General features: G+C 56.2%; 51 protein-coding genes (1 of these 51 running past the window's edge). 13 read left to right on the forward strand and 38 right to left on the reverse strand.

The features are described from left to right. From G403_RS0107480 to mnmG, 21 genes are all read right to left on the reverse strand, one after another. The coding region (locus G403_RS0107480) for a helix-turn-helix domain-containing protein (RefSeq protein ID WP_036233002.1) at positions 1-261 on the reverse strand (261 nt) is incomplete at its 3' end. Positions 262-371: 110 nt separating this feature from the next. Next, a complete protein-coding gene (locus tag G403_RS0107485; RefSeq protein ID WP_027853439.1) occupies positions 372-1,952 on the reverse strand; it encodes an ATP-binding protein in 1,581 nt (526 codons plus the stop codon). Beyond that, a complete protein-coding gene (locus G403_RS0107490; protein WP_027853440.1) occupies positions 1,945-4,011 on the reverse strand; it encodes a Mu transposase C-terminal domain-containing protein in 2,067 nt (688 codons plus the stop codon). Before G403_RS0107490 ends, G403_RS0107485 begins: the two co-directional genes overlap by 8 nt. Next, positions 4,001-4,828 carry a heteromeric transposase endonuclease subunit TnsA gene (locus G403_RS0107495; RefSeq protein ID WP_027853441.1) on the reverse strand — a complete coding sequence of 276 codons (828 nt, stop codon included), beginning with the start codon at positions 4,826-4,828 and terminating at the stop codon, positions 4,001-4,003. The genes G403_RS0107490 and G403_RS0107495 overlap by 11 nt, the downstream gene beginning before the upstream one ends. Positions 4,829-4,955: 127 nt before the next feature. After that, positions 4,956-6,782: a glutamine--fructose-6-phosphate transaminase (isomerizing) gene (gene glmS, locus G403_RS0107500; RefSeq protein ID WP_027853442.1), complete on the reverse strand. Its 1,827-nt coding sequence runs from the start codon at positions 6,780-6,782 to the stop codon at positions 4,956-4,958. A 12-nt stretch (positions 6,783-6,794) separates the two neighbouring features. Further along, positions 6,795-8,162, reverse strand: coding sequence for a bifunctional UDP-N-acetylglucosamine diphosphorylase/glucosamine-1-phosphate N-acetyltransferase GlmU (gene glmU / locus G403_RS0107505; protein WP_027853443.1), 1,368 nt, complete (start codon positions 8,160-8,162; stop codon positions 6,795-6,797). A gap of 83 nt (positions 8,163-8,245) precedes the next feature. Beyond that, the gene (locus tag G403_RS0107510; protein ID WP_027853444.1) at positions 8,246-11,314 is read right to left on the reverse strand and encodes an efflux RND transporter permease subunit; all 3,069 of its coding nucleotides are present in this window, start codon (positions 11,312-11,314) and stop codon (positions 8,246-8,248) included. Further along, positions 11,314-12,426 (reverse strand): efflux RND transporter periplasmic adaptor subunit, encoded by a 1,113-nt coding sequence (locus G403_RS0107515; RefSeq protein WP_027853445.1) that lies wholly within the window; start codon positions 12,424-12,426, stop codon positions 11,314-11,316. The genes G403_RS0107510 and G403_RS0107515 overlap by 1 nt, the downstream gene beginning before the upstream one ends. Before the next feature lie 118 nt (positions 12,427-12,544). Further along, positions 12,545-12,970: a F0F1 ATP synthase subunit epsilon gene (locus G403_RS0107520; protein ID WP_027853446.1), complete on the reverse strand. Its 426-nt coding sequence runs from the start codon at positions 12,968-12,970 to the stop codon at positions 12,545-12,547. Positions 12,971-13,005: 35 nt separating this feature from the next. Then, positions 13,006-14,403 (reverse strand): F0F1 ATP synthase subunit beta, encoded by a 1,398-nt coding sequence (atpD, locus tag G403_RS0107525; protein WP_027853447.1) that lies wholly within the window; start codon positions 14,401-14,403, stop codon positions 13,006-13,008. A gap of 37 nt (positions 14,404-14,440) precedes the next feature. Beyond that, positions 14,441-15,304: a F0F1 ATP synthase subunit gamma gene (atpG, locus tag G403_RS0107530; protein WP_027853448.1), complete on the reverse strand. Its 864-nt coding sequence runs from the start codon at positions 15,302-15,304 to the stop codon at positions 14,441-14,443. Between the two features lie 68 nt (positions 15,305-15,372). Beyond that, positions 15,373-16,917 (reverse strand): F0F1 ATP synthase subunit alpha, encoded by a 1,545-nt coding sequence (gene atpA / locus G403_RS0107535; protein WP_027853449.1) that lies wholly within the window; start codon positions 16,915-16,917, stop codon positions 15,373-15,375. Between the two features lie 15 nt (positions 16,918-16,932). Beyond that, positions 16,933-17,469, reverse strand: a complete 537-nt coding sequence (locus tag G403_RS0107540; protein WP_027853450.1) for a F0F1 ATP synthase subunit delta — start codon at positions 17,467-17,469, stop codon at positions 16,933-16,935. Positions 17,470-17,481: 12 nt separating this feature from the next. After that, positions 17,482-17,952: a F0F1 ATP synthase subunit B gene (locus tag G403_RS0107545; protein WP_027853451.1), complete on the reverse strand. Its 471-nt coding sequence runs from the start codon at positions 17,950-17,952 to the stop codon at positions 17,482-17,484. A gap of 70 nt (positions 17,953-18,022) precedes the next feature. Beyond that, positions 18,023-18,250, reverse strand: a complete 228-nt coding sequence (gene atpE / locus G403_RS0107550; RefSeq protein WP_027853452.1) for a F0F1 ATP synthase subunit C — start codon at positions 18,248-18,250, stop codon at positions 18,023-18,025. Positions 18,251-18,333: 83 nt separating this feature from the next. Next, positions 18,334-19,176: a F0F1 ATP synthase subunit A gene (gene atpB, locus G403_RS0107555; RefSeq protein ID WP_027853453.1), complete on the reverse strand. Its 843-nt coding sequence runs from the start codon at positions 19,174-19,176 to the stop codon at positions 18,334-18,336. A gap of 16 nt (positions 19,177-19,192) precedes the next feature. Next, complete coding sequence (locus tag G403_RS22585) at positions 19,193-19,594, reverse strand: ATP synthase subunit I (protein ID WP_051298701.1); 402 nt, start codon at positions 19,592-19,594, stop codon at positions 19,193-19,195. A gap of 219 nt (positions 19,595-19,813) precedes the next feature. After that, entirely contained in the window at positions 19,814-20,698 is an 885-nt protein-coding gene (locus tag G403_RS0107565; RefSeq protein WP_027853454.1) for a ParB/RepB/Spo0J family partition protein, read from the reverse strand. A gap of 2 nt (positions 20,699-20,700) precedes the next feature. Continuing rightward, entirely contained in the window at positions 20,701-21,507 is an 807-nt protein-coding gene (locus G403_RS0107570; RefSeq protein ID WP_027853455.1) for a ParA family protein, read from the reverse strand. Between the two features lie 2 nt (positions 21,508-21,509). Beyond that, positions 21,510-22,181: a 16S rRNA (guanine(527)-N(7))-methyltransferase RsmG gene (gene rsmG / locus G403_RS22590; protein WP_051298703.1), complete on the reverse strand. Its 672-nt coding sequence runs from the start codon at positions 22,179-22,181 to the stop codon at positions 21,510-21,512. After that, positions 22,181-24,067 carry a tRNA uridine-5-carboxymethylaminomethyl(34) synthesis enzyme MnmG gene (gene mnmG, locus G403_RS0107580; RefSeq protein ID WP_027853456.1) on the reverse strand — a complete coding sequence of 629 codons (1,887 nt, stop codon included), beginning with the start codon at positions 24,065-24,067 and terminating at the stop codon, positions 22,181-22,183. The genes rsmG and mnmG overlap by 1 nt, the downstream gene beginning before the upstream one ends. 894 nt (positions 24,068-24,961) lie before the next feature. Between mnmG and alkB the strand changes: the two genes are divergently transcribed. Beyond that, on the forward strand, positions 24,962-25,597 hold the full coding sequence (gene alkB, locus G403_RS0107585) for a DNA oxidative demethylase AlkB (RefSeq protein ID WP_027853457.1): 636 nt from the start codon (positions 24,962-24,964) through the stop codon (positions 25,595-25,597). Here alkB and G403_RS22595 read toward each other — a convergent pair. The 6 genes from G403_RS22595 to G403_RS0107615 all read right to left on the reverse strand — a co-directional run bounded on the left by G403_RS22595 (position 25,574) and on the right by G403_RS0107615 (position 30,742). Further along, entirely contained in the window at positions 25,574-26,506 is a 933-nt protein-coding gene (locus G403_RS22595) for a cation diffusion facilitator family transporter (protein WP_036233008.1), read from the reverse strand. The genes alkB and G403_RS22595 overlap by 24 nt on opposite strands. Positions 26,507-26,587: 81 nt before the next feature. Beyond that, complete coding sequence (mnmE, locus tag G403_RS0107595; protein ID WP_027853458.1) at positions 26,588-27,952, reverse strand: tRNA uridine-5-carboxymethylaminomethyl(34) synthesis GTPase MnmE; 1,365 nt, start codon at positions 27,950-27,952, stop codon at positions 26,588-26,590. 74 nt (positions 27,953-28,026) lie between these two features. Further along, positions 28,027-29,712, reverse strand: a complete 1,686-nt coding sequence (yidC, locus tag G403_RS0107600; protein WP_027853459.1) for a membrane protein insertase YidC — start codon at positions 29,710-29,712, stop codon at positions 28,027-28,029. A gap of 13 nt (positions 29,713-29,725) precedes the next feature. After that, a complete protein-coding gene (gene rnpA / locus G403_RS0107605; RefSeq protein ID WP_027853460.1) occupies positions 29,726-30,100 on the reverse strand; it encodes a ribonuclease P protein component in 375 nt (124 codons plus the stop codon). A gap of 24 nt (positions 30,101-30,124) precedes the next feature. After that, a complete protein-coding gene (gene rpmH / locus G403_RS0107610; protein ID WP_027853461.1) occupies positions 30,125-30,259 on the reverse strand; it encodes a 50S ribosomal protein L34 in 135 nt (44 codons plus the stop codon). Between the two features lie 234 nt (positions 30,260-30,493). Next, on the reverse strand, positions 30,494-30,742 hold the full coding sequence (locus G403_RS0107615; RefSeq protein ID WP_027853462.1) for a hypothetical protein: 249 nt from the start codon (positions 30,740-30,742) through the stop codon (positions 30,494-30,496). Between the two features lie 59 nt (positions 30,743-30,801). Between G403_RS0107615 and dnaA the strand changes: the two genes are divergently transcribed. From dnaA to G403_RS0107640, 5 genes are all read left to right on the forward strand, one after another. Next, a complete protein-coding gene (dnaA, locus tag G403_RS0107620; protein WP_027853463.1) occupies positions 30,802-32,373 on the forward strand; it encodes a chromosomal replication initiator protein DnaA in 1,572 nt (523 codons plus the stop codon). 27 nt (positions 32,374-32,400) lie between these two features. Beyond that, positions 32,401-33,504: a DNA polymerase III subunit beta gene (dnaN, locus tag G403_RS0107625; protein ID WP_027853464.1), complete on the forward strand. Its 1,104-nt coding sequence runs from the start codon at positions 32,401-32,403 to the stop codon at positions 33,502-33,504. A gap of 51 nt (positions 33,505-33,555) precedes the next feature. Then, the gene (gene recF / locus G403_RS0107630; protein ID WP_027853465.1) at positions 33,556-34,671 is read left to right on the forward strand and encodes a DNA replication/repair protein RecF; all 1,116 of its coding nucleotides are present in this window, start codon (positions 33,556-33,558) and stop codon (positions 34,669-34,671) included. Continuing rightward, complete coding sequence (gene gyrB / locus G403_RS0107635) at positions 34,661-37,084, forward strand: DNA topoisomerase (ATP-hydrolyzing) subunit B (RefSeq protein ID WP_027853466.1); 2,424 nt, start codon at positions 34,661-34,663, stop codon at positions 37,082-37,084. The genes recF and gyrB overlap by 11 nt, the downstream gene beginning before the upstream one ends. A gap of 239 nt (positions 37,085-37,323) precedes the next feature. Continuing rightward, positions 37,324-37,875: a hypothetical protein gene (locus tag G403_RS0107640; RefSeq protein WP_027853467.1), complete on the forward strand. Its 552-nt coding sequence runs from the start codon at positions 37,324-37,326 to the stop codon at positions 37,873-37,875. A gap of 115 nt (positions 37,876-37,990) precedes the next feature. Here G403_RS0107640 and cowN read toward each other — a convergent pair whose 3' ends face one another. From cowN to glyQ, 5 genes are all read right to left on the reverse strand, one after another. Continuing rightward, the gene (cowN, locus tag G403_RS0107645) at positions 37,991-38,278 is read right to left on the reverse strand and encodes a N(2)-fixation sustaining protein CowN (protein ID WP_211232657.1); all 288 of its coding nucleotides are present in this window, start codon (positions 38,276-38,278) and stop codon (positions 37,991-37,993) included. Between the two features lie 64 nt (positions 38,279-38,342). Further along, a complete protein-coding gene (locus G403_RS22600; RefSeq protein WP_036233013.1) occupies positions 38,343-38,951 on the reverse strand; it encodes a Crp/Fnr family transcriptional regulator in 609 nt (202 codons plus the stop codon). 3 nt (positions 38,952-38,954) lie between these two features. After that, positions 38,955-39,359 carry a bacteriohemerythrin gene (locus tag G403_RS0107655; protein ID WP_027853469.1) on the reverse strand — a complete coding sequence of 135 codons (405 nt, stop codon included), beginning with the start codon at positions 39,357-39,359 and terminating at the stop codon, positions 38,955-38,957. A gap of 254 nt (positions 39,360-39,613) precedes the next feature. Then, entirely contained in the window at positions 39,614-41,686 is a 2,073-nt protein-coding gene (gene glyS / locus G403_RS0107660; RefSeq protein WP_027853470.1) for a glycine--tRNA ligase subunit beta, read from the reverse strand. After that, positions 41,686-42,660, reverse strand: a complete 975-nt coding sequence (glyQ, locus tag G403_RS0107665; RefSeq protein ID WP_027853471.1) for a glycine--tRNA ligase subunit alpha — start codon at positions 42,658-42,660, stop codon at positions 41,686-41,688. The genes glyS and glyQ overlap by 1 nt, the downstream gene beginning before the upstream one ends. Positions 42,661-42,821: 161 nt before the next feature. On the opposite strand from glyQ, the gene G403_RS0107670 reads away from it, so the two are divergent. Next, positions 42,822-43,718 carry a lysophospholipid acyltransferase family protein gene (locus tag G403_RS0107670; protein WP_245578220.1) on the forward strand — a complete coding sequence of 299 codons (897 nt, stop codon included), beginning with the start codon at positions 42,822-42,824 and terminating at the stop codon, positions 43,716-43,718. A 14-nt stretch (positions 43,719-43,732) separates the two neighbouring features. On the opposite strand, the gene G403_RS0107675 is transcribed toward G403_RS0107670, so the two are convergent. The 5 genes from G403_RS0107675 to def all read right to left on the reverse strand — a co-directional run bounded on the left by G403_RS0107675 (position 43,733) and on the right by def (position 49,467). After that, positions 43,733-45,181 (reverse strand): TrkH family potassium uptake protein, encoded by a 1,449-nt coding sequence (locus tag G403_RS0107675; protein ID WP_027853473.1) that lies wholly within the window; start codon positions 45,179-45,181, stop codon positions 43,733-43,735. 21 nt (positions 45,182-45,202) lie between these two features. Further along, positions 45,203-46,579: a Trk system potassium transporter TrkA gene (trkA, locus tag G403_RS0107680; RefSeq protein WP_027853474.1), complete on the reverse strand. Its 1,377-nt coding sequence runs from the start codon at positions 46,577-46,579 to the stop codon at positions 45,203-45,205. Beyond that, complete coding sequence (rsmB, locus tag G403_RS0107685) at positions 46,576-47,916, reverse strand: 16S rRNA (cytosine(967)-C(5))-methyltransferase RsmB (protein ID WP_027853475.1); 1,341 nt, start codon at positions 47,914-47,916, stop codon at positions 46,576-46,578. Before rsmB ends, trkA begins: the two co-directional genes overlap by 4 nt. 4 nt (positions 47,917-47,920) lie before the next feature. Further along, a complete protein-coding gene (gene fmt / locus G403_RS0107690) occupies positions 47,921-48,871 on the reverse strand; it encodes a methionyl-tRNA formyltransferase (RefSeq protein WP_027853476.1) in 951 nt (316 codons plus the stop codon). Between the two features lie 80 nt (positions 48,872-48,951). After that, positions 48,952-49,467, reverse strand: a complete 516-nt coding sequence (gene def, locus G403_RS0107695; protein WP_027853477.1) for a peptide deformylase — start codon at positions 49,465-49,467, stop codon at positions 48,952-48,954. A 158-nt stretch (positions 49,468-49,625) separates the two neighbouring features. Here def and G403_RS0107700 point away from each other — a divergent pair, with 158 nt between their 5' ends. The 6 genes from G403_RS0107700 (at position 49,626) to G403_RS0107725 (ending at position 56,613) form a co-directional block, all read left to right on the forward strand. Beyond that, entirely contained in the window at positions 49,626-50,669 is a 1,044-nt protein-coding gene (locus tag G403_RS0107700) for a LysM peptidoglycan-binding domain-containing protein (protein WP_027853478.1), read from the forward strand. 21 nt (positions 50,670-50,690) lie between these two features. Continuing rightward, positions 50,691-51,788, forward strand: a complete 1,098-nt coding sequence (dprA, locus tag G403_RS22605) for a DNA-processing protein DprA (protein ID WP_036233019.1) — start codon at positions 50,691-50,693, stop codon at positions 51,786-51,788. Positions 51,789-51,850: 62 nt separating this feature from the next. Further along, a complete protein-coding gene (tsaC, locus tag G403_RS0107710; RefSeq protein WP_027853479.1) occupies positions 51,851-52,408 on the forward strand; it encodes an L-threonylcarbamoyladenylate synthase type 1 TsaC in 558 nt (185 codons plus the stop codon). 24 nt (positions 52,409-52,432) lie between these two features. Beyond that, positions 52,433-53,353, forward strand: coding sequence for an oxygen-dependent coproporphyrinogen oxidase (gene hemF, locus G403_RS0107715; RefSeq protein ID WP_027853480.1), 921 nt, complete (start codon positions 52,433-52,435; stop codon positions 53,351-53,353). Beyond that, positions 53,350-54,177, forward strand: coding sequence for a shikimate dehydrogenase (gene aroE / locus G403_RS0107720; RefSeq protein WP_027853481.1), 828 nt, complete (start codon positions 53,350-53,352; stop codon positions 54,175-54,177). The genes hemF and aroE overlap by 4 nt, the downstream gene beginning before the upstream one ends. Before the next feature lie 66 nt (positions 54,178-54,243). After that, complete coding sequence (locus G403_RS0107725; RefSeq protein WP_027853482.1) at positions 54,244-56,613, forward strand: Lon protease family protein; 2,370 nt, start codon at positions 54,244-54,246, stop codon at positions 56,611-56,613. A 20-nt stretch (positions 56,614-56,633) separates the two neighbouring features. Here G403_RS0107725 and G403_RS0107730 read toward each other — a convergent pair whose 3' ends face one another. Beyond that, positions 56,634-57,671, reverse strand: the 3' portion of a protein-coding gene (locus G403_RS0107730) for a DUF1513 domain-containing protein (protein WP_027853483.1). Its footprint extends 81 nt past the window's final position; 1,038 of the gene's 1,119 nt are visible here — the last part of the coding sequence; its start codon lies beyond the right edge, outside the window; the stop codon is at positions 56,634-56,636.

The raw sequence follows: 57,671 nt of genomic DNA on the forward strand, positions 1-57,671 counted from the left end.
AAAGGTCGTTATCCAGATATACAGCTCCCGGATCTGAGCACCGCTCAGTTTCTTGGGACGACCGGAAATCTGCTTGGCCTTGAGCGCGTCAAAGCCACCCTCGCGGTAGGCAGCCAGCCATTCATAGATTCGTGCTCGGCTCATCCCCAGCGCTTTGATGACGACTTCTGGACTCTCGCCATCCATGACCCGTTGAACGGCGCGAACGCGAATGGCTTCTAATGTTTTGTGATCAAGTTTACGACCGTCATCGTGGCGCATGTGTGTAAATATCCGATAAGCTTGGCGAACGGAGCCTACATTATAAATGATGTTCGCTTACTTTCGAACCCATTAGTATATTAAGTCTGATACCATGTGGTCGGATCTAATCACAGGAAGCTGTCCAGCCGGATAACAACGCCCATTTCCTGAAACTTGCTATAGGTCTCAGTACCACTGCTCTGTCGAACCAGCCGCAAATCATTTTTCAGATACACCGGCTTGGCCGGTTTGGCCACTGCTTTCTTAGAAACCTGCTTAGGGGTAGGCTTTTCCTGTAAGGCTCGAATATGTGCAACCAGACCCAAAAGATCCTCATCCGGTTTCTCTTCAATAGCTTGTTCGGCCACCACGGGGGCTATGTCCGATCCAATACCCATTTGCATCAACATATCGATCAACTGTTGGGCTTTGCTGGCTTGTTGAGGCTCAGTAGAAGTATGTGGAAGCTCTGGATCAGCAACATGGATGCCAGATGCGCGAATAGTATCAGTTGGTATGTCCAAGTCAGCATAGGCCAGAATTTGTTCTTTTCTGCCACTTCGCAATGCCTTAATCATAGGGTGGATTAGCGAAAGCTCTTCATTGAAGACCTTTTCTACAAGAAGCTGATCGATCACCTCTCGTCTGGCCATGACAGCACGGGTCTGACAGAGATAGAACAGCGATACCGCTACATGAGGGATACCCTGGGTGAACTCCCAGAACAAGTCTTTCATCGGCTCAGTGAGTGGAGTCGGAGCTTCAAACCACTGCAGCTTCCAGAGCCTTTTGATGAAACGCTCCCACTCCGCGTCTTGTTCCGGCTTGTCTGAACGTTCGAAGCGGTTCCAGTTCAGACTGCCAAATTGGGCAGCCCTGCGAGCTGAACGCATGGTCGGTGTAAACAGATCCAGTGCTTTCGGGGTACCAATAAACAGCACCGGCACCTTGATCACATTGGTCAGGGTGACAAAGAAATTCAGCATTTTCTGGGAGCCTCCCGACTTGGATTTTTCCAAGTGCTGAATTTCATCGATAGCCAGCAAGCCTACCGAATGAAGCGCAACTACTCTCGCTACGTCACCTAGCATCGACTCTGCAGAAGAGCGCGATTTTACAAATAACTGTTGATAATCTGTGCCAAGGGCATCATCAACCGCTCTGAAAAAGTTGATGCAGAGATGCCTGACGGAACCATCATGGGGACACTCAACCTTCAGCCAAACCAGCTGGGTATGCTGATAGTCAGGGTGATATATCACTTGCGGATAGCAGCTCAGAATCGCCTCTACAGCTGTCGATTTACCTGTTCCCGAGCAGCCAATCACCGAACTAACCAGAGATTCATTGCCTGCATTACGGCTGGCAGATTTGAAGTCTGTATAACCAACAGTATCAAGATTACGTTGGTGGCTGGCATCGGCTATGTTCCGACTCAGGTAGCCCCGACGAATCATGCTCGAGAGCATTTGTTCCAGTTGCAAATGCGACTTGGTCGGATAGAGGAACTGATCCAATATCCTCATCATCGCATGGCGACGAATGTGCCCAGGCAGCTTCTTCTCACTGTCGCCAACCGTTGGATAACGATTTAGCTTCTTAGCCGTTTCCTGAGGGGAATTAATCGGCGGAAGTGCATTAATCAAAGGATGCCCAGCATAGTCGGGGATTTCGGCCTCGATGTAATGCGCCAGGGGATGCTTAATCATCTCCATCCTCCAAGAACGAATCCAGATCAGGATAATCCAGGCAGGGTTCACTTCGCGTTTTGATATCGATAACCAAAGCCTTATGGCCAGTGGAACTGGCAGAATCTGGCTTACTTAATGATGTACGCTGACGTTCTGCTGCCAACTCATCGCGCCGATTATCACGAATGCCCATCAACCTACGGCTCGCTGGCAGAGATGGCTTTGAGGGTTTCTTCGCTCGCTCACGTTGGACTATATGGTCGATAGCATCCAAGGTGTCGATACTTGAATAGTCTGCCCGCTGCTTGGCAGATGCCTGTGCTCTCTTTCTCTCATATTGCTTTTGAGCCGCTTCCACAAATGTCATTCCTCGATAGCTGCGGCTACGATCTGAAAGATCGCAGACCCAATACTCATCATCGCCAGCAACTGGTCTGATAAATATCTCATTGGTGTTTCGAGGATCAAAAGCTGCTTCAATTTTGGTTGGACGGTTCTGTTTGATCCGGTCGAACCATCCAGCTTTCAACGCTTCCTGGCATGTATAGTTGATTCCACGCAGTTTGATACCTACCTCAGAAATCGTTGCAGTTTCGTTTGGCAACAGGTTAATTCTGGCTAGCCTCTCGTCACAGGTACGCAGCTTTCCTGTCCGGTTGCTAACTCCCCAGTTCCAAAGCGCAATAGGAACAGCTGCCAGATCATTCGGCATATCCGGAGCGAAATCGTAGTCTTTTACGACATGACTGGTGTTATGGCGGAGTACAAGATGAATCATCATCTCCGTAAAAGCAGATAGGCCCAACTCTGCATCAAGCTCGTAGCGTTTCCCTGTCCGTTTTTTGCCATTAACAGGCTCTACCACTCCGCCAACATAGGGTTTGAACTCAGCTTGAATAGTGTTGAAGTGCCGCTCGCAGATACCCTTGTCATCGCCTCTATAGGCTCTGGTGTTGCTTAGTTGAATTCCAAATCGATTCACCAGTGTGTCAGCCTGACGGGAAAGCAGCTCACCTCTATCTGCCAGAATGCTGGCCGGAATACCGACTGCAGGCCAGTCACTATCAGTAATCTCAATACCGTAACGCGCGCAGTACTCAACCTTGCTGCAGAACGCATTCGCTAGAGCCATACCTGCAGTAACCCACGAGGGTGTTTCAAAGCCGATATACATACCTGCAATCATACGGCTGAATACATCCTTCACGAGATACAACACTGGACGCCCTACAATTTTTTCAGGGTCTTCATCTGAAACCAGATACAGATCCACTATGGTTGCGTCAATTTCGTAACGAGCTCCTGGGCCGAAATTATTGGTCGCTGCCGTACTGATTAGGGGTTTGATGTCTTTATCGTATGCCCGAGCTGGCATTCGACGTTTTTCAGCTTCATGCTTTCGATAGTTCTTAGAGTAGAAGTATTGAAGCTGGCCCCGTGTCGCCAATCGACCTGGTGTTATATCAGGGTAACGGGACCGCAGGAGGCCGTTGGCTTTATTGAGTACAACTGACATCGGCACTGGCTTTCCTACGAGATAGCTTGTCTCAATTGCCGTGCGAAATATATCCGCCACATCCTCAGTTACGACAAGTCCTTCCCCCGGTGAGACCGAACGCTTCCGGCCCAGCTTTTTGTCCAAATTTCGTCGTGGCTTGCCACTCCCTCCACATTGTTGATAGTCAGGTGCGAGAGCATTCGGAGACATCCCTCTTTGCCAGAAACGGCGAAGAGCACGAACAATGAACAGGCGAGGTCGTCCCGATTGTTCGACCGCCAATCTTATGAGTTCATTCCGCATTTTCTTCTCGAATAAAGCTTCATGCTTCTCGAGTAGGGGCTTCAGTGCAGATACTGCTTCATCACGCTTTTGCGCAGCTAATGTGCCTTCCTGGACTGAAGGGATCGGGAAAGGGTCTGTGGTTTCCTGGAAGTCTTCCAGCTCTTCTGACGTTAATGTAAACGGCCAAGCATTCTGATCATCAACATCAATCACCTGATAATTTTCAAGGTTGGTGAACAGAACTCGGATTCTCTGCTCTGAAACAGGAGCTTGTAGAACTGTATTAATTTGCATGACTTAACCTCCATTGTGTAGAGGCCACGCCATCAAAAACGAGTTCTGAGCATTTCCAGTCGTGATATGCTTTTTGAAGTGGTGCTTTTATTTGTCGTGTTGCTACCCCATACCGCAGCATTTGCACATGTGAACCAGGCTCAAGCCCATATTCATCATCCAAGCGAGCACAACACCTCGTAGCTTTTTGCTCAGAATAGGTAGCAAGCCTAGTAATCAATTCTGTAGAGCTGGAATCCTCTACCTCACTACTGAACTGCTCCCAGCGAATGTCGGCAAGAGCAGGCCTGATCCACTGAAGGTTCTCTTTGAGAGAAGGAGATACTTCTCGGTCAGTGAATAGCTTCCATCCAACGCCAGCTTGCTCCCAATAGGCCTTTTCAATTTGTAACTTTTCTATCGTCCGGGCTTTGCCCAATTCTGAGACAGGCTTTACTGCGATGGCCAAGGGAGGGCCCTCACGGAAATCCACCAGCAAATCCGTAGTTACAATCTTGAGCTTTCCTCTGATTTGCGGATGCTTGATGCCCATTTCGGCGCACAAGCGAATTGTCTCCTCCAGCGGAAGTGGAAATTGCTCTCTGATATCCGCTGTATCGTGATACCAGTCGAAGATGCTAAAGGCAGCAAACTCAATACCGGAAAGAAGATGGTGAATACGCCCGGTCACGCGACCAGGGGCCCGGACACTTTCACCGGAACTGCTAAGGTCCTGGATCTGGATGAAAGGCTTATAAGATGCACCGAAGCCATGACCTCGGGCTTTCAGCTTTTTCTGATCCGATGGATCTAACGGTTTGTTGGCATCGTCCGACACAACTCCCTCCTAGCAGGGAAAGCAGGAGAGAGTTTTGTATCAGACTTTACAACAAATGATCAAACTTTATTTATTTTAATCAAACTTTATTTTTCACCGATAACACCATAAGACCAAAGAAACCCTCCTACTCCACCGTCACCGACTTGGCCAGATTCCGCGGTTGATCCACGTCCGTGCCCTTCAGGACAGCAACGTGATAGGAGAGCAGTTGCAGAGGCAATGTATAGGCGATCGGCTCCAGAATGATCGGAATTGACGGGAGGCGGATCAGGTTGATGCCGGGTTCGTCACGCAGGCTCTGATCCTGTCCGGCGAAGACGAACAGTTCGCCGCCACGGGCACGGACCTCCTGCATATTGGCCTTGAGCTTCTCCAGCATGGCATTGGTGGGTGCGACGGTGACCACCGGCATATCCTTGTCGACCAGCGCCAGCGGGCCATGCTTGAGCTCACCGGCCGGGTAAGCCTCGGCGTGGATATAGGAGATTTCCTTGAGTTTGAGTGCCCCCTCCAGCGCCACCGGAAACAGGGTGCCGCGACCCAGGAAGAGTGCGTTGTGCTTTTCGGCGAACTGGGCGGCCATCTGCTCAATCTCCGGGTCCAGCGCCAGCAGCCGCTCCAGCAGCGCCGGGAGCTGGGCAAAGGCGGCCAGGATTTCGCGCTCTCGCGTGTCACTCAGACCAAACCGACGCCCCAAGGCCAGGGTGGTCAGCATCAGTGCCACTAGCTGCGACGTGAACGCCTTGGTGGAGGCTACGCCGATTTCAGGGCCGGCATTGGTCATCAGGGCCAGATCGGACTCGCGCACCAGTGAGCTGCCGGGTACGTTGCAGATCGCCAACGTGCCGATCACCCGGGAGCGGATTTCACGCAGGGCCGCCAGGGTATCGGCGGTCTCACCGGACTGAGACAGAGTCAGGAAAAGGGTGCCTTCTGGCAGTACCACCGGGCGGTAGCGGAACTCGCTGGCCACTTCCACCATGCAAGGGATGCCCACCAGCTCCTCGATCCAGTACTTGGCGATCATACCGGCGTGGTAGCTGGTTCCGCAGGCCACGATCTGAACCTGGCGCACCCGGTCAAACAGGGCTTTTGCTTCCACACCAAACGCCTGCTCCAGCAGGTGTCCATCACTGATACGCCCTTCCATGACCGATGCCATGACCGCCGGCTGCTCGTAAATTTCCTTAAGCATAAAGTGCTTGAAGGCACCCTTCTCCGCACTGCCGGCGCCATGCTCGAATCGGGTGACGGCTCGATCAACCGATTGGCCACTGCCATCCTCAACCTCCACTGAATCCGGAGTCAGGCACGCAATATCGCCATCTTCCAGGAACATGAAACGGTCGGTGACCGGCAGCAAAGCCAGCTGGTCAGAGGCGATAAAGTGCTCACCGATACCCACACCGATCACCAGTGGGCTTCCTTTGCGAGCGGTAACAAGCTGGTCAGGATAGTCAGCATGGACCACCCCCAATGCGAAAGCACCTTCCAGATACTGGATCACGGCACGCATGGCTTCACGTAGCGATTTCCCCGCGGATACCTCACGGTCCAGCAGGTGTGCAACGACTTCGGTATCGGTTTCGGAGCTGAATGTATAACCGGCCCCGATCAGTTCATCACGCAGGCTTTCGAAGTTTTCGATGATACCATTATGCACCACGGCCAAACGTTCGCCGGACATATGAGGGTGAGCATTTACTTCGTTTGGAACACCATGTGTTGCCCAACGCGTATGCGCGATACCCAGCGTACCGGTTAGTGGATGCTTCGCCAGTGCTTCAGCCAGAGACTGTACTTTGCCCACCCGGCGAACGCGCCCGATCTGGCCCTGATCAATGACGGCCATGCCGGCAGAATCATAGCCGCGATATTCAAGACGGCGGAGTCCTTCCAGCAAGATTCCGGATACCTGACGGGCCGCAACCGCCCCCACTATGCCGCACATGTTACCGACTCCTTAACTACGCTTGATGGGGCGCTTCCAGCCACCGATGTTGGTTTGTTTACCGCGGGCAACCGCCAGTTCCTGGTCATCGACGTTTTTGGTGATCGTGGAGCCCGCACCGACCGTGGCGCCATTACCCACCTTCACCGGTGCCACCAGCGCCGTGTTCGAACCGATAAACGCGTCATCACCAATCTCGGTCAGCGATTTGTTCACGCCATCATAGTTACAGGTGATGGTACCGGCACCGATGTTGGTGTTGCTGCCGATCTGTGCATCGCCAATATAGCTGAGGTGGTTCACCTTGCTGCCGGGGCCGATTTTGGCTTTTTTGGTCTCGACGAAGTTGCCGATTTTGGCACCCTCGGCCAGCTCAGTTCCCGGGCGAATTCGCGCAAACGGGCCAATACTGGCCGAAGCCTCTACCTGCGCGCCTTCAATCAACGAATTGGCTTCGATCCGTGTACCGGGCCCGATAATGCTGTCTTTGATCACACAGTTGGGGCCAATGTTGACCCCTTCCGCGATCCTGACCTGGCCTTCAATCACCAGGTTGATATCGAAATAGCAGTCACAGCCCACGGTGAGCTCACCGCGCAGGTCGAAACGATCAGGATCGGCCAGTGTGACACCTGCAGCCATCAGATGTTCAGCCTGCTGTCGCTGATACCACCGCTCCAGCATCGCCAGCTGCGCGCGGGTATTAACGCCCTGAACCTCCTGCTCGCACATCGGTTGGATCGCCTCGATGCGAACACCGTTATCAGCCGCCATGGCGATCACGTCGGTCAGGTAGTACTCGCCCTGGGCATTATCGGCGCTCAACTGCGGTAACCATTCACGCAGCAAACGGCTGGGCAGTGCCAGAATGCCGGTATTCACTTCCTGAATCTTCAGCTGGCTCTCGTTAGCATCCTTATGCTCCACGATCGCCACCACATCACCGACGTCATTACGAACAATGCGGCCATAGCCACTGGGATCAGTCAGTTCCACGGTTAACAGCCCCAGATGATCCCGGGCTGCAATTCGACACAAGGAATCCAGAGTTTTTGATTTAATCAGCGGGACATCGCCGTAGAGCACCAATGCGATGGAGTCTTCCGCCACGGCGGGCATCGCCTGTGCAACCGCGTGGCCTGTCCCCAGCTGCTCGGCCTGCTCGGCAAAGCGGATATCGCTGTCGGCCAGAGCTGCGCGAACCGCATCACCCCCGTGACCGATCACCACATGACGACGTACCGATTCGCCTAAGCCGGCCGCGCTGTCGATGACGTGCTGCACCATCGGCTTGCCGCCCAGGCCATGCATCACCTTGGGAAGGGAGGATTTCATCCGACTGCCCTGGCCCGCAGCCAGGATAATCACATCAACGTTCATCGGTGTTCCTTGTTAAGGCGGTCGTTTTCGCAGTATGGCGCGCAATGTACCGAAATCGCGCACCCGATCAATAGCTTTTCATCTTACGCGGTCCGGCGCTGAATCCAGCTATGGACGTTGGCACCAAGAACCAGCATGCAGGGCGTCAGTATCAGGGTGAGTAAGGTGGCAAACGCCAACCCTCCGGCGATGGCGCTGGAGAGCTGAGTCCACCACTGGGTCGACGGCGCACCAATACCCAGGCTGGGCTCCAGCAGATTAACATTGACGCCCAGCACCATCGGCATCAGCCCCAGAATCGTGGTCAACGCCGTTAATAGTACGGGGCGCAGACGCAGACAGCCAGTTTCCAGGGCTGCCTCATAGGGGGAATAACCCTCCCCGAGATGTTGGTTGTAGGTATCGATCAAGACGATGTTGTTGTTCACGACAATGCCGGCCAGCGCGATAATGCCCATCCCCACCATGACAATACCGAAGGACTGTTGGTTCACCAGCAGGCCGATCAGCACTCCAGCCGTTGAGAACACAATGGCCGAAAGCACCAGCAGGGTCTGATAGAAGCTATTGAACTGGACCACCAGGATCAGCGTCATCAGCAGGATGGCCACCAGAAAAGCACCACCGAGAAAAGTGGCTGACTGCTGCTGATCCTCCTGCTCGCCGCCCACCGACAGGCGAACGTCCTCCGGCAGTTCACCCACCTCTGCCCGGAGAGCTGCCAGACGCTCATCGAGCTGGTAGCCCGGCGCCAGATCCGCCTTCAGCGTAACCGTCCGGGCACCGTCGATACGGCGAATCACACCGGTTTTCTGGGCCGGTTCCAGGGTCACAAACTGAGACAACGGAACCTGCCCCCGTTCGGTTCGTAGCGTCAAACGCCCCAGCTGATCCAACGTTCGTTGACTGGCCGGAAATCGCACCCGAATATCTACATCATCATCCGCGTCCGTGGGCCGGTAAGTGGTCAGCAATAAACCATGGCTGACCAGCTGGATCGCATTACCGATACTGGCAACACTGGCGCCAAAGCGGGCCGCCGCTTCACGATCCACCTGCAAACGCCATTCGATGCCGGGCAGTACCCGATCGTCCTCCAGGTCGACAAAACCGCCGAGCCGATCCATCGCCGCTCGCGTCTGCTCCACGGCACGGTAACTGGCATCGGTATCATCGGAGATAAAGTGAAGCTGCACGGGTTTACCTTCTCCCGGCCCCTCTTCCTGCTTACGAAACTCCAGTTTGAGCCCGGCCAGATCCGCCGTACGCTCCTGCATCTCGGCCAGAATCTTGTTCGCCGGCCGACGTTGCTCCCAGTCGATAAACTGGAACTGGATGGTCCCGATCACATCGGCCTGCTGCTGGCTGTTTGCCGATGCCTGAGAACGCGCATAGAGTGCTTCCAACTCCGGCATTCCCTGCAGTCGCTTTTCAACCCGTTTCAGCAAGGCGTCACGCTCATAAATCGACAGATCGCCCCGGGCATGAACCACCACCTGGGCGGAGTCCGGTTCGATCTCGGGGAAGAATTCGACGCCATGATTGAACAGCGCGTAAGCCACATAGACCGCCACCATCACACCCAGTAAAGCGGTCAGGGTCGAGCCGGGAACGCGCAACAGGCGCGCTAATACATGGCGGTAATGTCGTGACAGACGATTAGACCTGGGTTTGATCACACTGGCTTGGCCGCCGGCGAGACTACCCATCACCGGCAGGAAAATCAGTGCCATGGCCAGGGAGGCCAGCAGGCAAACCATCACCGTGGCCGGCAGGTATTTCATAAACTCACCGACCACACCGGGCCAGAACAGCAGCGGCAGAAACACCATCAACGTGGTAATGGTAGACGCGATCACCGGCCAGCTCATCCGAATCGAGGCCTGCTGCCACGCCTCCGCCGGAGATAAGCCCGCTTCCCGGTTACGATCCGCCAGTTCAGACACAACGATCGCGCCATCCACCAGCATCCCCGCCACCAGGATCAGGGAGAACAGCACGATGATATTGAGCGTGAAACCCATCAGCTGAATCATCAGCAAGCCGGCCAGGAAAGCGCCGGGGATTGTCATGCCCACGAGCAATGCCGGACGTGGCCCCATGGCCAGCAGCATAACGATCAGGACCAGTAACACCGCTGTCAGTACGTTATTCAAAAGATCGGACAGCAGCTCTTTAACCTCGATCGACTGGTCGGTGATGTAGGTCACTTCCAGCCCCTCGGGCAGACGCGGACCGGCCTTCTCGATCAACGTTTTCACCTGATCGATGGTATCCACAATATTGGCCCCGGCACGCTTGGAGACCTCAAGCACCACCGCCGGTTGACCACTTAGGCGAGCGAAGCCCTCGGGGTCCTTGAAGCTACGGCGAATCCGCGCCACATCCTCAACGGTCACCACCGAGTCGCCCACCACTTTCACCGGCATCTGCATCATATCCTGCAGATCCGCTACCACGCCCGGTACTTTCAGTGTCATCCGGCCGGCACCGGTATCGATGCTACCGGCCGCCACCAACTGGTTATTATTGGTCACCAGCGAATAAAGGACACCGTAATCGATGCCATAACTGTCGAGTACCTGAAGGTCGACAATGATCTCCAGCAGGTCCTCGCGGTCGCCGCCGATATCCACCTCCAGCACTTCCGGTATGGCTTCTATTTCGTCACGTAATTGACGGGCCAGATAGACCAGCTGCTCGACCGGCATCGGGCCGGAGAGACCCACCGTGAACACCGGGAACTCGGAGATATTAATCTCATTAACACTCGGCTCTTCGGCCTCATCCGGCAGATCACTTTTAACCGTATCCACCTTTTCACGCACATCGAGCAACGCGGTTTTGGGATCAAACCCGGCATCAAATTCGAGCATTACCGAGGCGTGGCCTTCACTGGCGTAACCGGTCATCTCCTTGATCCCCTCCAGCGAGCGCAGCTCCTGCTCCAGTGGCCGAACCAGAAGGCGTTCCGCATCCTCCGGGCTGACACCCTGCAAGGCAACGGAGATATAGATCAAGGGAATGGTGACGTCCGGATTGGCTTCGCGGGGCAGTGTATTGAACGCCGTTACCCCGCCGGCGATGATCAGAAACAGCATCAGCATCGTCGCACGAGAGCGGGCCAACGCCGCACGGATGATGGCCGCCATTACTGAACTCCCGAACCATCGCGCGAATCGGTACCGGCACTGACCGGCTCGACCTTCTGCCCAAGCTCGGCAAAGCCCGCCCCCACGGTGATTAGACGCACCTGGCTTGGCAGACCGCTGACCCAGGCACGTGACTTATCCAGACTGAGGATCGTCACCGGGGCAAAACGCACCCGGTCCTGCTCATCGAGCACCCTTACACCAACCTCGCCGTCGTCATCCAGGGTCAGTAAGGCCGGCGAAAAGGCATGGGCGGGTTCAGCACCGGTGGTAATCTCCATAGAGGCACTGCCACCGGCTATCCGCAGAAGATCAGGGTTATCCACCAATGCCTCGACCTGGTAGCTGCGCGTTGCTTCATCGGCAAGGTAGGCCACGTAGCTGACGTGGCCGCTAAGGGTCTGGCCATCGAGGAGTCTCACCACTACCGCTTGTCCGACCTCAAGCCGACCCACCTCCTGCTGCGGGGCCTGTGCCGTTACCTTGAGCTTGTCAATGGCGACCAAGCGGCCCCAGATCTCGCCCACCGCGAGGTAATCGCCCGGGTCCACACTGATCTGATCGATAATCCCGGCAAAGGGGGCGGTGGGACGGGTGCGCTTGAGCGCAAGGCGTGCGTTTTCTACCGCCAGCCGCGCGTTGGCGACTTCACTGGTCAGGCGCATCACTTCATTCTCAGTGCTACCGCCGGTGGCATTAAGGCGACGATTAACGGCCAGATCACGCTCTTTATAGGCAAGATCCGCCTCTGCCTGATCCAGTTGCGCCTGACGACTCTCGGGATCGAGCTTTAATAAAACCGTGCCCGCTTCCACACTGGAGCCCTGGGAGACTGGTTTCCCCAGCACGGCTGCGGCGATCTCGGCACGCAGATCGACCTGTGCGTTCGGGGTGACCTGCCCCTGAAGGATCAGGGTACGCTCGAACGACTGCGCTTCGCTGGATGTGGCCTCCACCGATAACAAGCCCGACTCGGCTGCCTCAGCCGGCGCCGGTGAATCAACCTGAGCACTCTTAACCTCAAACTGGAGCAACCAGAACAGCACTGCGACGAGTAAAGCAAGATAAACAACCGTGCGTACAATCGATCCTATCCGTGGCGAGCTGGCCATTCTCACTCCTGAGTCTGTTTGGAGAAGTCTGTTTCAATACTACCGCTAAGGGATGACAGCCACAAAACGTAAAAAAGGCAGCCGAAGCTGCCTTTTTCTAATGCGCAAAGGGGCTGTTTTATTTGCCTGCTTTGCGGCGAATCTGCTGCAGTGTACGGAGCTGCGCCGCAGCTTCCGCCAGCTGAGCGGCTGCCCGGGAGTACTCAAACTCGCCGGATTTATCAGCCATCGCATGCTCTGCGTGCTTCTTGGCTTCGATAGCCGCAGCCTCACTCAGATCGGCGGCGTGGGCGGCTGTATCCGCCAGTACCGTGATCTTGTGGGGCTGAACCTCGAGAAAACCACCAGACACGTAAAACACGTCTTCCTCACCGCCCTGCTTACGCAGTTCGACAGGGCCTGGTTTCAGTTCCGTCAGAAGCGGAGCGTGACCCGGGTATACACCCAGATCACCCAGGCTACCTGTTGCGGAGACGAATTCGATCAGGCCGGAGAAGATCTCCTCCTCGGCGCTCACGATATCGCAATGAACAGTCATAGCCATCTTCTTTACCTCTTAAAGGTTTCTGGCAGAACCGCTTACAGGCTCTTCGCTTTCTCTACAGCTTCGTCGATGGTGCCGACCATGTAGAACGCCTGCTCCGGCAGCTCGTCGTACTGACCTTCGAGGATGCCTTTAAAGCCGTTAATGGTGTCTTTCAGGGAAACGTACTTACCCGGAGAGCCGGTGAATACTTCCGCCACGAAGAACGGCTGAGACAGGAAGCGCTGGATCTTACGCGCACGGGATACAGTCTGCTTGTCTTCTTCAGACAGCTCGTCCATACCCAGGATCGCGATGATATCCTTCAGTTCCTTGTAGCGCTGCAGGGTAGACTGCACGCCACGAGCCACTTCGTAGTGCTCCTGACCGATAACCAGCGGATCCAGCTGACGAGAGGTGGAATCCAGCGGGTCGATCGCCGGGTAGATACCCAGCTCCGCGATCTGACGGGACAGTACGACGGTCGCGTCAAGGTGGGAGAAGGTGGTCGCCGGAGACGGGTCGGTCAAGTCATCCGCCGGTACGTATACCGCCTGGATAGACGTGATGGAACCGGTCTTGGTGGAGGTGATACGCTCCTGCAGAACGCCCATCTCTTCCGCCAGCGTCGGCTGGTAACCTACCGCTGAAGGCATACGGCCCAGCAGTGCCGATACTTCGGTACCCGCCAGGGTGTAACGGTAGATGTTGTCGACGAACAACAGTACGTCACGACCTTCGTCACGGAACTTCTCGGCCATGGTCAGGCCGGTCAGCGCTACGCGCAGACGGTTACCCGGCGGCTCGTTCATCTGACCGTAAACCATCGCTACCTTGGACTGGTCGAACTGCTCGACGTTTACAACGCCGGCTTCCTGCATCTCGTGGTAGAAGTCGTTACCTTCACGGGTACGCTCACCGACACCTGCGAATACAGACAGACCGGAGTGCTGACGGGCGATGTTGTTGATTAGCTCCATCATGTTTACGGTTTTACCTACACCGGCACCACCGAACAGACCAACCTTACCACCCTTGGCGAACGGGCATACCAGGTCGATAACCTTGATGCCGGTTTCCAGCAGTTCGTTGGAAGAAGCCTGATCCGCGTAAGACGGCGCCTTACGGTGGATCGGGTAACGCTCCTGCTCACCGATCGGACCACATTCGTCGATCGGCTCACCCAGAACGTTCATGATACGGCCCAGTGTTTCGGTACCTACAGGTACGGAAACCGGTGCGCCGGTGTTGGACACTTCCAGTCCACGCGCCACACCTTCGGTCTGGCCCATTGCAATGCCTCGTACGACACCGTCGCCCAGCTGCTGCTGAACTTCCAGTGTCAGGCCGGTTTTATCGACGATCAGTGCGTCGTAAACCTTCGGTACGTTGTCACGCGGGAATTCCACGTCTACAACCGCACCGATAATCTGAACAATACGTCCGCTACTCATGTTCGGATCCTCTTAACATTTAAACCTGTTCACTGCATCAAACAGCAGCAGCACCACCGACGATCTCGGAGATTTCCTGAGTAATCGCCGCCTGACGGGCTTTGTTGTAAACCAGTTGCAGCTCATCGATCAGGTTGCCGGCGTTATCTGTTGCGTTCTTCATCGCCAGCATACGTGCTGCCTGTTCACAGGCGTTATTCTCAACCACTGCCTGGTACACCAGAGACTCGATGTAACGCTTGAGCAGGCCGTTCAGCAGCTCTTTAGCGTCCGGTTCGTACAGGTAGTCCCAGTGGTGGCTGAGCTTCTCTTCGTCTTCACCTGCCTTCAGCGGCAACAGCTGCTCGACAGCGGGCTTCTGGGTCATCGTGTTTACAAAATCGTTAGACACGATGAACAGCTTATCCAGTTTGCCTTCGTCATAGCTGTCCAGCATCACCTTCACGGAGCCCAGCAGCTGGCCAAGCTCGGGTGCATCACCCAGCCCGCCTTTCGCTGCCACGACGTTGCCGCCGTAGTTCCGGAAGAAGCTGATTGCCTTGGAGCCCAGTGCGCAGATATCGACCTCGACACTCTGCTGATTGAACTCTTTCATCTTGGCAATGGCTGCCTTGAACATGTTGACGTTCAGGCCGCCACATAGGCCGCGGTCAGAAGCGACGATAATAAAACCGACGCGCTTGACCTCACGCTCCTGCATGTAGAGGTGACGGTATTCAGGATTGGCTTTGGCCAAGTGCTGAACCACACCACGGATGCTCTGGGCGTACGGACGTGAAGACTGCATGCGATCCTGGGCCTTGCGCATTTTCGACGCAGCAACCATTTCCATGGCGCTGGTGATCTTGCGCGTGCTGCCGATGCTCGCGATTTGCGTCTTAATCTCTTTTCCGACTGCCATAGTTCCGCCTATTAAACTTGTCTTAGTTCAGGCCGGTCAGAGACCGGCCCCGGCTCACAAAGGAGCACTTACCAAGTTTGGGTAGACTTGAACTTTTCGATGCCGGCTTTGAAGGACGCAGCGATTTCGTCGTTGTAATCGCCCTTCTCGTTGACCTTCGCCATCAGATCAGCGTGTTCGCTGTTGAAGTAGGAGATCAGAGCCGCTTCGAAAGCACCGATTTTGTCCAGTTCCACGTCTTTCAGGAAACCTTCGTTCGCCGCGTACAGGCTCAGGCCCATCTCAGCGACGGACATCGGCGAGTACTGCTTCTGCTTCATCAGCTCGGTAACAGCCTGACCATGCTCCAGCTGAGCACGGGTCGCTTCATCGAGGTCGGAAGCGAACTGAGCGAAAGCCGCCAACTCACGGTACTGCGCCAGAGCCAGACGAACACCACCACCGAGTTTCTTGATGATCTTGGTCTGTGCTGAACCACCAACACGGGATACGGAAAGACCCGCGTTGATCGCCGGACGTACACCGGAGTTGAACAGGCTGGTTTCCAGGAAGATCTGACCGTCGGTAATGGAGATTACGTTGGTCGGTACGAACGCGGAAACGTCACCACCCTGGGTTTCGATGATCGGCAGCGCGGTCAGAGAACCGGTCTGGCCTTTCACTTCACCGTTGGTGAACTGCTCTACGTAGTCGGCATTGACGCGCGCAGCACGCTCGAGCAGACGGGAGTGCAGGTAGAAAACGTCACCCGGGTAAGCTTCACGACCCGGCGGACGACGCAGCAGCAGGGAGATCTGACGATACGCCCAGGCCTGCTTGGTCAGGTCATCATAGATGATCAGGGCATCTTCACCGCGGTCGCGGAAGTATTCGCCCATGGTTGCGCCGGCGTACGGTGCCAGATACTGCATGGCAGCCGGATCAGCCGCACCTGCGGCGATCACGATAGTGTGATCCATGGCGCCGTGCTCTTCGAGCTTGCGCACCACGTTAGCGATAGTGGACTGCTTCTGACCGATGGCAACGTAGATACACTTGATGCCAGTGTTCTTCTGGTTGATGATCGCATCGATCGCGATCGCGGTCTTACCGATCTGACGGTCACCGATGATCAGCTCACGCTGACCGCGGCCAACCGGGACCATGGCGTCGATCGCTTTCAGACCGATCTGAACCGGCTGATCAACCGACTGACGGGCGATAACGCCCGGTGCTACTTTTTCTACGGCGTCGGTCAGCTTGGTTTCAACCGGACCTTTACCATCGATCGGGTTACCCAGCGCGTCTACAACGCGACCAAGCAGTTCCGGACCGACCGGTACTTCCAGGATACGACCGGTACAACGAGCGGTCATACCTTCGACCAGAGTCTGGTAGTCGCCCAGTACTACGGCGCCGACAGAGTCACGCTCCAGGTTCAGTGCCATACCGTAGACACCGCCCGGGAATTCGATCATTTCACCGTACATAACGTCGGCGAGACCGTGGATCAGGATGATACCGTCGGAAACGCTGACGATCGTGCCCTCATTACGGGCTTCAGAAGTCACATCGAGCTTCTCGATGCGCTTCTTGAGAATCTCGCTGATCTCAGATGGATTCAGTTGCTGCATTGTTATTCCTCACACTCAGGAATTCATCGCTTCGGCCAGTTTCGCCAGTCGTGCACGAACAGAACCGTCGATCACAAGGTCGTTAGAGCGAATCACGACGCCACCGAGGATGGATTTGTCCACCTTGGAGGTCATTTTCACTTCACGTCCCAACTTGGTGCTGAGCGCCTGAGCCAGTTTTTGCTGCTGCGAATCATCAAGTTCATAGGCAGTGGTCAGATCGATATCGACTGACTTCTGCTGAGCAGCTTTAAGCTGCTCGAACTGCAGAGCAATTTCCGGGAGCAGCGCGAGACGCTGTTTTTCAGCCAGCAAGAACGCGAAGTTCTTGCCGGCGTCATCCATCTGCGCTTCGCAAACGGAGATCAGCACCTCGGCCTTCTGCTCATACGTCAGGGCCGGATTGTTAAGCACCTGGGCCATCGCGCTGTCCTGAACCACTTGCGCGGCGACGGACAGCATGTTTGACCACTGATCGAGGTTGCCCTTGTCCAGAGCATATTCGAACGCTGCTTTGGTGTAGGGCCGAGCGACTGTATTGAGTTCAGCCATCGTAAACCTCGCTTAAAGCTCCGCGGCCAGTTTCTCAACCAGCTGTGCGTGTGCTTTCTCGTCAACAGAGGCTTCCAGAATCTTTTCGGCACCGGCGATTGCCAGCGTAGCCACCTGAGCGCGGAGTACTTCCTTCGCCCGGTTAACTTCCTGTTCGATTTCAGCCTGAGCGGAAGCTTTCACACGGTCAGCTTCTTCACGTGCCTGCTCTTTGGCTTCATCGATGATCTGGTTAGCCCGCTTGTTGGCCTGTTCAATGATGGCGGCTGCCTCTTCCTTGCTTTTACGCATGTCTGCGGCGGCTTTTTCTTGAGCCAGTCGCAGGTCACGTTCAGCACGGTCGGCCGCATCAAGACCTTCGGCAATCTTCTTCTTACGCTCAGCCAGCGCGCCGGTGATCGGCGGCCAGACGTATTTCATGCAAAATACGACGAAGAGGAAGAATGCAATGGCCTGACCAATGATGGTGAGATTGATATTCACGCCATTACCTCTCGCGGTTGTTGTGTAAGTAGTAGTTACCCGACATGGGGTAAAACGCCATTTCTACTTATTAAGCAACAGCGAACAGGACGTACAGACCCAGACCCACGCCGATCATCGGGATCGCGTCGACCAGACCCATTACGATGAAGAACTGGGTGCGCAGCAGCGGTACCAGTTCCGGCTGACGCGCAGCGCCTTCCAGGAACTTACCACCGAGGATACCGATGCCAATAGCAGCACCGATTGCAGCCAGACCCATCATCAGAGCAGCAGCGATATACAGCAGTTCAGCCATTTCTTTTCTCCAGCAATTTTCAAGGTTAAGTTAAAGTTTCAAGTTCAAAAGGTTTGTAACAAACTCGCGTAATTCGTGCCCGATCAGTGATGATCGTGGGCCATCGCCAGGTACACAATAGTCAGTACCATGAAGATGAACGCCTGCAGGGTGATAACCAGAATGTGGAAGATCGCCCAGGGCACGGACAGGATCCACTGCGCCCAGAACGGCAGCAGCGCAATCAGGATAAAGATCATCTCGCCGGCGTACATGTTACCGAACAGTCGCAGGGCGAGAGAGACCGGCTTGGCCAGCAGACCAACAAGCTCCAGAAACAGGTTGAACGGTGCGAAGATCTTCGGCAGCGGCTGGAATGCCAACTCACCGATAAAGCCACCCACACCTTTCATTTTAATGCTGTAATAAACGATCAGTGCAAGCACGCTCAGCGCCATACCGCCCGTTGCGTTCACATCAGTGGTCGGAACCACTTTCATATATCCAATACCCATCTCAGCCGCAACAAACGGAATCCAGTCTACCGGCACCAGGTCCATCAGGTTCATCAGGAAAACCCAGACGAAGATGGTCAGCGCCAAGGGAGCAATGACTGCATTCTTGTGGTTGAAGATGCTTTTCACATTGTCATCGACAAACTCGATGATGGTTTCGACAAAGTTCTGCGAACCCGTAGGCACGTCAGATGTAGCGGCCTGAGCCACCTTTTTGAAGAACCATACGAAAAGCAGGCCCAACGCGACCGACCAGAACATTGTATCGACATTGATTGCCCAGAAGCCAAACTCACTCGGCAGAGCTAGTTCACCGTGCGCGGGATCCGTATTCACGAAACGCCAGCTATCGGTCTTCTCATGGTAACCGAAGGTCAGGTTGGTCAAATGGTGCGATATATATTCTGAGGATGTAACTGTTCCACTCGCCATTCTCAGTCTCTCATTTTCAAAGTTTCAGGAAACGGTTATTCAGCCTCCACTGCAGCATCCAGCCAAAGAGTTGCAGCAGTATGAAGGTGAGAAATAGGGAAAAGGGTCTCAGAGGATCCACCAGGAGGAAGGTTGCGCTAAACAACCCGGCGGCCAATACCATTTTCCCTATTTCACTCGCGTACAGGCTGATCACGACCTGCTGAGCCGTCTCGGCAGGGCGTTTGCCATAGAGCACTCGCCAGGTGAAATAGAGGTTGGGCAGCAAATACAGCAGACCACCCAGCAATGCAGAGTAAGCGTGCACCGGGCCCAGCAACAGCGCTCCCGAAGAGACCGCCAATAGCAGGATGCCCTGATACAGGTAAATCTTCAGAAATGCCTGACGACTGCGCCGTTGTAGCCGTCCGCTGCGCACCGTGGGCTGTTCCGCAGTGCTTTTGCTTGCCTCAGATCTACCCAAACTCCGCCCTATTTCAGACGCAAAGTACCCGTAAATAGCGGCCAGATTATAGGGGCTAAGGGGCCTGCACTCAACAAAAGGTTACAGCTTTTGCACTAAGGTCTTACCGGACAGGGTTGAAAGTCCAAACTCTGAACCCCAATGAACGGCCGCGTGCAGGTAAATCTCAGGTCGCTAGCTCAGCAACTGAAGAATCGCATCCAGCTCCTCTTCGGACTTGAAGCTCAGACTGATTTTCCCCTTCCCTGCCGCATTCGCACGTACCTCTACGGGTACCGAGAAGCGCCGTGAAAGCTCACTGGAGAGTGTTTTACAGCGCTCGTTGGGCTCCGGTTTCGGCTTAGGCTCGGGACGCCCTTCAGCGATTTTTCGCACCAGCGCTTCGGTTTGTCGTACCGATAATCCCTTGGCAACGACCTCATTGGCCGCCTCTATCTGTCGTTCCGCTTCCAGCGGCAACAGCGCCCGGGCATGACCCATCTCCATGTCACCGTATTCCAGCATCCGTTTGACCTCATCGGTCAGATTCATCAGCCGCAATAAATTGGTGATCGTTGAGCGTGATTTGCCGACGGCGTCCGCCACCTGCTGCTGGGTCAGCTCGAATTCTGTCTGCAACCGGTGAAGCGCGATCGCTTCTTCCATCGGATTGAGATTTTCGCGCTGAATGTTTTCGATCAGCGCCATGGCGATGGCAGCTTCATCAGGCACATCACGGATGACCACCGGGATGGTATCGAGCCCGGCCATCTGCGCGGCGCGCCAACGACGCTCGCCAGCGATAATCTCGTACATCTCCTCGTCAACCGGACGAATCACGATGGGCTGCATCACACCCTGGGCCTGAATCGATGCCGCCAGTTCTTCAAGCGCCTGAGGTTCCAGATCACGACGTGGTTGATAGCGACCACGCTGAATGCGATTCAGTGGCATCGCCATCAACTCCGCGCCGGGCTTTGCTGCCGCCGGCTGATCGACGCTCACTTCCTCCGCATCAGGACTGACGCTGGAAAGCAGTGCATCGAGTCCTCGCCCCAAACCGCGTTTTTTAACCGCCATCGTCAGTCGTCCTGTTCCGTAGCCATCGCTTTGGGTGCCTGTTCCTGATCCGTTCGCCGAATCAACTCGCCGGCCAATGCCAGATAAGCCAGGGCACCGCGTGAATTCTTATCGTACTGTAAAGCCGGCATCCCATGGCTGGGTGCCTCCGCCAGACGCACATTGCGCGGGATCACCGTCCGGTAAACACGCTCTCCAAAATATTCCACCAGGTGATCAGAGACATCTTTGGTCAAACTCATGCGCGGATCGAACATGGTGCGCAGAATACCTTCGATTCGGAGCTTGGGATTGAGCCGTTTGTTGATCTTGTCGATGGTTCCAACCAATGCACTGATCCCTTCGAGTGCATAGTATTCGCACTGCATCGGGATAATAACGCCGTGGGATGCTGACAGCGCATTGACCGTGAGCAGGTTCAACGACGGAGGGTTGTCGATCAAAATAAAATCGTAACGTTCAAGCAGTGGCATCAGCGCCATTTTAAGCCTGAACTCGCGCCGCGGCAGTTGAAGGAGCTCCACTTCCGCCGCTGTTAAATCGCCATTCGCGCCCAGCAGGTCGTAACCGCACGGCAATCCGGTAACCAACGCATCCTCTGCACTGGCCTGATCCGTCAGTACTTCGTAAACGGAGGTTTCCAACTGATGCTTATCGCTACCGCTCCCCATGGTGGCATTGCCCTGGGGGTCCAGGTCGATCAGTAACACCCGCTTTTTGGTTGCGGCCAGTGATGCAGCAAGATTGACACAGGTCGTGGTCTTGCCGACACCGCCCTTCTGGTTGGTGATCGTGAGGATCTTCGCCACGCTCAGGCTCTCCCTAGGTTTTCAGGGGCAACGGAGTTGGCTGGAGTATCGGGAACGCCCCCTAAAATCAGCAGATGCCGCTCGCCGTCTGTGCCGGGCAGCCGCAAACGATGGCTGGCCTGCAACTGATAACCGGGCGGTAACTGTTCAAGCTCCGCCTCAGGATACAGCCCTTTCATGGCAAGAAAAACACCCCCGTCAGCGCGCAGGTGGGCGGTCAGGTTCACCATATCGACCAGAGATGCAAATGCACGCGAGACGATCTGACCGAAAGGCCCGCTTTCACAGGCTTCGACCCGTCCGTGAATCACCTGCAGATTGTCCAGCCCCAGCTCCATTTTTACCTGAGTCTGAAACCGTGTCTTTTTGCCATTGCTATCCAGAGTGGTCACGGAGAGCTCAGGGCGCATGATCGCCAACGGAATCCCGGGTAAACCCGGTCCGCTGCCCACATCCAGCAGCGGTTGCTCATTAATCCAGGGCAGAATGCTCAGGCTATCAACCAGATGACGGCTGATCATTTCAGCCGGATCGCGAACGGCTGTCAGGTTATAAGCCCGGTTCCATTTTGCCAGCAACGCATGGTAGGCCAGGAGTTTCTCGATTTGATTATCCGTTACCCGGATTTCCAGAGCCTGTAGCTGTTGTTCGAGCTGATGCTGATAGCTGCTCATCAACCGGTTGCCTTCTGTTTGAGCTGACGTTTTTTCAGGTGTACCAACAGTAACGAGATCGCCGCCGGCGTCATGCCTTGAATACGTGCGGCCTGGGCCAGAGTCTCCGGGCGCTGCTGCTGTAGCTTCGCCTTGATCTCGTTGGACAATCCCCCCACCGTTTCATAATCAAAATCGGTGGGCAGTGGCGTGTTCTCCTGGCGCTGCATCTGCGCGATTTCATCTTTTTGGCGGTCGATGTAGCCGGAATATTTGAGCTGAATCTCAACCTGCTCGGCCACCCGTGGGTCCGCCACGGCATCGCCCTTAAGCGCAGCCACATCGCTGTAGCCCAGTTCCGGTCGCTTGATCAGGTCAGCCAGGTTGTACTCCCGGGTCATGGGCGACGTCAGTTTCTCCTTGAGTGAGTCCGCCTCAGTGGAACCGGGCTGGATCCAGCTGGTACGCAGGCGCTGTGTTTCCTGCTCGATCGCTTCTCGCTTGGCACAGAATGCCGCCCAACGTTCATCGCTGACGATACCCAGTTTGTGACCCTGTTCGGTGAGGCGCAGATCGGCGTTGTCTTCGCGCAGTATCAGGCGATATTCGGCACGGCTGGTAAACATACGGTATGGCTCGGCGGTGCCATGGGTAATCAGATCGTCAACCATCACACCGATGTAGGCTTCATCCCGACGTGGATACCAGCTGTCACGGTCCAGCGCCTGTGCCGCGGCGTTAACCCCGGCCAACAGGCCTTGGGCGCCCGCCTCTTCATACCCGGTTGTACCGTTAATCTGGCCGGCAAAGAAGAGCCCACCAATGACCTTGGTCTCCAGCGTGTGCTTCAGATCCTGCGGATTAAAATAATCATATTCGATGGCATAGCCCGGGCGCGTGATATGGGCCTGTTCAAAGCCTCGCATCGAACGAACCGCTGCCAGTTGAATATCGAACGGCAGGCTGGTTGATATGCCATTCGGGTAGAGCTCGTGAGTCGTCAGACCTTCAGGCTCAACAAAGACCTGGTGTTGCTCCTTATCGGCAAAACGATGGATCTTGTCCTCGATCGAGGGGCAGTAACGGGGGCCCACACCCTCAATCACGCCGGTGTACATGGGGGAGCGATCCAAGCCGGAACGGATGATGTCATGAGTACGTGCGTTGGTATGGGTGATAAAGCAGTTTACCTGCTGCGGATGCAGCGCTCGATCACCCATAAAAGACATCACCGGTGTCGGTGTATCCCCCGGCTGTTCCTGCATGACAGAGAAGTCCACGCTGCGGGCATCAATACGGGGAGGCGTTCCGGTCTTAAGGCGCTCGACGCGTAGCGGAAGCTCCCTTAAGCGTTGGGCAAGGCGCTGAGCAGGCGGATCACCTGCACGTCCACCGGAATATTTCTCCAGACCAATATGGATGATGCCACCCAGGAAGGTCCCGACAGTGAGGATTACGCTACTGGCGCGAAAACGGATACCACTCTGGGTGACGACACCTGTTACCCGCTCCCCTTCAATCAGTAGATCATCAGCAGCCTGCTGGAAGATCTGCAGACCAGGCTGGTTTTCCAATACCTGGCGGATTGCAGCTTTGTAGAGCACACGGTCGGCCTGTGCTCGGGTTGCTCGTACTGCAGGGCCTTTACGGGCGTTGAGCACCCGAAATTGAATTCCGGCACGGTCTGTCGCCAATGCCATAGCACCGTCCAGCGCATCAATTTCCTTAACCAGATGGCTTTTACCGATGCCGCCAATAGCGGGGTTACAGGACATCTGGCCCAGGGTCTCGATGTTGTGGGTCAGCAGCAGGGTCTTTGCACCCATACGGGAGGACGCCAATGCCGCTTCTGTTCCGGCATGGCCGCCGCCGATGACAATCACGTCAAAGTGGTCTGGATAATCCACGTGCACCTCACAGGATTGGAGTTGCGCAGAGATGAGCTGCGAGAAAAGGCCGGTGATTATAGCGCCTGAGTTGACCTGAAGAAATGGTTAAAAATTAGACAGCTCTATTTTGGTCTGTTTACGTACTGATTAAAAATAAAGAAAGAAGAAGTATAGATAGAAAGATTGTGATGGTTACTGATGTAAGGCACGCCGACTTCTATTGATAACAGGAATAAGCATTTAAAAAACAACATATTAGGCAGTGTGCGAACGCGTAGATGCAATGCGTATCGGTTGCTCACACCCTTGGGACCAGCTGTTGATAATAAAGCTGGTTACCCACACCCCAATTTCACCCACCTGTTATCCCCATCTTGGACCTGATCTGATACAGCATAGACACACATCTTAATGTGGACCGATAATTTCAGAAGACAACCTGTGTGTAGATCGCAATCTCGAGGTGCAAAGCCTGTGGGATGGATGTAATGTCGAACAACAACCGCGATACATTGCTGTGGGCAAGGTGTACACAGAATATGTTATTCTCGGTCTGTGGATATGTGTCGGACTGTGAATATAATTCCTCATAAATACGGATCAAAAATTAAAATCCTTTATTTTCATATAGTTAAAGCTACTTTTTGATCGGTAACCTTTTGATAACTGTGTGAGTAATGTTATGTTTACAGAGGTTGCTACCAGCCTATGTTATTCACAGAAATTTTCTGCATATTTATCCCCTGAAACAGAATGGAAGTCAGGAATAACTCTGTGAGTAATGTGAATAAGTTTTTTTGCGAAGTTATCCACAGAACCAGCTTCCAAAACCGTCTTATCTGTAAAAACCAGCTTTCAGATAATCAATATTGCAATTTGATTGTCGGGAAGGTATATCTGGGGCCCGCATAGATGCCGGATCTATTCGAGGCCGAAGGCCCCATTGAGTTGGCTGAGGATGCTTATCTTGTTCCAGGCTACCTGGCTCGATACAGCTCGGAGATGATTCCACTGCTGCGGAATATTCTGCGAATGGCACCATTACGCCGCATGCAGGTACCGGGTGGAGGCTGGATGACTTCCCAGATCAGTGGTTGTGGCCAGGTCGTTTGGGTGAGCGATCTTGATGGTTATCGGTACAGTACGATTGATCCGCTGACGGGTCGGGCCTGGCCTGAAATGCCAGATCGCCTGCACCAGCTTGCGGTGCAGAGCGCAGCGGTGGTTGGCTTCACCGATTTCAGTCCGGATTGCTGTCTGATTAACTGCTATCGACCCGGGACCGGCATGGGATTGCACCGGGACAAGGACGAGCGCGACTTCAGTGCGCCAATCGTCTCATTCTCTTTGGGCATTCCGGCGGTGTTTCTATTCGGAGGCCATCGGCGGCGCGATCCGGTTTCCCGCGTCACTCTGGAACATGGTGACTTGGTGGTCTGGGGGGGCAAATCACGCCTGTATTACCACGGGATCGCCAAGCTCGCGAATGCAACGCATTCTGAACTGGGTGCGTTGCGCATCAACTTAACCTTCCGTGAAGCGCTCTGAACTTAAGCTGCATTGATCACAGTTATCACCGTGTTCCACCTGCAGGGTTGTATGTTGGATTTGAAAATCATGACTGAGCTGCTGACTGATACGCGACAGCTCGCTATCGCCTGGATGTCCACCTGGCATAACCAGATGCGCTGTTAATGCCGTTTCAGTGGTACTCATACCCCAGATATGAAGGTCATGGACCTGTTCCACGCCGGATTGATCAGCCAAGAAGGTTTGAACGGCCTGCAGATCGATATGGGCGGGAACCGCATTCAATGAAAGACGCAGCGAATCACGCAGAAGTCCCAGTGTAGACAGCAGGATAATCGCCACGATCACCAGGCTAATGATCGGATCAAGCCAGAACCAGTCGGTGACCAGGATGACGGCACCGGCCGCGACAACACCGACGGATACCAACGTATCCGCCAGCATATGCAGCCAGGCACCGCGTATATTGAGGTCGCTTTTTCGGCCTTTCATGAACAGCAACGCTGAAATACCGTTGATTACAATGCCGATCCCCGCGACCAGCATAACGGTGGCGCCCGCCACCGGCTGAGGATCAAGGAAACGCTCTATCGCTTCCCAGGCGATCGCCCCGCAGGCGAATAACAGGAGCATCGCATTGGCTAACGCAGCCAGTATGGAGCTGCTTCGCAGGCCGTAGGTATAGCGTTGATCCGGTGCGCGGCGCGCAAGCATAACCGCACCACCCGCCAGCACCAGACCCAGTACATCCGATAAATTATGGCCTGCATCAGCCATCAATGCTGTGGAGTGGGCGATCACACCATAGATAAATTCGACCAGTACAAAGGCACTGTTCAACACGATCGTGATAATAAAGGCGCGACCATGCTCTGTGGGCGAGGGGCCGTGGGAGTGATCGTGAGAGTGGCTGTGGCTGTGGCTCATAGGCTCAAGGCTAGCCCAACGACAGGGCTCGGCTCAAGGCCCAAACCCTCATGGAGGGTCCTATTTCATCCAGCCATTGATTTACTTACCGATACAGAAAGAGCTGAAGATCCGTCCCAGCAGATCATCCGGTGTGAATTCACCGGTGATCTCGCCCAGAGCCTGCTGAGCCAGTCGCAGGTCCTCAGCGAGTAGCTCGCCGGCACCCTCTTCTTCCAGCTGACGGCGGCCGGTCTCGAGGAAATCGCCCGCCCGTTGGATGGCATCGAGATGGCGACGGCGCGCCATAAAACCACCTTCGGTGGTAGCGCTGAATCCCATGACGGCTTTCAGGTGATCACGCAGTAGATCGACCCCCTCGCCGGCCTTGGCCGAGAGCGCTATCAGCGTATGCGCGCCCTGTTTTTCGATGCGAACGGGTTCGCCACTGAGATCCGCTTTGTTTCGGATCAGTGTCAGGTGGCTTAAATCATCGAGATGATCGGTCAGTTCGGGCCAGACCTGGTTTGGATCGGTTGTTGTGGTACGGGTGCTGTCCACCATCATCAAGATGCGATCAGCCTGACGAATTTCGTTCCAGGCCCGATCAATACCGATCCGCTCCACCGCATCGGGTGCGTCCCGCAACCCCGCCGTATCGATAATATGCAGCGGCATGCCATCGATATGGATCTGTTCACGCAGCACATCGCGGGTGGTGCCCTCGATATCGGTAACGATGGCGGTTTCCCGGCCCGACAGGGCGTTGAGCAAGCTCGATTTTCCGGCGTTGGGGCGACCGGCGATTACCACCGTCATGCCTTCACGTAGCAGACTGCCCTGACGGGCTTCCTGACGCACCCGCTCCAGCTGGGTGATGATCGCCAGCAGGTCGTTAAGGACTTTGCCATCGGCGAGAAAGTCGATCTCCTCCTCGGGAAAATCGATGGATGCTTCCACGTAGATGCGAAGGTGGATCAGCGACTCAACAAGCTGATGAATCTGGTTGGAAAACTCGCCCTGAAGTGAACGTAACGCACAGCGGGCTGCTTGCTCGGATGAACTGTCGATCAGATCGGCAATCGCCTCGGCCTGCGCCAGGTCGAGCTTGTCATTCAGAAAGGCGCGCTCGGAAAATTCGCCGGGTCGTGCCGGCCGTGCACCGGCCTGAATCAGCGTTTGCAGCAGCAGGTCCAGAATGACCGGCCCGCCATGACCCTGAAACTCAACCACATCTTCACCGGTAAACGAGTTGGGGCCGGGAAAGTACAGCAGAATACCGCGGTCGATCTCTGTGCCCGCACTGTCGAGGAACGGCGTGTAGTGCGCATGGCGGGGGGTGGGTTCGAAACCAACCACCAACCGGGCCAGCGGTTTTGCCTGGGCGCCGGAGAGACGGATGATACCGACACCGCCGCGTCCGGGCGGAGTGGCTTGAGCGACGATTGTATCCTGATCGATCTGCATCACGGTTTACCGGTTTAACGTTGAACGGGGGCGTTAAAAAAGGCTCCCGCAGGAGCCTTTTTCGAGTCAGACGATTACGCCTTCTTGCCTTCGCCTGCTTCTATCTGGCGATTGATGATCCACTGCTGAGTGATCGACAGAATGTTGTTGACCAGCCAGTACAGGACCAGACCTGCCGGGAACCAGAGGAAGAAGAAGGTAAAGATCACCGGCAGCATCTTCATGATTCGGGCCTGCATCGGGTCTGGAGGCGTCGGGTTAAGCAGCTGCTGAATGAACATGGTAGCGCCCATCAGAATCGGCAGGATGAAGTACGGGTCCATCTGCGAAAGATCCTGAATGTAGCCGAAGAATGGCGCGTGACGCAGTTCGACAGACTCCATCAGCACCCAGTAGAGGGCGATGAACACAGGCATCTGGACCAGAATCGGCAGACAGCCACCCAGCGGATTGATTTTCTCCTTCTGGTAGAGCTTCATCATCTCCTGGGACATCTTCTGTCGATCATCGCCATACTGTTCTTTCAGGCGCTGCATCTCCGGGCCAAATTTGCGCATCTTGGCCATGGATTTGAATGCTTTGGCGTTGAGCTGGAACAGGGCGATTTTCACCAGCAGTGTGATGCCGATGATCGCGACACCCCAGTTTCCGACCAGGGAATGGATCCACTTCAACAACATGTAGAGCGGCGATGCGATCCACCAGAGGATACCGTAGTCGATAGTCAGCTCCAGGTTAGGCGCGATCTCTTCCAACTGGTCCACATCTTTGGGTCCGGCATAGAAGGTTGCACTGACGCTGGACTGCTCGCCCGGTGCCACGGTAAAGCTCGGTGACAGGAAGCCGGCAATATAGTTGCCGTTCAGCTTACGGGTTTGATAGGTGTACTCAGCGCCGGGGGCTGGGATCCAGGCGCTCAGGAAGTAGTGCTGAACCATCGCGACCCAGCCATCCTGGCTGGTGCGGCTGAAGCGCTCCTCGTCCATGTCACCGAAGTTAACTTTCTGGTAGTTGTTTTCGGTGGTGGAGAACACGGCGCCCAGGTAGGACTGCATCCCCATGGAGGTCTGCTGGGACGGATCGGGGCTGCCATCACGCTTGATCTGACCGAACAGCACGCCTTGCCAAGGGGCCTCGCTCTGGTTGTCGACCAGGTACTCCATGCCCACGCGGTAGCGTCCTTTCTCGAACGTAAAGCGCTTGGTAATAACCGCGCCGTTGTCCTGAGTGAAGGTCAAATCCACCGTCAGTGAATCCTGATCACCGAGTGTGTATTCGGTTTGTGCGCTGGTGTAGAGCGGGCGACCGTTTTTATTGGCGTCGGGGCCGTTCTGTCCGATCAGACCGCTCTGCGCCACGTAGGTGCGATTGGCGTTCTGCTCAAGCAGGACAAAGGGCTGATCGGCGTTCAGCGTCGCATCGTGCTGTGGCAGGGCCGCCTCAATAATGTCGCCCCCGTGCGGATCGATACGCAGCTCAAGCACGTCAGTGGTAACGTGGATCAGTTTAGCGTTACCGGTGGTTTTAACCGGCTGGTCGCCACTTCCCACATTGGGAATATCCGCGCTGGCAGGTTCTGCACTGCCGGCGGTGGGCAGTTCGCTGTTAGCATCCGGGTCTGCGTAGGCGGAAACACTCGGGGCTTGGGTTTGGGTGGCGGCTTGTTTCTGAGCGGGACCGTAATCTTCGTTCCACTGCAGTACCATCAGGTAGGAAACAAGTGCCAGGGCGGCAATCAATATGACTCGCTGTACATCCATGGCGATGGGACCATCAACTTTTTTTGTGAGCTTTTTGGGCTTTCTTGATCAATCTGGACCAGCAGCGCTCAATCATCCGGTGTAGCTCGGGGTTATCGAGCGTATCCAGGCCGCGCCGGGCCAGGATGACCATATCCACTTCAGGGAGCTGATGCTGGTGCAGGCGAAAAGACTCGCGAATGATACGCCGAACGCGGTTACGTTTGACAGCCCGACGGATGTTTTTTTTGGAGATAACGAATCCGATACGGGGATGATCAAGACCGTTGGGAGAGGTCAGTATGAGCAGAGGTTGCTCGGATACCTTGAGCGACGCATTATCGAATACGCGCTTGAAATCCCCGCCAGTCAGCAAACGTAACTGGCGGGGATAGCGAAGATCGGCCATGCAGTTTTAGTCCTGCTGGCTGAATCAAGCAGACAGGCGTTTACGGCCTTTGGCGCGACGACGGTTCAGAACCTGACGGCCATTTTTGGTTGCCATGCGGGCACGGAAACCGTGGTTGCGCTTGCGCTTGATAACGCTGGGTTGGAATGTTCTTTTCATTGCCTCAGTCCTACTTACGTTCTGTACGTGAGGTGCTGATCCACGTATAGGTCAAAAATCAAGACGCGAGATTCTATTGAATGGCGCGCCCGGATGCAAATGGTTTGTCTGTTTTTTGTGCTAATTAAGTCTCTATATAAGGCTTTAATAAGGCTGTATATCGCGCTTGGCATCGTTTCAGTGGTCAAACAGCAGCGATGGGCGGTGGCTGAGCGGTACATGCCAGAGGTTTGCTCATCCCATAATCAGTATATCTGTTTGTAACCCATAAAAAATCATTAAAATCATTATATAAGGGTGTTTATAAACCTCTTGAAACACTGTTTTTTTCTTGTGTTGTGTGTTCGTATCGTGGATAACGGCCACCACAAGGCCAGGGTGAGCCCGATCAAACCCTTTATTCATCAGGCATGAAAAAGTTTGCTCACAGCTGTGTATAACTGGCTGCTGCCGGGTTAGAATAGCCGGCTCGATAATAATCATCAGTCATACGCTGCGCTGCCAGGCCAGCTGTATGTGCAAAGGTTTTCAGGGGTCTAGGGATGTCAGCCGAGCTTTGGGAGCAGTGCCTGAAGAGTCTGCAGGAGGAGTTTCCTGCCCAGCAGTTCAATACCTGGATCCGTCCGTTGCGTGCGGATGGAGCAGAGAACGGACTGGTTCTGCTCGCACCCAACCGATTTGTACGCGATTGGGTTGCCGACAAATTTTTATCCCGAATTCGTCAAGTCGTGGCCGATGTAACCGGTGAAATCGGCACGGACGTCCGCCTTGAAATCGCCGGTCGTGCGTCGACCCTGAACACGGCGGCTCCGGCTGCCTCGCCCACGCGCCGCCGGGCTGCACCGATCCGTCAGAGAATGGCGGCACACCCGGTACCCGCCGCGGAGGTCGAGCAATTTTCCCAGTCGCAACCTGAACCTGCATCAGCCGTTGCGCCCGGAGGGTCTTTTTTTGCCAATGAGGCCTCCCCCACCTCCCCGGCCATGATCAGTGATGAGCCCGAGCCCCAACTTGAATTGGAGATGGCGCCACTGGATGACAACCGGATGGGCGGTCCGGAGCGACGGGTCGAGGTCGAAGGCAGTATTCGTCACCAGTCTAACCTCAACCCCTCGTTTACCTTCCAGTCGTTTGTACAGGGTAAATCGAACCAGCTTGCGCTGGCGGCGGCACAGCAGGTTTCCGACAACCCCGGTGGTGCATACAACCCTCTCTTCATATACGGCGGCGTTGGTCTGGGTAAAACGCACTTGATGCATGCGGTGGGTACCGAAATGCTCAAGCGCAATCCCAATGCGCGGATTGTCTATCTGCACTCCGAGCGCTTCGTCGCGGATATGGTCAAAGCGTTGCAGCTTAACGCGATCAACGACTTCAAGCGGTATTACCGGTCCGTTGATGCCCTGCTGATCGATGATATTCAGTTTTTCGCCGGCAAGGAGCGTTCCCAGGAGGAGTTTTTTCACACCTTCAACGCCTTGCTGGAGGGTGGTCAGCAGATGATTCTGACTTCCGACCGGTACCCCAAGGAGATCAGCGGCGTCGAAGAGCGCCTGAAATCCCGCTTTGGCTGGGGCTTAACCGTGGCGATTGAGCCGCCCGAGCTGGAGACGCGGGTGGCGATCCTGATGAAAAAAGCCCAGGAAGCCAAAGTGCAGTTGCCCGACGACTCCGCGTTCTTTCTGGCGCAGAAAATCCGCTCCAACGTGCGCGAGCTGGAAGGCGCTCTGAAGCGCGTTATTGCCAATGCTCACTTTACGGGCAACGAAATTACCACGCCGTTTATCAAAGAGTCCCTCAAGGACCTGCTGGCATTGCAGGATAAACAGGTTAGTATTGACAACATCCAGCGTGTCGTTGCGGATTACTACAAGATCAAGGTGTCTGATCTACTCTCCAAGCGGCGCAGCCGTTCGGTTGCCCGGCCCCGTCAGGTGGCGATGAGTCTTGCCAAGGAGCTGACCAACCACAGCCTGCCGGAGATCGGAAATGCGTTTGGCGGACGTGATCACACTACAGTGCTCCACGCGTGTCGCAAGATTAAAGAGCTGCGTGAGAGTGATACGGACATTGCCGAAGATTACAAGAACCTGCTGCGTCATCTGACGGCGTAGTGATCGGATCCTGACAAGGTAGAAGCCATGAGATTCGTTATTTCCCGTGAAGCACTCATCAAACCGCTGCAGCTCGTTGCCGGTGTGGTGGAGCGTCGCCAGACACTGCCGGTGCTATCCAACATTCTACTGGTGGCTGAAGATAACAGCCTCTCGTTGACCGGTACCGATCTTGAAGTTGAGCTGGTCGGCCGCGTCGAGCTGGACGAGCCCGCCCAGGCCGGTTCAGTGACCGTGCCGGCGCGCAAGCTGATGGATATCTGCAAATCGCTGCCTGACGATGCACGCATAGAGCTTGAGCTGACCGGCCAGAAGATGGTGATTAAGGCCGGCCGCAGTCGTTTCTCGCTTTCGACGCTGCCGGCGGCTGAATTCCCCAATGTGGAAGACAGCCCACAGGCGATGGAACTCACATTGCCGCAGGGTTCGCTGCGCCAGTTGATTGAGCAGACCGGCTTCTCCATGGCCCAGCAGGACGTCCGCTATTACCTCAACGGTATGCTGCTGGAGGTACGTGACGGTACTCTGCGGACCGTGTCCACTGACGGTCACCGGCTTGCGACAGCAGTCAGCGACGTGGAGGCGGACAACGGTGTCCAGCACCAGATCATCGTGCCGCGCAAAGGTATTCTTGAGCTTGCCCGTCTTCTTCAGGGTGGCGATAACCCGGTGAAGCTGGTGATTGGTGCAAATCATATCCGGGCCAATGTCGGTGACTTCACTTTTACCTCCAAGCTGGTTGATGGCAAGTTTCCGGATTACCAGCGGGTTATTCCCCGTAACGGCGACAAGATCATGCTGGGTGACCGGCTTGAGCTACGCCAGGTATTCAGCCGAATCGCGATCCTCTCCAATGAGAAATACCGCGGCGTTCGCCTTTCGCTCACCGATGGCATGTTGCAGGTGATGGCGAATAACCCGGAGCAGGAAGAGGCAGAAGAAAGCGTGGCCGTGGATTATGAAGGCGGTTCGCTTGAGATCGGCTTCAACGTCAATTATCTGCTGGACGTATTGTCCATTCTTAACTCTGATGTCGTTCGCTTCACGCTGTCGGACTCCAATAGCAGCGCTCTGGTAGAAGGGTTCGATGAACCCAACGCCACCTACGTTGTTATGCCGATGCGGATGTAGTCGATGTGAGCGTTTACTTACAAAAATGTAAGCGCTCACTACGCCCTTCTCATGCTAATAAAGGAATTGCAGATTAGTAATCTGCGCAACCTTAGCTCAGCTAAACTGGAACCCTCCCCACGCGTTAACCTGCTCTATGGGGAGAATGGCAGCGGAAAAACCAGCCTGCTAGAGGCGGTCCATTTTCTGGGCCTTGCGCGCTCGTTCCGAACCCAACACTTCCGTCAGGTGATCCAGTCCGATAAGGACGCCCTGCTCGTTTTCGCCCAGATCGTTGCCGGCGATCAGTCTCAGGTCAGGCCGTTGGGCGTCAGTCGCGCCCGTGATGGCGAACTCAAAGTGCGGTTTGCCGGTGAGTCATTAGGGAATGCCGAGCTCGCTGCGCTGATGCCGGTGCTGGTCATCAACTCCGAGACCTTCGCTTTGCTTGAAGGGTCACCGGCTGTGCGCAGGCAGTTTATCGACTGGGGCGGATTTCATTCAGACCCGCGATTCATCCGGCTTTGGCGCGGCTTTCACCGTGCACTGAAACAGAGAAATTCGCTGCTGAAATGTGGTAAAATTGATGCCCGCGTCAGAGAGGTTTGGGACGCGGAGCTGATCGCTTTTGCCGAACCGCTGACCGCACTGCGTGAAAGCTATATCAGCGCCTTGGTCCCGGTGTTTCAGCGTATTCTCTCGGAGCTGCTCCAGGGTGTTGAGGTGGAACTGCGTTTCCAGTGTGGCTGGGACAGCAAACGGGCCCTGGCTGAGGTACTCAAAGAGAACTTCGAACGGGACGTGCGCCAGGGGTTTAGCGGAAGCGGCCCACAACGGGCGGACCTGAAGTTTCGTGTGGCGGGCCAGGATGCGGCTGAACGGCTTTCCAGGGGCCAGAAAAAGCTGGTCGTCAGTGCGTTGAAGTTGGCTCAGGGCGTCCTGTTCCACGAACAGACCGAACGTGCCTGCGTCTATCTGATAGACGATCTACCGTCAGAATTGGACGAGCGTCACTGTCAAAAATTCTGTCGCTTTTTAGAAACAAGTATAAACCAGTGTTTTATAACCTGCGTTGATCCCGCATTGATGAGCCGCCTTTGGCAGCCGGAAACGGAGCTGGCGCTCTTCAGGGTCGACGGGGGAACCATATCGCAGACGGCTGCACCAGGAGAACATGATGAGCGGTGAAAACCAGAGCTACGATTCGTCCAGTATCAAGGTACTTAAAGGTCTTGATGCCGTGCGTAAGCGCCCGGGCATGTATATCGGCGATACGGACGATGGCAGTGGTCTGCACCACATGGTGTTCGAGCTGGTGGACAACGGTATCGATGAGGCGCTGGCAGGGCACTGCTCCGAGATCGCCGTTATCATCCACCCCGATGAAAGCGTGACCGTGTCTGACAACGGCCGGGGTATCCCCACCGACATCCATAAGGAGGAAGGTGTATCGGCGGCAGAAGTCATCATGACCGTTCTCCACGCCGGGGGTAAGTTTGACGATAACACCTATAAGGTATCCGGCGGTCTGCACGGTGTGGGCGTGTCAGTGGTTAATGCGCTCTCCAGCGAGCTGCGCCTGACGATCCGCCGAGCCGGCCAGGTCCATGAGCAGGTTTATCACCATGGCGTGCCCCAGGCACCTCTGGCCGTTGTGGGTGAGACCGATGCCAGTGGCACCATCGTTCGCTTTAAGCCGTCGGAAGAGACGTTCAGCAACATCAGCTTCCAGTACGATATCCTCGCCAAACGTCTGCGCGAGCTTTCATTCCTCAACTCCGGTGTGCGTATCCGCTTGAAGGATGAGCGCAGCGGCCGGGAAGAGATCTTTGAATATGAAGGCGGTCTGGCAGCCTTCGTTGAATACCTGAATCAGAATAAATCGCCGGTTAACAAAATCTTCCACTTTGACGCCATGCACGAAAACGGTGTGGGTGTTGAAGTCGCCTTGCAGTGGAACGACAGCTTTCAGGAGAGCCTGCACTGCTTTGCCAACAACATTCCGCAGCGTGACGGCGGTACCCACCTGTCGGGCTTCCGTGCTGCCCTTACCCGCTCGCTGAACAGCTATATTGAATCAGAGCAGCTCAACAAAAATGGCAAAGTCGCCACCAGCGGTGATGACAGCCGTGAGGGCCTGACGGCGATTATCTCGGTTAAGGTACCTGACCCCAAGTTCTCCTCCCAGACCAAGGATAAGCTGGTCTCCTCAGAGGTGAAGACGGCCGTCGAGCAGCTGATGGCGCAGTTCCTGAACGACTACCTGCTGGAAAACCCGCAGGATGCCAAGGCGGTGGTTCAGAAAATGATCGATGCGGCCCGTGCTCGCGAAGCGGCCCGTAAAGCCCGCGAGATGACCCGCCGCAAGGGCGCACTGGATATCGCCGGCTTGCCGGGCAAGCTGGCCGATTGTCAGGAGAAGGATCCCGGCCTTTCTGAACTGTACCTGGTGGAGGGTGACTCCGCCGGCGGTTCTGCCAAGCAGGGGCGCGACCGTCGCACTCAGGCGATCCTGCCGCTCAAGGGTAAAATCCTTAACGTTGAAAAAGCGCGTTTTGACAAGATGCTCACCTCGGCCGAGGTCGGTACGCTGATTACGGCGTTGGGCTGCGGCATTGGTCGTGACGAATACGATATCGAGAAGCTGCGTTATCACCGTATTATCATCATGACCGACGCCGATGTGGATGGCTCCCACATCCGTACACTGCTGCTCACCTTCTTCTTCCGGCAGCTGCCGGAACTGATCGAGCGCGGCTACATCTATATCGCGCAGCCGCCGCTGTACAAGGTCAAGAAGGGTAAGCAGGAGCAGTACCTCAAAGATGATGAGGCGATGGAGAACTACCTGCTCCAGGGGGCGCTTGACGGTACGTCGCTCTACATCAACGAAGATGCCCCACCGGTTTCCGGTCCTGCGCTGGAGGAGCTGGTCAGCCGCTACCGTAAGGTAGAGAAGACCATTGAGCGTTTGAGCCGTCTCTACCCCAAAGCGGTATTGAACCAACTGCTCTACCTGCCCACAATCAATGTGGAACAGCTGGCGTCGAAAGAAACGGTTGAGACCTGGGTTAATCAGCTCAATGAAGCCCTGGCGCTGTACGCCAGCAGCTCCTCCGAAAGCTACGAGTGCACTGTTGAGCATGACCGTGAGCACAGCCTGTACATCCCCTGCATCCGCCGTATCCACCACAGCGTTGCCAGCGATTACCGCCTGGATCTGGATCTGTTCCGTTCCCGGGACTTCCAGTCCATCGAAACCATGGGTGAAGAGCTACAGTCGCTGCTCGACGATGGTGCTTTCCTGCAGCGGGGCGAACGCCGCTTCGGCCTGACCGACCTCGGCGCCGGTATCCGCTGGCTAATGGACCTCTCCCGCCGCGGTAACGCCATCCAGCGTTACAAGGGTCTTGGCGAGATGAACCCGGACCAGCTTTGGGAAACAACCATGGACCCGGATGCGCGCCGTATGCTGCAGGTATCCATCGACGATGCCATTGCAGCGGATCAGCTGTTTACGACGCTGATGGGTGATGAAGTGGAGCCCCGTCGCCACTTTATCGAGTCTAATGCCCTGAATGTATCCAACTTGGATGTATAAGCGGCACCTGTGTCGGATCTCATTCAAAATGAAATGAAGTCTCATCCAGAGTGAAATTAGAAAGCAGCCCTAGTGGCTGCTTTTTCGTCCTACCCGAACTATCTTTGTTACATCTAGCTACTCGCCCTGCACTTTCGAGGCGCGTTGATTCGTCTGTTCGTGACGCCGTGTTTTGAGCATTTTCTCTAGTGGCATAGAAGCTGCAGCAGAAAGGAGAGTCCTAACGCACGGAGAGCCATATGCAGGTCCAATCACGTTCTAACATACTGACTTATAGCGATCTTCAAGCACCAGCAGGGAGCATATCGGGCGGCAAGGTATTTCCGTCTGTTGATAGTGAGCCGGCAATTAAGCGTGATCGGGTAACGCTGTCGAGTACCGCTAAGGTGCTTTCGGATAGCGATGGTGCGCTTGCACCCCAAAGAACCGAGGCGCAACAGCGGCTGATCATGGGAGCCAGTTCTGATTCGGCCAGTGCAGAGAAGATTGCCCACGACATGGCGGTGGCGGATAGCATGATTCTTTACGATATTTCAGACCTTGTAAGACAGGGTGTCCTTGAGGGTGAGGTTAAGCTGTCTACATCGGGCCGGATTGTTGGGGAAGCGTTCAAGGAGGCGTTTGCAAAAGAAGCGGCTGAGCTCGATGCTGAGCGGCTTGCGCTCTATCGCTCTGAGAAAGCCAAAGGTACCGACGCACTGCAGATTCTCAAAATCATGATCGATTTCACCAATGAGAATGCGAGTGACCTTTACAAGGAGGCAACCGGTCAAGGTTGGTTTGGCAAGTAAAGCTTTTTGGAACACGGACAATACTGGGATAGGCAGACGTTTTGTACATAGGTTGGCACAGCAGACCTATCGGAAGCGAGGAAACGTCAGGTCTGCCGTGCCGGTTCAAATGGGATTAGCAGCATTCCTGCTCTATCCGCCATAGCATCTCCTTGCCCGCTTCATCGGCTGATGATTCCAGGTAGTCGTACAGGTTGTTCATCTGGGCGCCGATAAAGAAGAGGTGGTCGTGATTCATTCGGGCTTTCTGGGCCAGCTTTTCGGCGAAGTATGCACGCCATCGTTCATCACCTTTTCCGGCTTTCAGGTGGGATTCAATCCGCGCCATCAGTGTGTCGGCCTGTTGATCGCACTCAATTCCGCAAAAGGAGACGTAGCGATCAGTTTGGGCAGCCATATCCATAGTTAACCTCCAGTGATTCAATGATCATGGAGGTCAGCTTATCAGCTGGTAGACCCCAGGACTGTCAGCGGCCTGACACATCGTCCGTCATGTCGATCAGGCGATCTGGGTCGATGATTCTCAGGCATTGCCGTCCCGCTTTCTCGATCAGCCCTTCACGTTGCATTCGATTAATCAGCGTTGAGAGGGTTTGACGGGATGTTCCCAGCCGGGTCGCAAGTCGCTCGGTGCTCTCGACGAGATGTATGGTACCGTCCTTGCTTCCACTGGTTTCCCGGATCAGAAATCGGGCTAGCCGCCCTTCTACGGACCGGAACGCCAGATCTTCGATCAACTCCAGCGCGGCGCTCATGATTTGTCCGATCTCTCTTAGTGCGATCATTGCGACATCCGGTTGACGGCTTATCAGTCCTCTTAAGTCGGCCATGGGCCAACTAAGCACTGTTGTCGGTTCGATTGCTTCCACCCATGTCGGCGTGTGGGTAACGAATAGACCGCCCTGTTCCAGGTAGCCCAGGGTTTGTTCTTTTGCGCCGCCCAAGAGTGATATCCGAGCTCGGCCCGTTACCAGAATGAATACCCGGTTGTCAGGCTCTCCGGGGCGGGCAATCATCGAAGACGCGGGATAGCTGCGTTGTGTCCCGGTTGGTAGCTGTTCAATCCAATCATGCATGATCTACTCGCTTTGTTTTATGTGCGCCGCAAGTGCGCTGTCCATGGTTTTGGCGTGTAGATCGAACCAGGCTGGAAGGCTGTCCCCAAGCCAGGCTTTGGCCATGGGGAGTCGCCCTGCCTGGACGCGTTGGTTAAACCTTTCCATGTCGCCCAGGATGCGCTGGTGATCAGCGCGGTGTTCACCATAGGCGCTGAAGTTTGAGGCCTGCATGCGCGCCTCTTCATCCGCAAAATGGGTTTTTGTGTGCTCGAAGAGTTCGCTGAAGAGTGATTGAAACTCTGCTCCGGAGGCCGCTTCGGTTTTGGTGCACAGTTCAATGAACGCTTTGTGGGTTGTATCCATTTCCGGATCGCCCAATTGGTATAGGGAATCGAAGTGTGTTTTTAGGTCTGAATTGGTGGGCATGTTCGCTACCTCTCAATGCCAGGCTGTCGGGAATCAGCCAAAAATCGCTTGCTGTATTCCTGCCTGCAATTCAGGTGCCATTGATTAAGGGCGGTGGTTTCACGTGGAACACCGAGGAGGAAAGAACGGAAGGGAGTTCCACGTGAAACAGGAATCTGTTTCGTGAGGCCGGGTGTGAATGAGGGCGCTTCCGTTGACACAAAAAAGCCGCATCTGGAGATGCGGCTTTGAAAGGATCGCTATGGAGTGAGGTGTTAGCCCGCCAGGAGCGAGATGTCCGCGACACCCAGGAACAGGCTGCGAAGCTGGCTGAGTAGCGCAAGCCGGTTTGCCCTGACCGCTGGATCGTCGGCCATTACCATAACTTCATCAAAGAAACGGTCGACCGGCTCCTGGAGCTGGGCCAGTTGTTCGAGCGCGGGTTGGTAGTCCCCTTTGGCGAACAGTGGCGCCAATGACGTATCGAGCTCAGCAACCTTATGTGCTAATTGCACCTCGGCATCATCGGCCAGCAATGCTTGGTTAACTGCGTTGCCGATCTCACCTTCCTGCTTGTTGAGGATGTTGGAAACGCGCTTATTGGCTGCGGCAAGCGCTTCAGCCTGTGGCAGCGTCCGGAAATGAGCAACGGCATGAACCCGCTGATCGAAGTCCAGGGGGCGGCTTGGGCGCAGAGCGTGAACAGCCAGATAGTTATCGACCGCAATTCCGCGTTCGTCATACCAAGCGCGGAAACGTTCCAGCATGAACTCGAGTACCTGTTCAACTACAGACTCCTGGGCCGGGAGTGCGCCGTATTGATCGGCGGCGGCCTGGAGCAGTGTGCGAAGGTCGAGTGGCAGCTGTTTCTCGATCAGTATACGAAGCACGCCTAGAGAGGCACGGCGCAGGGCGAACGGATCCTTGGAGCCGGTCGGTGGCTGGTTGATGCCGAACAGCCCAACGAGAGTGTCGATGCGGTCAGCCAGGGCTACCGCGATGCCGGTACCGGTGGTGGGGAGTTCGTCACCGTGATGGCGCGGCATATAATGCTCGTTCTGCGCCAGCGCGACCTCTTCGGGTTCGCCATCGTTGAGCGCATAGTGGTAACCCATCAGGCCCTGAAGTTCGGGAAACTCAAGCACCATCTCGGTGACCAGGTCCGCCTTGCAGAGTTGACCGGCACGCTCAGCCTGGGCCTTATCTGTCCCACACTCCTCGGCAATGCGACCCGCCAGCCCGGCAATACGGGTGGTTTTGTCGTGGACGGTGCCCAGCTGCTGTTGGAAAACGATCGATTTTAAAGACTCGGTGCGCGAGGCAAGCGTCCGGTTCTTATCGGTCTCAAAGAAAAACGCAGCGTCGGAAAGGCGCGGACGGATAACCTTCTCGTTACCTTCGATCACCTGGCTCGGGTCTTTGGACTCGATATTCGATACGGTGATGAAGTACGGCATCAGGTTGTTGTCGTCATCCAGTAGATGGAAGTACTTTTGGTTATCCGCCATGGTGGAGATGAGTGCCTGAGAAGGGACCTCCAGGAAGCGTTCCTCGAAACGACCGGTCAGGGCGACGGGCCACTCGTTCAGCGCGGTGACCTCATCGAGCAAGTCCTCTGAAATAACAACGTTGCCCCCCACCTTTTTGGCTTCATCGAGAAGCTGTTCGCGGATCAGGGCTTTACGCTCCTCAAAGTCAGCGATGACATAACCTTTCTCTTTGAGAACTGAAGCGTATTCGCGGCCGGAGAAAAGCTCGATCGGCTGGTTGTAATGGAACCGATGTCCGCGCGTGTGGCGGTCGGATTTATGCCCGAGGATTTCACAGGTCACTACCTCGTCACCAAACAGCATAACTTGCCATTTCACCGGACGGACAAACTCGGTTCTTGAGGATCCCCAGCGCATGCGCTTGGGGATCGGCAGCTTGTCGAGCGCACGGGTGATGATAGCAGGGAGCTGAGGTGCAACCGGGCTGGCGGGATTGACCTGCTCGAAACAGATCTTGCCACCCTCTTCGCTCAGTTGATCCACGGTGGTGCCACATTTACGTGCGAAGCCTTCCAGTGCTTTACTGGGCTTGCCCTGGTCGTCGTAGGCAATATTGACCGGGGGGCCCTGAACCTTGGTGCGACTCTCCGGTACTTCGGTTTGGAGGTCCGTTACCAGGAGTGCGAGGCGACGCGGTGCCGCGTAGGAGGTGAAACCAGACTGGGCCACACTCTCTTTACCCAGAAGCTCAGTCAGCCCTGCTTTGACTTCGGATTCAAGCGCAGCAGAGAGCGATTTGAGTGCTTTAGGGGGCAGCTCTTCGGTGCCCAGTTCGAATAGAAAATCCTTGGCGGACATCAATGAGCCTCCTCTTCAGTCGCCGCTAATACTTCGTCACGCAGTGCCGGGTCCGCCATTGGGAAGCCAAGAGCATGCCGGGAATTGAAATAGGCATGGGCCACGTCGCGGGCCAGGGTGCGTACGCGGAGAATGTAACGTTGGCGCTCGGTAACCGAAATGGCGTGACGGGCGTCCAGCAGGTTGAAGGTGTGCGACGCCTTCAGCACATGCTCATAGGCAGGAAGCGGTAACGGCTTGTCCAGACCAAGTAGCTTGTTGCATTCGCGCTCGTGGTATTCAAAGTTACTGAACAGTGTATCCACATCCGCGTGTTCGAAGTTATAGGTGGATTGCTCCACTTCGTTCTGGTGGTACACATCACCGTAAGTGACGATGTCGCCATTGGGGCTGCGAGACCAGATCAGGTCGTAAACGCTATCGACCTTTTGCAGATACATGGCGATACGCTCAAGGCCATAGGTGAGCTCACCGGTCACCGGGTAGCACTCCAGGCCGCCTGCCTGCTGGAAGTAGGTGAACTGGGTAACCTCCATGCCGTTAAGCCAGATCTCCCAGCCCAGTCCCCAGGCACCCAGCGTGGGGGATTCCCAGTTATCCTCGACGAACCGGATATCGTGCACGAGCGGATCGACACCGATATGCTCAAGTGACTGCAGGTAGAGTTCCTGGATGTTGTCGGGGTTGGGCTTGAGAACCACCTGGAACTGGTAGTAATGCTGAAGCCGGTTCGGGTTTTCTCCGTAACGGCCATCAGTGGGGCGGCGGCTCGGCTGAACATACGCGGAGCGCCATTTTTCGGGGCCGATGGCCCGTAGGAAAGTAGCGGGGTGAAAGGTGCCCGCACCTACCTCGAGATCCAGCGGCTGAACCACGACGCAGCCCTGCTCGGCCCAAAATTGCTGCAGGGCCAGGATCAGTCCCTGGAAAGTGCTAACGTCTGGATTTACCTTGTCAGTCACGGAAATCACCATTGAATTCGAAGTGAACAAATAAGCGGCAAAGTATACATGATCCGTACGCTCAGCGGGCCTTGCCTGCCAGTTTTCCGGCGCTAAAACCGAGCAAGGGCCCACTGATCGAAGAGTGACGTATAATCCCGGTGTCGAAAACAGGAGGATACCGATTGAAAGACGTGAAGGTCGCGCTGGTGATCGGCGCCATGGCACTGTTGTCGCTGCTGAGCCTGAAACGCGCGCAGCAACTCGGAAAATGGCTCGGACGGCGCTTGTATAAGTCGGGTCCCGATAACGGACTTTGCCGAGCCACTCGCGTGAATGTGGAGGTATGTTTCCCGGCGCTTACAGAGGATGAACGGGAAGCACTGATTCGTGAGAGCCTGGAGCAGACCGGCTGCTCCCTGGCCGAATCCGGTATCTCCTGGTTCTGGAAGCCGGAACGGGCGCTAAAGACTGTGGTCGCCGTAGAGGGTGAAGCGCTGATTCGTGATGAGCTGGAGGCCGGTCGTGGGATTCTGCTCATCGCCCCCCATCTGGGTAATTGGGAGGTGATGAACCTCTACCTGTCGCGTCACTACCCGGTAACCGCCATGTATAAGCCGCCCCGGCAAAAGATGCTCAACGATCTTATTCTCAAGCGCCGAGGCCGTTTGGGGTCGTCTATGGCGCCCGCCGATGCCAAGGGGGTGCGTATGGTGCTCAAGGCGCTGCGCAGGGGCGAGATTGTGGGTATCCTCCCGGATCAGGAACCGGAGCGGGAAAGCGGTGTCTATGCGCCCTTCTTTGGCCAGCCGGCACTGACGATGAAGCTCTTCCCCCAGCTGGCGGCGCAGACCGGCGTCAAGGTGGTCTGCGGTTATGCTCATCGGCTACCGGACGGGGCTGGCTTCGAACTCCGCTTCAGTGAGGCGGATCCCGGGATAAACAGCAAAGACCTGCTGGAGTCGGCGCAAGCGCTGAACCGGAGTATCGAGCGCTGTGTCAGTGAAAGTCCGGCCCAATATCAGTGGGAGTACAAACGGTTCAATACCCGCGAAGATGGTGCCCGGGGGCCCTATGGTAAACGCCGATAGGGCCCCCATTGCGTTTAGCGACGCCAGAAGGCCGGGGACAGCAGAACCAGTAGCGTGAACACCTCAAGGCGGCCCAGCAGCATCGCCAGACACAGAATCCACTTGGCGGTGTCATCCAGATCACCATAATGCAGGGCCACGTCACCCAGGCCCGGGCCCAGGTTGTTCAGGGTGGCGCCCACGGCGGACCAGGCGGTTACCTGATCAAGTCCGGTGGCCAGCAGGCCGATCAGCATGATGACGAACACCAGCAGATAGACCGAGAAGAAGCCCCAGACCGCTTCCAGCACCGGGTCCCCAATGGGACGGCGCCCCAGCTTAACCGGAATGACCGCGTTGGGGTGGATAAGGCGCAGGATCTCGCGGTGCCCCTGCTTCAGGATCAGCAAAATTCGAATCACCTTCATGCCGCCGCCGGTCGACCCGGCACAGCCGCCTGCAAAAGCGGCCACGAAAAGCATGAACGGCAGCATGGACGGCCAGTGGGCGAAGTCGGCAACGCTGAACCCGGTGGTGGTCGCAATGGACACGACCATGAAGCCTGCCTTGCGTATCCCTTCCAGCGGTTCGAACGTGGCGGTCATGACCAGCGAAGCGAAGGTGATGGCTGTAACCCCGGCCAGCAGGCTCAGGTAGAACTTGAATTCCGGGTCTTTGAAGTAGTGCAGCAATGTCTTCTGTCGCCAGGCGAAGAAGTGCAGACCAAAGTTAACGCCCGAAACCAGCATAAAGAAAATGCAGATCGCCTCGATCAGCGGATTGTCAAAATAGGCGATGCTGGCGTCATGGGTGGAGAAGCCACCAATTGCTACCGTGGCAAAGCTATGCCCGATGGCGTCGAACAGGGTCATCCCGGCCGCCCAATAACCCAGTGCACAGGCGATGGTCAGCGACAGGTAGATGTACCAAAGAGCCTTGGCCGTTTCTGTAATACGGGGCGTCAACTTGGAATCCTTGACCGGGCCGGGCGTCTCGGCGCGGTAGAGCTGCATCCCCCCGATCCCGAGCATCGGCAGGATTGCCACGGCCAGTACAATGATCCCCATACCGCCAAGCCACTGAAGCTGCTGACGATAATACAGCAGTGACTTGGGCAGTGAGTCGAGTCCGGTCATCACCGTGGCACCGGTGGTGGTCAGCCCCGACAGCGATTCAAAAATCGCGTCAGTAAAACTCAGGTGCGGAGAATCGGACAGCTGCAGCGGCAGGGAACCCGCCGCGGCCAGCACACTCCAGAACAGCACGGTAATGAGAAAGCCGTCACGGGTGCGCAGGTCCTGTTTGACCCGATAAACCGGTATCCAGATCACAAAGCCGATCAGCAGCGTAATTCCAAACGCGATTGCAAAGGCGGCGGAAGCGCCATCGTTATAGAACAGCGAGACAGCCAGAGGGGGAAGCTGAGTGATACTGAAGATCATCAGCAGGATCCCCAGAATGCGCAGAATCACTTTGAAGTGCATGGAACCGCTCGCTACTCAGAATCAGAAAAAGGTTAACCCGACCTGGAACAGACGCTCTACATCATTGATGCGCCGGTTATCGACCAGGAACAACACCACATGATCGCCGTTCTCCACAACCACATCATCATGAGCGATCAGGACTTCATCCTTACGAATGATGGCGCCGATGGTGGTCCCGGCGGGCAACGGAATCTCTTCGATGGTTCGCCCTACGACCTTGGAGCTGCGTGAGTCGCCATGGGCGACCGCCTCCAGTGCCTCGGCCGCGCCGCGGCGCAGGGAGTGGACAGCGGCCACATCGCCTCGCCGGACATGGGTCAGCAGCGCGCCGATGGTGGTTTGTTGAGGAGAAATCGCGATATCGATCGCCCCGCCCTGCACCAGGTCCACATAGGCCGGGTTGTTGATCAGTGTCATGACTGTCCGGACGCCGAGCCGTTTGGCGAGCATGGAGGCCATGATGTTGGCTTCATCATCGTTGGTGAGGGCGCAGAATACGTCCGTGTCTTCGATGTTTTCTTCGAGCAGCAGGTCCCGGTCCGAGGCGCTGCCGTGCAGAACAATGGTGTGATCAAGCTGGCGTGCCAGCTGGTTACAGCGCCCGATATCCCGCTCGATGATTTTGACCTGGAGCTGATTTTCGATGCTGCTGGCAAGGCGTGCACCAATGTTACCGCCGCCGGCGATCATAATTCGCTTATAGGGGTTATCCAGGCGGCGAAGCTCGCTCATCACTGAGCGAATATCCCGACGGGCCGCGATAAAAAATACCTCGTCATCGGCTTCGATAACCGTGTCCCCCTTGGGGATGATCGGTCGGTCCTGGCGGAAAATGGCGGCAACCCGCGTATCCACGTTGGGCATATGAGCACGCAGATAGGCGATCTCACGGCCAACCAAAGGCCCCCCGTAGTAGGCACGAACCGCGACCAGCTGTGCCTGTCCTTCCGCAAAGTCGAGCACCTGGAGAGCGCCCGGGTGCTGGATCATGCGCTTGATGTGCATGGTTACCAGCTCTTCCGGGCTGATCAGAACGTCGATCGGTATCGCTTTGTCATCGAAGATCGCCTTGTTCTTCTGCAGGTAGTCATGTTCGCGGACGCGGGCGATTTTGGTGGGGACGTTGAACAGCGTCTGTGCCACCTGACAGGCGATCATGTTGACCTCGTCACTGTTGGTGACCGCGATCAGCATGTCCGCATCAAGGGCGCCGGCCTGCTCTAGCACACTGGGGTGCGATGCCTTGCCTTCGATGGTGCGGATATCGAGCCGGTCCTGCAGCTCACGCAGGCGACCGGGATCGGTATCGACAACGGTAATATCATTGGCTTCGTTGGCGAGGTGATCGGCAAGCGAGCCACCCACCTGGCCGGCCCCCAGGATAATGATCTTCATTCCGCTTCTCTGTCCGAATCTGATTCCGCATGATCGGTGGATGCCCGGGTCAATACGGCGTAAAAGAAACCGTCGTGGCCTCCCTGTGTGGGAAATAGCTGGATACCGGTGTCTCGCTTTAATCCATCGGGGAGTGTCGGTATCTGTATACAGGCGTCGGCGTGGAGTTTAACAAAGCGTTCGATAATCCGCTCATTCTCTTGTGGGAATACCGAACAGGTCGCGTAGACCAGCCGGCCGCCCGGGCGCAGCATGCCCCACAGATTTTGCAGGATGTTGAGCTGTAGCCGGGCCAGTTCCGCAATGTCCTCGTTACGGCGTAGAAGCTTGATATCCGGGTTACGCCGGATAACCCCGCTGCCGCTGCACGGGGCGTCTACCAGAATCCGGTCAAAGGGTTGACCGTCCCACCAGTCCCGGGCGCTGGCATCACCCAACTCCACCTTGCATTCGTGGGCAAGCTGTAAACGTTCAAGATTGTCGCGCATGCGCTCGATGCGCGAAGGTTCCATCTCGACGGCAACCACTTCCCCCAGGTCAGAATGAGCTTCCAGAAGATGACAGAGCTTTCCGCCGGGCGCGGCACAGGCGTCGAGAACACGGTCCCCGGTTTCCGCCGCGAGCAGCATGTCGGCGAACTGCGCCGCTTGATCCTGAACGCTGAAATAGCCCTGCTCAAAACCCGGTAGCTTGGCGGTGTCACACGGGGTGGTGAGTGTCAACGCGGTGTCGGGAAGGCTCAACACTTGGGCATCCAGAGATTCGGCATGGAGCAGCTCCAACGCTCTCTCCCGCGTAAGTTTGCGCTTATTAACACGGAGGGTCATAGGGGCCTGGCAGTCGTTGGCCTGCAAAATGGCTTGCCACTGCTCGGGCCAGTTGCCGCGGAGCTTGCCGATGAACCAGTCCGGATGATTCCAGCGGAACTGCTCATTGTCCGCCAGGCCTGCTTCAATGCTCTCACTTTCCCGTTGGTAGCGCCGCAGTACACCGTTAAACAGGCTGCGTGCCCAGCTTTTGTCGAGCATGCCGACCGCGTCGACCGTCTCGTTGACGGCCGCGTGCGGTGGGATACGCAGGCTGCGTAACTGATACAAGCCAACCAGTAGCAGCGCGTGAAGGTCCTGGTCCGTGGCTTTGAAGGGCCGCTTCAGCAAAGCGCCGGCAATGGCATCGAGCCGGTAATAGTCGCGCAGTACGCCGTAGCACATCTGCTGTAGCAGGGGGCGATCCTGGCTGGGGCAGTGTTCCAGTGCCTGAGGTAGCAGGGACTTGAGCGAACCTCTATGGGCTAACAGGCGTGTTAAAACAGTGCTGGCTTGATACCGAATATTCATGCGCTCAGCCTAATGTTGAACCGACGGCAAAGCGCTTGCCGTGGGCGTTCAATAATGCGGACACCGGGGTGGGTTTGCCACCGGGCAGTTGCACGCTCGTCAACGCCAGCCGGCCCGAGCCGGTCGAGACAATCAGCGCCTCTTTGGTATGTGCCACGATTGTACCCGGAGCCGGGTCCGTGGTGGCCTCCGCAACATGGGCCGCCCAGACGCGCAGCGTCTTACCTTCATGCTCAGTGTAGGCCACGGGCCAGGGGTTGAGGCCCCTGATCTGGCGCGCCAGCGTCTCGGCGTCAGCGGACCAGTCCAGTGCTCCTTCTGCCTTTTCCAGCTTGTGGGCATAGGTGGCCTGACTATCATCCTGAGGTTCTGCGTTCAACGTGCCCTGTTTGAGCTGTTCGAGCGCCTGGCACAGGGCGTTTCCACCCAACACAGAGAGTCGGTCGTGAAGTTCGCCACTGGTTTCGTTCGCGCCGATTTCACAGCTGGTTTTGAGCAGCATCGGCCCGGTATCCAGCCCCGCCTCCATCTGCATGATGGTAATACCGGTTTCGCGATCGCCTGCCAATACGGCTCGATGAATCGGCGCAGCACCGCGCCAACGGGGCAAAAGGGAGGCGTGAACATTGATGCAACCCAGGGAGGGTATATTCAGAACCTCCCGGGGCAAGATCAGTCCGTAGGCGGCAACGACCATTAAATCCGGTTTGAGAGCGGCTAACTCCGCCTGGGCAGCCTCGTCGCGCAGGCTCTGTGGCTGGTAAACCGGGAGCTCATGTTGCTCGGCGAGCTGCTTCACCGGACTTGCAGTCAACTTTCTGCCGCGCCCCGCGGGACGGTCCGGCTGCGTGTAAACCGCGATCACGTTATGACCGGCGTTAAGCAGTGCAGAAAGACTGGCGGCAGCGAAATCCGGGGTACCGGCAAATATGATCTTCAACGGCTCATTGGGCATCGCACGGGCTCTCTTATCGGGTCTGGAATAAAAAACAGGCTTGCGTCGCAAGCCTGTCTCTGTTCGGATCGTGATCGGCCTTACTGGCTGGTTGCTTCGAGTCGATGCTTTTTCTCCAGTTTGCCCCGAATGCGATTGCGCTTCAGGGTGGAGAGGTAATCGACAAACAGCTTGCCGTTGAGGTGATCGAGCTCATGCTGGATACAGACCGCCAGCAGGCCGTCCGCCACAAAGTTCTGAGGGTTGCCGTCACGGTCCAGTGAGGTAACCTCGATGGAGTTTGGGCGGGTTACGTTCTCGAAAAAGCCGGGGACGGACAGACAGCCCTCCTGCATCTCTTCGAGGGCTTCGTCCAGAATCTTGTAGTCTGGATTAACCAGAACCAGCGGTTCGGATTGATCCTCGGACAGATCGATGGTTACGATGCGTTTATGGACGTTGACCTGAGTCGCGGCCAAACCGATGCCCGGCGCGTCGTACATGGTCTCGAACATGTCGTCGATCAGCTGGCGGATCTCATCATCGACCTGCTCGACAGGTTCGGCGATGGTACGTAAACGGGGGTCGGGGAATTCAAGAATCTTGAGTTTGGACATATTATCTGCTTAAACGGACGTTCGACCCGGTTGTGAGTGAAGAAATGACGGGTAGAACCTATTATACTCATAATGTTGTCTAATGCATGCTCAGACGCCTTTGAACCTGCCAGCCGGCCGGGATGCGGAGGTTGTTTGCGTTACAAGGGAACTGAACAATGAACCGATTGCTTTGCGCATCGCTGACAGCGGCTTGCCTGCTGCTTGGCAGCCCGGCACAGGCAGAGGTCCGGCAGGACCGAATCGAGTTGGCTGAAGGGCATCCGACCGAATATGTCGTGGTCAAGGGTGACACACTTTGGGACATCTCTGGCCGCTTCCTCAAACTGCCCTGGCTGTGGCCCGAGATCTGGGATGTAAACCCCCAGATCGACAACCCGCACCTGATCTATCCTGGCGATGTGATCTATCTCCGTTGGGTGGATGGTCAGCCAAGACTCAGCCTCCAGCGTGGTGGCGTTAAAAAACTGAGTCCCCAGGCACGGGTGCAGCCGCTGGATCAAGCGATTCCAGCGATTCCGCTGCGCGATATCATCGGCTTCCTGACCGATAACGTGATTGTTGATCAGGATTACCTGGATGGCGCACCTTACGTGCTGGCCGGTGATAATAACCGCATCATCTCGGGTGCCGGTGATCGGGTCTACGCGCGCGGTGAGCCGGTGGGGGATCTGAGTCATCAGGGCGTGTTCCGCCCAGCCCGCGCTTACAATGATCCGGTCACTAACGAGTTGCTGGGTTATGAGCTCTACAAGGTCGCTGAAGGGCGGATCATGGCCAAGGATGATCAGACCGGGGTGTTGAGCTTCGACCTTTATGAAAGCCTTGAAGAGGTGCGAGTGCAGGACCGGCTTGTGCCTGACAGTGAATATCGCATCCAGTCGGTGTTTTATCCGGAGACCGGCCCGGCGCTGGATAATGCAGTGATCCTGGATGTGCTTGGTGGCGTTGCCCACATTGGTCAGTACGATGCAGTCGCGCTTAACGTCGGCGCCCGCGAAGGTGTTGAGCCCGGTCATGTTCTGGCAGTCTATAGTCGGGGCGAAGAGGTAAAGGATCCGGTCAATAACGAGACGGTTCTGTTACCTTCCGAGCGTGCCGGCGAACTGATGATATTCAAGGTGTTCGACAAGATGAGCTACGGTCTGGTGATGCGTGCGACCCGGGCCATGGCTGTCGGAGACGAGCTGCGCCAACCCTGATAGTTAACGAGTAAAGCTATTATGAGCGATCCAAGGGACTGGATCGCCGCGATTCAGTTACCCGGGATGGGGGCTTCCACGTTGGCGCGACTGGCCGACGCGGGTGTCGCGGCTTTCGATCTTTTCAACCTCTCACCCAGTGACCTTAAGGCACTGTCTCTGCGGTCGGCGACGCGCCATGCGTTGACCGATTCGATGCGCGTTGATGCCCTGTTCCAGCAGGCCGATACCTGGATCGAACAGGCCCATAATCATGGCTGGACGCTACTGGCGTTGGATCACCCTTTCTACCCGGACCTCCTGCGCCAATTGACAGACCCGCCCGCCCTGCTCTGGGTCTGGGGCTCCGGAGAACTGCTCTCGATGCCACAACTTGCAATGGTCGGTAGTCGCCAGGCAACCCGTGAGGGGCTGCGGTCCGCGTATCGTTTCGCCGATGAGCTGACCAAGGGTGGCTTGATTATCACCAGTGGACTGGCACGCGGTATCGACGGTGCTGCCCACCAGGCTGCCGTGGATAACCGAGCAGCGACCCTCGCCGTTCTGGGGACCGGTCTCGATCAGCTGTACCCTCGCGCTAATCAGTCACTGGCTCGGTCGATTGTGGAGTACGGCGGTGCCATCATCAGTGAGTATCCCCCGGGAACCGCGCCCAGGGCCGGCCACTTTCCCCGCCGTAACCGGATTATCAGCGGCCTTTCGGTCGGTACGCTAGTGGTTGAGGCGGCCACCCGGAGCGGGTCACTGATCACCGCCCGGCAGGCACTGGAAAACGGCCGTGAAGTGTTTGCCCTGCCTGGGTCGATTCATAACCCCCTCAGTCGCGGATGTCATGCGTTGATCAAGGAGGGCGCCCATCTGGTGGAAACAAGTCATGATATACTCGCGCAACTGGGGCCAATGCTTGGCGCATTATCCGACAGCGTGCGCGCCCCGAGCGAAGAAAAGGCAGAGGAGCCGGACGATCCATTGCTGGCTTCAATCCCTTTTTCACCCGTTGGTTTCGACCAGTTGGCGCAGGAGCACGGGCTACAGGCGGGCGAGTTGCAGCAGGCGTTGATGCGCCTTGAGCTTCAAGGGTTGATCGAGATGCGTGGAGCGATGATTCAGCGCTGCTGAGCCGGTTGCAATAGCGCCGCCAAGCCGTTAGTTTTCCGGCTATTTCCCAGGCGGAGTTAGATGTGAACAGTTGGCATATTCGTCAGGCGGTGCGTGTGCTTCAGAGCGGCGGCATCATCGCCTACCCCACCGAGGCCGTTTGGGGGCTCGGTTGTGATCCGTTTAACGAAGAGGCGGTACGTCGCCTGTTGACGATCAAACGCCGTCCCGAATTTAAAGGGCTGATACTCGCGGCGGCTTCACGCGCGCAGATCGCGCCCCTTGAGAGCCCGTTGAATGTTCAACAACGGGAGCAGCTTGATGCGACCTGGCCTGGGCCCAATACCTGGCTGCTGCCCGATCCGCAGGGGCTGGTACCGGTCTGGGTTAAGGGGCAGCATGCGAGAGTTGCGGTGCGGGTCAGTGCGCATCCTGTGGTCCAGGCCCTTTGTGAATCCTTTGGCGGGCCCATTATCTCGACTTCAGCTAATCCTGCCAGCGCTGAGCCGGCAAAGGATAAGCTGAAAGTGAGGACATACTTCGGTGATGATATAGATTACTTGGTGCCCGGTCGTCTCGGCGGCCTGGACCGACCAACGGTAATTCGCGATATATCAAGTAATATAACGATTAGAAAGTAGTAAGTACTTACTTTGGAGTTTGCTATGGCTGCACCAGACGCCCAGGCCGTTAAAGCCTACCTGCTCGATCTACAGGATAGAATCTGCGCCGGGCTGGAAGCCGCGGATGGTGGTGCCCGCTTTGAGGAAGACAGCTGGCAGCGCGAAAAAGGCGGTGGCGGCCGGTCCCGGGTGATCAAAAACGGTGGCGTGTTCGAAAAAGGCGGCGTGAATTTTTCCCACGTATTTGGGGATGGCTTACCGGGGTCTGCAACGGCGCATCGGCCGGAGTTGGCCGGGCGTCAGTTTCAGGCCATGGGCGTCTCGCTGGTCATGCATCCGACTAATCCTTATGTCCCTACCTCCCATGCGAATGTTCGCTTCTTCATCGCTGAAAAAGAGGGCGAGGCACCCGTCTGGTGGTTTGGCGGCGGTTTTGACCTGACGCCCTACTACGGTAATCGAGAGGATTGTGTTCACTGGCATCAGGTTGCGCGTTCCGCCTGTGTGCCTTTCGGGGAGGATATCTATCCCCGCTTTAAGGCATGGTGTGATACCTATTTTTATCTGCGCCACCGGGACGAGCCCCGTGGGGTGGGTGGTCTGTTTTTCGATGACCTGAACGAACCGGGGTTTGATGACAGCTTCGCGTTGATGCGCTCGATCGGTGATGCGTACCTGCCCGCGTACCTGCCGATCGTGGAGCGTCGCCGGGATATGCCCTATGGCGATCGGCAGCGCGATTTCCAGCTCCACCGCCGCGGGCGCTACGTGGAGTTCAACCTGGTTTACGACCGAGGCACGCTGTTTGGTCTGCAATCGGGCGGGCGCACGGAATCGATTCTCATGTCGTTGCCTCCCGAGGTGCGCTGGGACTACAACTGGGCTGCGCAAGGGGCGGAAGAAGCGGAACTCACGGAGTATTACCTGCAATCGAGAGACTGGCTGGGAGAGGCTAAAGCATGAGCGATCAATACGCGGTATTCGGTAACCCGATCAGCCATAGCAAATCGCCGGAAATACACCGCGCCTTTGCAGAGCAGACCGGCGAGCCGGTGGTATACGGTGCCGAGTGTGTCCAAGAAGCAGAGTTTGAATCGCGGGTTCGGGCGTTCTTTGCCGAGGGTGGTCGTGGCCTGAATATCACGGTGCCTTTTAAGCAGAAAGCCTGGGCCATGTGTCAGTCGCGCTCCCCCGCCGCTGAACGCGCCGGCGCGGTAAACACACTTTTTTTGAATGACAGGGGCGAGCTGTGTGGCGATAACACCGACGGTATCGGTTTGGTTAATGATCTGCAAATCAATAACCGGGTGCGGCTCAAAGGCAGTCGTGTCCTGATGCTCGGTGCCGGTGGTGCAGTACGCGGTGTTCTTGAACCTTTCCTGGCAGCAGGCGTTGTAGAGATAGTGATTGCTAACAGAACGGTCTCCACAGCCCGTGAACTGGCCAATTCATTCAGTGATCTGGGTTCGGTTTCCGGCGTTGGGTTTAAGGAGATTGGGCCTGCACCGTTCGATGTGATCGTGAACGGTACGTCGGCCAGCCTGCAGGGCGAGCTGCCGCCATTGCCGGATGCGATCGTGGCTGGCGGCACTGCCTGCTATGACATGATGTACGGTGCTGAACCAACCCCGTTTTGCCGGTGGGCGCGTGATCGGGGAGCGCGGAAAGTGATTGATGGGTTGGGCATGCTGGTTGAGCAGGCGGCCGAGTCGTTTCGCATCTGGCGAGGCGTGCGGCCCGACGGTCAGCCCGTTGTCGAGGCGATTCGTCAGCAGCTAACCCGCTGATTCTCTTGCATTGCCGGCAGAGCGAACGGTATAACGGAAGAGAACTCTCTGTTGTGGGGCCGCCCTATGGAAAAGCATCTGCCGCTCGAACCTGAGGCGCTGTACCGAACCTGCGAAACGGACCTGCTTCCTTTTCGGACCACTGAAACGCTCGAACCCTTTACTGGCTTTTTTGGCCAGGAACGTGCACTTGAGGCGATGGAGTTCGGCATCGGGATGCAGCGTCCCGGGTACAACCTCTTTGTCATGGGTAACCCTCACACCGGTCGTTTTTCCTTCGCCACCGTCAATTTAAAAGGGGTGGCCAAGAAACAGCATAAGCCGTCCGACTGGTGTTACCTGAACAATCTGACCGATGCTCGCTATCCCAAGGTGCTTAAACTGCCCGCAGGAAAGGCGGGACGTTTTCGGCGCGATCTCGATCATCTGTTCGACAATATACTGACCGAGCTTCCGGCAGCCTTTGAGAGCCCGGGCTACCAGCGCCTGAAGGGCCGAATTGAGCGCGATTTTAATCGGCGCTATGACCAGGCGATCGAGGAGATCGAAGCGCGGGGGCGTGAGTGCAGTATCGCGGTGTATCGCGATTCCGGGCAAATCGGTTTTACGCCGGTGGCGAATGGCCAGGCGATGGACGAGGCCCAGTTTTCGGCACTGCCCGAGGAGGAGCGCGAGACCTTCCAGCGCAATATCGCCGAGCTAGAGGACCTGTTAAACGATAATCTCACCGAGCTACCCAAATGGCGTCGGGAAGCGGCCGAACAGATGCGTGAGCTTGAGCGGGATACCGCCAGACAAGCCGTATCACCGCTTATCCAGGGTGTGAAAGAGAAATATACCAACCTGTCCGGTGTGCCGGCGATGCTTGACCAGGTTGAGCGTGACCTGATCAAAAACGGCGCTGAGCTGGTGGCTGAAGGGGTGATGGAAACCAAGACAGATGCGATGCGTCGCGCCTGGCTTGAGGAAAATTACGGGCTGAACCTGTTGGTCGACAATGATAAGACCAAAGGAGCTCCAGTCGTTTTTGAAGCCCACCCCAGCTATGACAACCTGTTTGGTCGTATCGAATACACCAGCGAAATGGGTGCGATGGTCACCAATTACCAGCTGATCCGAGCCGGTGCGCTGCATCGGGCCAATGGCGGTTATTTGGTGCTGGAGGCGGAAAAGCTACTCGAGCAGCCGTTCGTGTACAGTGCGCTCAAGCGTGCGCTTAAAGCCCACGAGATCCGGATCGAAAATCCGGTAAGCGAATACACCGGGGTTAACACCATTACGCTTAACCCGGAACCGGTTCCGCTCAATGTCAAAATCGTGCTGATTGGCGGACGCGATACCTACTATTTGCTGCAGGAGCTGGATCACGACTTCGAGAAAATGTTCCGCGTTGTCGTCGACTTTGACGAAGATGTGGCCCGCTCTGCCCAGTCGATACGCCATTATGCGCGTCTTATGAAAACACTCGCTGCTGAAGAGAAGCTGGCGCCCTTGACTCGTGAGGGGGTTGCGCGTCTGGTGGAGCACAGCTCACGGCTGGCGCAGGATCAGGAGTTGTTATCGGCACACATCGGTGAGTTGGTCGACCTTCTCTGTGAGGCTGATTACCGCCGGCGCGAGAAGAAAGATGAATATATCAACGCGATCCACGTGGAACATGCCCTTGCCGCCAAGGAGCGGCGAACCGGTCGACTGGCGCAGAAAATCCTCGATGGAATCGTCAATGAAACCGTGCTGATCGATACGGAGGGTGAGGCTGTCGGTAAATCCAACGGCCTTACCGTCCTTCAGGTCGGCGATGTTTCTTTCGGTACGCCTGCCCGGATCACGGCAACGGTGCACCCGGGCAACCGGGGAATCGTGGATATCGAGCGCGAAGTTACCCTGGGGCAGCCCATTCACTCTAAGGGCGTGTTAATCCTCTCTGGTTACCTGGGCCACCGCTATGCGAAGGATTTCCCGCTGTCGCTTTCGGCCAGCATCGCGATGGAGCAATCCTACGGCTATATCGACGGCGACAGTGCATCGTTGGCTGAGATCTGTACGCTGATTTCGGCGCTGACCCATATACCGATTCTTCAGCAATATGCGCTGACCGGCTCAATTAACCAGTACGGCGAAGTTCAGGCTATTGGCGGCGTCAACGAGAAGATCGAAGGTTTCTTCAGGCTGTGCTCGACCCGGGTGCTCAATGGTAAACAGGGCGTGATTATCCCGAAGGCGAACGTGCGTAATCTGATGCTGAAGCGTGAGGTTGTGGAAGCGGTCGAGGCCGGCCGGTTCCGGGTCTATGCTGTGGCTACAGTGGATGAATGTCTGGAGATCTTGACCGGAAAGCCCGCGGGCCGGGTAAAAGCCGATGGGCAGTTTACCCAGCGCAGCATTGGTGCCCAGGTGGTGAAACGGCTCAGGGAGATTGCCAAGGCCAAAGCGTAGTGCGTCTTGGCCTTGGTGGTTCAGGCTAGCGAGGAGAACAGAGCCAGATGGTTGTCCCAGGCGAGGTCGCTGAGCATGGGGGGGAGCATTAACGGTTCCCGGTAGTCCTCCAGCGGGTAAAGTGCATAACAGCGGCCGCGTCCGGTGCTGGCGATAAAGCAGCCATCCTCTGTGGTGGCTGCCAGCCCACATCCATCGCTGGCGGTGAGGCTGGTCAGGAAGCGATCCTCTTTTATATCCCAGAAGGTAATAAGATCGCCGCGAGGTGCACTGACAGCGGCTACATGCCCGCTGCGATCAAACCGTGCGCTGCCGCAATAATGCGCCATCTCGCGATTTATTGCGGGTGGGGCCGGCATCAGCTTGATTGCTTCTCCTCGGCGATGAACCGCAACCAGCGGTTTGTCGTCGCTTTCGTCGCCCTGATACTGGAGTGCAAGTATCACCGTGCCGGCCGCATTCACATCCATATGTCGGATGCTGAGCTGGTGGTCTTCCGGGTCCAGAAAACGTTGTTCCAGCAGCTGGCCACTCGCCAGGTCGATGTATGCCAAAGAGGGTTTCATTGTTTCGATATTGAGCTTATCCCGGCCATCGGTCAGGATACCGCCATTGGCGACGATCACGGTTGATTGATCCGGCGTAAGCAGCAGCTCGTGGGGCCCGACTCCGTAACTGGGAAAGTCGGTGATCGGCATATTCCCGCTGCCTGACACGCTATAGCGCGTGACCCGGCCCTGACCGGTCTCGATATCCATTTCAGTGACTAACAGGGCATCTCCGTCGGAGGTAAAGATCGCGTGACCATAAAAGTGACGGCCCGGCTGCGGCTTGATCCGTGAAACCAGCTCACCCTTGCGGTAGTCCACCAGATCGATGTAATACCCGGGTCGACGAGCGACCACGGCAACCAGCGGCTCAGAGGGGTGCGCCGCGACATGGTGTGCGCGGTCCGGCAGAGGGTGGCGAACCCGCGTCTCCCCCATATCCGTCATCACGATCAGCCAGTGCCCACCGTGGATGTCATCGGCCGCGCTGGCGATCAGGATTTCGTCAGG

Origin of the sequence: Marinobacterium litorale DSM 23545 (assembly GCF_000428985.1) — a bacterium.
Lineage (GTDB): Bacteria > Pseudomonadota > Gammaproteobacteria > Pseudomonadales > Balneatricaceae > Marinobacterium_D > Marinobacterium_D litorale.

Coding starts and splice junctions, on each gene's coding strand:
- hemF (WP_027853480.1), top strand. CDS start 52,433: ATGGCTGCACCAGACGCCCAGGCCGTTAAAGCCTACCTGCTCGATCTA.
- fmt (WP_027853476.1), bottom strand. CDS start 48,871: ATGCCCAATGAGCCGTTGAAGATCATATTTGCCGGTACCCCGGATTTC.
- glmU (WP_027853443.1), bottom strand. CDS start 8,162: ATGAACGTTGATGTGATTATCCTGGCTGCGGGCCAGGGCAGTCGGATG.
- G403_RS0107725 (WP_027853482.1), top strand. CDS start 54,244: ATGGAAAAGCATCTGCCGCTCGAACCTGAGGCGCTGTACCGAACCTGC.
- G403_RS0107565 (WP_027853454.1), bottom strand. CDS start 20,698: ATGGCGGTTAAAAAACGCGGTTTGGGGCGAGGACTCGATGCACTGCTT.
- G403_RS0107700 (WP_027853478.1), top strand. CDS start 49,626: ATGAACCGATTGCTTTGCGCATCGCTGACAGCGGCTTGCCTGCTGCTT.
- cowN (WP_211232657.1), bottom strand. CDS start 38,278: ATGGATATGGCTGCCCAAACTGATCGCTACGTCTCCTTTTGCGGAATT.
- yidC (WP_027853459.1), bottom strand. CDS start 29,712: ATGGATGTACAGCGAGTCATATTGATTGCCGCCCTGGCACTTGTTTCC.
- atpD (WP_027853447.1), bottom strand. CDS start 14,403: ATGAGTAGCGGACGTATTGTTCAGATTATCGGTGCGGTTGTAGACGTG.
- glmS (WP_027853442.1), bottom strand. CDS start 6,782: ATGTGCGGCATAGTGGGGGCGGTTGCGGCCCGTCAGGTATCCGGAATC.
- G403_RS0107485 (WP_027853439.1), bottom strand. CDS start 1,952: ATGATTAAGCATCCCCTGGCGCATTACATCGAGGCCGAAATCCCCGAC.
- G403_RS0107675 (WP_027853473.1), bottom strand. CDS start 45,181: ATGCACTTCAAAGTGATTCTGCGCATTCTGGGGATCCTGCTGATGATC.
- rsmB (WP_027853475.1), bottom strand. CDS start 47,916: ATGAATATTCGGTATCAAGCCAGCACTGTTTTAACACGCCTGTTAGCC.
- atpA (WP_027853449.1), bottom strand. CDS start 16,917: ATGCAGCAACTGAATCCATCTGAGATCAGCGAGATTCTCAAGAAGCGC.
- gyrB (WP_027853466.1), top strand. CDS start 34,661: ATGAGCGGTGAAAACCAGAGCTACGATTCGTCCAGTATCAAGGTACTT.
- G403_RS0107515 (WP_027853445.1), bottom strand. CDS start 12,426: ATGGCCAGCTCGCCACGGATAGGATCGATTGTACGCACGGTTGTTTAT.
- def (WP_027853477.1), bottom strand. CDS start 49,467: ATGTCCAAACTCAAGATTCTTGAATTCCCCGACCCCCGTTTACGTACC.
- G403_RS0107540 (WP_027853450.1), bottom strand. CDS start 17,469: ATGGCTGAACTCAATACAGTCGCTCGGCCCTACACCAAAGCAGCGTTC.
- trkA (WP_027853474.1), bottom strand. CDS start 46,579: ATGAAGATCATTATCCTGGGGGCCGGCCAGGTGGGTGGCTCGCTTGCC.
- atpE (WP_027853452.1), bottom strand. CDS start 18,250: ATGGCTGAACTGCTGTATATCGCTGCTGCTCTGATGATGGGTCTGGCT.
- dprA (WP_036233019.1), top strand. CDS start 50,691: ATGAGCGATCCAAGGGACTGGATCGCCGCGATTCAGTTACCCGGGATG.
- glyS (WP_027853470.1), bottom strand. CDS start 41,686: ATGTCCGCCAAGGATTTTCTATTCGAACTGGGCACCGAAGAGCTGCCC.
- G403_RS22595 (WP_036233008.1), bottom strand. CDS start 26,506: ATGAGCCACAGCCACAGCCACTCTCACGATCACTCCCACGGCCCCTCG.
- rsmG (WP_051298703.1), bottom strand. CDS start 22,181: ATGAGCAGCTATCAGCATCAGCTCGAACAACAGCTACAGGCTCTGGAA.
- G403_RS0107490 (WP_027853440.1), bottom strand. CDS start 4,011: ATGCAAATTAATACAGTTCTACAAGCTCCTGTTTCAGAGCAGAGAATC.
- atpG (WP_027853448.1), bottom strand. CDS start 15,304: ATGGCAGTCGGAAAAGAGATTAAGACGCAAATCGCGAGCATCGGCAGC.
- dnaN (WP_027853464.1), top strand. CDS start 32,401: ATGAGATTCGTTATTTCCCGTGAAGCACTCATCAAACCGCTGCAGCTC.
- glyQ (WP_027853471.1), bottom strand. CDS start 42,660: ATGGTGATTTCCGTGACTGACAAGGTAAATCCAGACGTTAGCACTTTC.
- recF (WP_027853465.1), top strand. CDS start 33,556: ATGCTAATAAAGGAATTGCAGATTAGTAATCTGCGCAACCTTAGCTCA.
- alkB (WP_027853457.1), top strand. CDS start 24,962: ATGCCGGATCTATTCGAGGCCGAAGGCCCCATTGAGTTGGCTGAGGAT.
- atpB (WP_027853453.1), bottom strand. CDS start 19,176: ATGGCGAGTGGAACAGTTACATCCTCAGAATATATATCGCACCATTTG.
- G403_RS22600 (WP_036233013.1), bottom strand. CDS start 38,951: ATGCATGATTGGATTGAACAGCTACCAACCGGGACACAACGCAGCTAT.
- rpmH (WP_027853461.1), bottom strand. CDS start 30,259: ATGAAAAGAACATTCCAACCCAGCGTTATCAAGCGCAAGCGCAACCAC.
- G403_RS0107510 (WP_027853444.1), bottom strand. CDS start 11,314: ATGGCGGCCATCATCCGTGCGGCGTTGGCCCGCTCTCGTGCGACGATG.
- mnmE (WP_027853458.1), bottom strand. CDS start 27,952: ATGCAGATCGATCAGGATACAATCGTCGCTCAAGCCACTCCGCCCGGA.
- G403_RS0107615 (WP_027853462.1), bottom strand. CDS start 30,742: ATGATTATTATCGAGCCGGCTATTCTAACCCGGCAGCAGCCAGTTATA.
- rnpA (WP_027853460.1), bottom strand. CDS start 30,100: ATGGCCGATCTTCGCTATCCCCGCCAGTTACGTTTGCTGACTGGCGGG.
- G403_RS0107520 (WP_027853446.1), bottom strand. CDS start 12,970: ATGGCTATGACTGTTCATTGCGATATCGTGAGCGCCGAGGAGGAGATC.
- G403_RS0107655 (WP_027853469.1), bottom strand. CDS start 39,359: ATGCCCACCAATTCAGACCTAAAAACACACTTCGATTCCCTATACCAA.
- G403_RS0107640 (WP_027853467.1), top strand. CDS start 37,324: ATGCAGGTCCAATCACGTTCTAACATACTGACTTATAGCGATCTTCAA.
- dnaA (WP_027853463.1), top strand. CDS start 30,802: ATGTCAGCCGAGCTTTGGGAGCAGTGCCTGAAGAGTCTGCAGGAGGAG.
- aroE (WP_027853481.1), top strand. CDS start 53,350: ATGAGCGATCAATACGCGGTATTCGGTAACCCGATCAGCCATAGCAAA.